This is a genomic window from Paraburkholderia sp. RL17-347-BIC-D (assembly GCF_046027915.1).
GTDB lineage: Bacteria > Pseudomonadota > Gammaproteobacteria > Burkholderiales > Burkholderiaceae > Paraburkholderia.
Genome location: NZ_JARESS010000042.1, coordinates 1 through 57,522, shown reverse-complemented (window position 1 = coordinate 57,522; position 57,522 = coordinate 1). Strand labels below are relative to the sequence as shown.

At 63.4% G+C, this 57,522-nt stretch carries 51 protein-coding genes (1 of these 51 only partly in view); 32 read left to right on the top strand and 19 right to left on the bottom strand.

Features of this window, described 5'->3' with window-relative positions; all coding sequences use genetic code 11:
• The 3 genes from hutI to hutG form a co-directional block, all read left to right on the top strand.
• Positions 1–1,156: the 3' portion of an imidazolonepropionase gene (gene hutI, locus P0D96_RS36340; protein WP_408318500.1), read on the top strand. The gene continues 68 nt to the left of window position 1, outside the view; the window shows 1,156 of its 1,224 coding nt (coding positions 69–1,224); the start codon falls outside the window, past its left edge; the stop codon is at positions 1,154–1,156.
• A gap of 8 nt (positions 1,157–1,164) precedes the next feature.
• Positions 1,165–2,571 carry a formimidoylglutamate deiminase gene (locus P0D96_RS36335; protein ID WP_408318498.1) on the top strand — a complete coding sequence of 469 codons (1,407 nt, stop codon included), beginning with the start codon at positions 1,165–1,167 and terminating at the stop codon, positions 2,569–2,571.
• A 76-nt stretch (positions 2,572–2,647) separates the two neighbouring features.
• A complete protein-coding gene (gene hutG / locus P0D96_RS36330) occupies positions 2,648–3,463 on the top strand; it encodes an N-formylglutamate deformylase (protein ID WP_408318496.1) in 816 nt (271 codons plus the stop codon).
• Positions 3,464–3,718: 255 nt separating this feature from the next.
• Here the strand turns inward: hutG and P0D96_RS36325 are convergent, their stop codons facing one another.
• Complete coding sequence (locus tag P0D96_RS36325) at positions 3,719–3,856, bottom strand: hypothetical protein (protein ID WP_165923849.1); 138 nt, start codon at positions 3,854–3,856, stop codon at positions 3,719–3,721.
• Between the two features lie 335 nt (positions 3,857–4,191).
• Between P0D96_RS36325 and P0D96_RS36320 the strand changes: the two genes are divergently transcribed.
• On the top strand, positions 4,192–4,857 hold the full coding sequence (locus P0D96_RS36320; protein ID WP_132375071.1) for a hypothetical protein: 666 nt from the start codon (positions 4,192–4,194) through the stop codon (positions 4,855–4,857).
• 27 nt (positions 4,858–4,884) lie between these two features.
• Here P0D96_RS36320 and P0D96_RS36315 read toward each other — a convergent pair whose 3' ends face one another.
• Positions 4,885–5,445 (bottom strand): hypothetical protein, encoded by a 561-nt coding sequence (locus tag P0D96_RS36315; RefSeq protein WP_408318494.1) that lies wholly within the window; start codon positions 5,443–5,445, stop codon positions 4,885–4,887.
• Between the two features lie 108 nt (positions 5,446–5,553).
• Between P0D96_RS36315 and P0D96_RS36310 the strand changes: the two genes are divergently transcribed.
• Both P0D96_RS36310 and P0D96_RS36305 read left to right on the top strand, forming a co-directional pair.
• Entirely contained in the window at positions 5,554–6,549 is a 996-nt protein-coding gene (locus P0D96_RS36310) for a helix-turn-helix domain-containing protein (RefSeq protein ID WP_408318492.1), read from the top strand.
• Positions 6,546–8,459 (top strand): DUF3857 domain-containing transglutaminase family protein, encoded by a 1,914-nt coding sequence (locus P0D96_RS36305; protein WP_408318491.1) that lies wholly within the window; start codon positions 6,546–6,548, stop codon positions 8,457–8,459. The genes P0D96_RS36310 and P0D96_RS36305 overlap by 4 nt, the downstream gene beginning before the upstream one ends.
• A gap of 55 nt (positions 8,460–8,514) precedes the next feature.
• Here the strand turns inward: P0D96_RS36305 and P0D96_RS36300 are convergent, their stop codons facing one another.
• The 5 genes from P0D96_RS36300 to glgC form a co-directional block, all read right to left on the bottom strand.
• A complete protein-coding gene (locus P0D96_RS36300; RefSeq protein ID WP_408179308.1) occupies positions 8,515–9,666 on the bottom strand; it encodes a branched-chain amino acid ABC transporter substrate-binding protein in 1,152 nt (383 codons plus the stop codon).
• Positions 9,667–10,093: 427 nt separating this feature from the next.
• A complete protein-coding gene (locus P0D96_RS36295; RefSeq protein WP_132375066.1) occupies positions 10,094–10,555 on the bottom strand; it encodes a hypothetical protein in 462 nt (153 codons plus the stop codon).
• 231 nt (positions 10,556–10,786) lie between these two features.
• The gene (pdxY, locus tag P0D96_RS36290; RefSeq protein WP_132375065.1) at positions 10,787–11,653 is read right to left on the bottom strand and encodes a pyridoxal kinase PdxY; all 867 of its coding nucleotides are present in this window, start codon (positions 11,651–11,653) and stop codon (positions 10,787–10,789) included.
• Between the two features lie 294 nt (positions 11,654–11,947).
• Positions 11,948–13,408 carry a glycogen synthase GlgA gene (glgA, locus tag P0D96_RS36285; RefSeq protein WP_408318489.1) on the bottom strand — a complete coding sequence of 487 codons (1,461 nt, stop codon included), beginning with the start codon at positions 13,406–13,408 and terminating at the stop codon, positions 11,948–11,950.
• A 61-nt stretch (positions 13,409–13,469) separates the two neighbouring features.
• Positions 13,470–14,732 carry a glucose-1-phosphate adenylyltransferase gene (glgC, locus tag P0D96_RS36280; RefSeq protein WP_408179306.1) on the bottom strand — a complete coding sequence of 421 codons (1,263 nt, stop codon included), beginning with the start codon at positions 14,730–14,732 and terminating at the stop codon, positions 13,470–13,472.
• A 402-nt stretch (positions 14,733–15,134) separates the two neighbouring features.
• Between glgC and P0D96_RS36275 the strand changes: the two genes are divergently transcribed.
• Positions 15,135–16,286: an alpha/beta fold hydrolase gene (locus P0D96_RS36275; protein WP_408318487.1), complete on the top strand. Its 1,152-nt coding sequence runs from the start codon at positions 15,135–15,137 to the stop codon at positions 16,284–16,286.
• Positions 16,287–16,370: 84 nt separating this feature from the next.
• Here the strand turns inward: P0D96_RS36275 and P0D96_RS36270 are convergent, their stop codons facing one another.
• Positions 16,371–17,366 (bottom strand): LLM class flavin-dependent oxidoreductase, encoded by a 996-nt coding sequence (locus P0D96_RS36270; RefSeq protein ID WP_408318485.1) that lies wholly within the window; start codon positions 17,364–17,366, stop codon positions 16,371–16,373.
• Positions 17,367–17,673: 307 nt separating this feature from the next.
• Between P0D96_RS36270 and P0D96_RS36265 the strand changes: the two genes are divergently transcribed.
• The 5 genes from P0D96_RS36265 to P0D96_RS36245 all read left to right on the top strand — a co-directional run bounded on the left by P0D96_RS36265 (position 17,674) and on the right by P0D96_RS36245 (position 22,904).
• On the top strand, positions 17,674–18,753 hold the full coding sequence (locus tag P0D96_RS36265; protein ID WP_408318483.1) for an LLM class flavin-dependent oxidoreductase: 1,080 nt from the start codon (positions 17,674–17,676) through the stop codon (positions 18,751–18,753).
• An 11-nt stretch (positions 18,754–18,764) separates the two neighbouring features.
• Positions 18,765–19,589, top strand: coding sequence for a class II aldolase/adducin family protein (locus P0D96_RS36260; protein WP_408179302.1), 825 nt, complete (start codon positions 18,765–18,767; stop codon positions 19,587–19,589).
• Between the two features lie 61 nt (positions 19,590–19,650).
• Positions 19,651–20,664: an ABC transporter substrate-binding protein gene (locus P0D96_RS36255; RefSeq protein WP_408318481.1), complete on the top strand. Its 1,014-nt coding sequence runs from the start codon at positions 19,651–19,653 to the stop codon at positions 20,662–20,664.
• Between the two features lie 33 nt (positions 20,665–20,697).
• On the top strand, positions 20,698–21,306 hold the full coding sequence (locus P0D96_RS36250; protein WP_408280275.1) for a cysteine dioxygenase family protein: 609 nt from the start codon (positions 20,698–20,700) through the stop codon (positions 21,304–21,306).
• On the top strand, positions 21,303–22,904 hold the full coding sequence (locus tag P0D96_RS36245) for a rhodanese-related sulfurtransferase (RefSeq protein ID WP_408318479.1): 1,602 nt from the start codon (positions 21,303–21,305) through the stop codon (positions 22,902–22,904). The genes P0D96_RS36250 and P0D96_RS36245 overlap by 4 nt, the downstream gene beginning before the upstream one ends.
• Positions 22,905–22,960: 56 nt before the next feature.
• Here P0D96_RS36245 and P0D96_RS36240 read toward each other — a convergent pair whose 3' ends face one another.
• Entirely contained in the window at positions 22,961–23,872 is a 912-nt protein-coding gene (locus tag P0D96_RS36240; protein ID WP_408318477.1) for a LysR family transcriptional regulator, read from the bottom strand.
• Between the two features lie 187 nt (positions 23,873–24,059).
• On the opposite strand from P0D96_RS36240, the gene P0D96_RS36235 reads away from it, so the two are divergent.
• From P0D96_RS36235 to astE, 14 genes are all read left to right on the top strand, one after another.
• Entirely contained in the window at positions 24,060–25,046 is a 987-nt protein-coding gene (locus P0D96_RS36235) for an ABC transporter substrate-binding protein (protein WP_408318475.1), read from the top strand.
• Positions 25,047–25,068: 22 nt separating this feature from the next.
• On the top strand, positions 25,069–26,259 hold the full coding sequence (locus P0D96_RS36230; protein WP_408318473.1) for an acyl-CoA dehydrogenase family protein: 1,191 nt from the start codon (positions 25,069–25,071) through the stop codon (positions 26,257–26,259).
• Positions 26,260–26,805: 546 nt separating this feature from the next.
• A complete protein-coding gene (locus P0D96_RS36225; protein ID WP_116116581.1) occupies positions 26,806–27,357 on the top strand; it encodes a hypothetical protein in 552 nt (183 codons plus the stop codon).
• A 28-nt stretch (positions 27,358–27,385) separates the two neighbouring features.
• Positions 27,386–28,339 (top strand): patatin-like phospholipase family protein, encoded by a 954-nt coding sequence (locus P0D96_RS36220; RefSeq protein WP_132375051.1) that lies wholly within the window; start codon positions 27,386–27,388, stop codon positions 28,337–28,339.
• Positions 28,340–28,607: 268 nt separating this feature from the next.
• Positions 28,608–29,297, top strand: coding sequence for an ABC transporter permease (locus P0D96_RS36215; protein ID WP_408318471.1), 690 nt, complete (start codon positions 28,608–28,610; stop codon positions 29,295–29,297).
• A 4-nt stretch (positions 29,298–29,301) separates the two neighbouring features.
• Positions 29,302–30,015: an ABC transporter permease gene (locus P0D96_RS36210; protein ID WP_106285972.1), complete on the top strand. Its 714-nt coding sequence runs from the start codon at positions 29,302–29,304 to the stop codon at positions 30,013–30,015.
• Between the two features lie 81 nt (positions 30,016–30,096).
• Positions 30,097–30,888, top strand: coding sequence for an ABC transporter ATP-binding protein (locus P0D96_RS36205; protein ID WP_132375049.1), 792 nt, complete (start codon positions 30,097–30,099; stop codon positions 30,886–30,888).
• 37 nt (positions 30,889–30,925) lie between these two features.
• Entirely contained in the window at positions 30,926–31,975 is a 1,050-nt protein-coding gene (locus P0D96_RS36200) for a GlxA family transcriptional regulator (RefSeq protein ID WP_132375048.1), read from the top strand.
• A gap of 179 nt (positions 31,976–32,154) precedes the next feature.
• Entirely contained in the window at positions 32,155–33,390 is a 1,236-nt protein-coding gene (locus P0D96_RS36195) for an aspartate aminotransferase family protein (protein WP_408318469.1), read from the top strand.
• Between the two features lie 41 nt (positions 33,391–33,431).
• Entirely contained in the window at positions 33,432–34,490 is a 1,059-nt protein-coding gene (aruF, locus tag P0D96_RS36190; RefSeq protein ID WP_408318516.1) for an arginine/ornithine succinyltransferase subunit alpha, read from the top strand.
• Positions 34,487–35,518, top strand: coding sequence for an arginine N-succinyltransferase (astA, locus tag P0D96_RS36185; protein ID WP_408318467.1), 1,032 nt, complete (start codon positions 34,487–34,489; stop codon positions 35,516–35,518). The genes aruF and astA overlap by 4 nt, the downstream gene beginning before the upstream one ends.
• Positions 35,519–35,520: 2 nt before the next feature.
• Positions 35,521–36,984 carry a succinylglutamate-semialdehyde dehydrogenase gene (astD, locus tag P0D96_RS36180; RefSeq protein WP_408179289.1) on the top strand — a complete coding sequence of 488 codons (1,464 nt, stop codon included), beginning with the start codon at positions 35,521–35,523 and terminating at the stop codon, positions 36,982–36,984.
• A gap of 9 nt (positions 36,985–36,993) precedes the next feature.
• Positions 36,994–38,334: an N-succinylarginine dihydrolase gene (astB, locus tag P0D96_RS36175; protein ID WP_408318465.1), complete on the top strand. Its 1,341-nt coding sequence runs from the start codon at positions 36,994–36,996 to the stop codon at positions 38,332–38,334.
• Complete coding sequence (gene astE, locus P0D96_RS36170) at positions 38,318–39,370, top strand: succinylglutamate desuccinylase (protein WP_408318464.1); 1,053 nt, start codon at positions 38,318–38,320, stop codon at positions 39,368–39,370. The genes astB and astE overlap by 17 nt, the downstream gene beginning before the upstream one ends.
• A 63-nt stretch (positions 39,371–39,433) precedes the next feature.
• Here astE and gstA read toward each other — a convergent pair whose 3' ends face one another.
• Positions 39,434–40,054 (bottom strand): glutathione transferase GstA, encoded by a 621-nt coding sequence (gene gstA, locus P0D96_RS36165; protein WP_408318462.1) that lies wholly within the window; start codon positions 40,052–40,054, stop codon positions 39,434–39,436.
• A 127-nt stretch (positions 40,055–40,181) separates the two neighbouring features.
• On the opposite strand from gstA, the gene P0D96_RS36160 reads away from it, so the two are divergent.
• The gene (locus tag P0D96_RS36160; protein WP_408318461.1) at positions 40,182–41,090 is read left to right on the top strand and encodes a LysR family transcriptional regulator; all 909 of its coding nucleotides are present in this window, start codon (positions 40,182–40,184) and stop codon (positions 41,088–41,090) included.
• A 246-nt stretch (positions 41,091–41,336) separates the two neighbouring features.
• Entirely contained in the window at positions 41,337–42,131 is a 795-nt protein-coding gene (locus P0D96_RS36155) for an ABC transporter substrate-binding protein (protein ID WP_408280308.1), read from the top strand.
• A gap of 130 nt (positions 42,132–42,261) precedes the next feature.
• Here the strand turns inward: P0D96_RS36155 and P0D96_RS36150 are convergent, their stop codons facing one another.
• On the bottom strand, positions 42,262–43,020 hold the full coding sequence (locus P0D96_RS36150) for an acetoacetate decarboxylase (RefSeq protein WP_408179283.1): 759 nt from the start codon (positions 43,018–43,020) through the stop codon (positions 42,262–42,264).
• Between the two features lie 261 nt (positions 43,021–43,281).
• On the opposite strand from P0D96_RS36150, the gene P0D96_RS36145 reads away from it, so the two are divergent.
• On the top strand, positions 43,282–44,652 hold the full coding sequence (locus P0D96_RS36145; protein ID WP_408318459.1) for an EAL and HDOD domain-containing protein: 1,371 nt from the start codon (positions 43,282–43,284) through the stop codon (positions 44,650–44,652).
• Positions 44,653–44,788: 136 nt separating this feature from the next.
• On the opposite strand, the gene P0D96_RS36140 is transcribed toward P0D96_RS36145, so the two are convergent.
• Both P0D96_RS36140 and P0D96_RS36135 read right to left on the bottom strand, forming a co-directional pair.
• Entirely contained in the window at positions 44,789–46,246 is a 1,458-nt protein-coding gene (locus P0D96_RS36140) for an HDOD domain-containing protein (RefSeq protein ID WP_408179280.1), read from the bottom strand.
• A 115-nt stretch (positions 46,247–46,361) separates the two neighbouring features.
• Complete coding sequence (locus tag P0D96_RS36135) at positions 46,362–48,176, bottom strand: putative bifunctional diguanylate cyclase/phosphodiesterase (protein WP_408179279.1); 1,815 nt, start codon at positions 48,174–48,176, stop codon at positions 46,362–46,364.
• Between the two features lie 303 nt (positions 48,177–48,479).
• On the opposite strand from P0D96_RS36135, the gene P0D96_RS36130 reads away from it, so the two are divergent.
• From P0D96_RS36130 to P0D96_RS36120, 3 genes are all read left to right on the top strand, one after another.
• Positions 48,480–49,814, top strand: a complete 1,335-nt coding sequence (locus tag P0D96_RS36130) for an EAL and HDOD domain-containing protein (RefSeq protein ID WP_408318456.1) — start codon at positions 48,480–48,482, stop codon at positions 49,812–49,814.
• A 200-nt stretch (positions 49,815–50,014) separates the two neighbouring features.
• On the top strand, positions 50,015–50,578 hold the full coding sequence (locus P0D96_RS36125) for a peroxiredoxin (protein WP_132375034.1): 564 nt from the start codon (positions 50,015–50,017) through the stop codon (positions 50,576–50,578).
• A gap of 111 nt (positions 50,579–50,689) precedes the next feature.
• A complete protein-coding gene (locus P0D96_RS36120) occupies positions 50,690–51,154 on the top strand; it encodes a hypothetical protein (RefSeq protein ID WP_408179277.1) in 465 nt (154 codons plus the stop codon).
• Between the two features lie 238 nt (positions 51,155–51,392).
• On the opposite strand, the gene P0D96_RS36115 is transcribed toward P0D96_RS36120, so the two are convergent.
• The 6 genes from P0D96_RS36115 to P0D96_RS36090 form a co-directional block, all read right to left on the bottom strand.
• The gene (locus tag P0D96_RS36115; RefSeq protein ID WP_408318454.1) at positions 51,393–51,644 is read right to left on the bottom strand and encodes a PAAR domain-containing protein; all 252 of its coding nucleotides are present in this window, start codon (positions 51,642–51,644) and stop codon (positions 51,393–51,395) included.
• On the bottom strand, positions 51,641–52,273 hold the full coding sequence (locus P0D96_RS36110) for a hypothetical protein (RefSeq protein ID WP_408318452.1): 633 nt from the start codon (positions 52,271–52,273) through the stop codon (positions 51,641–51,643). Before P0D96_RS36110 ends, P0D96_RS36115 begins: the two co-directional genes overlap by 4 nt.
• Before the next feature lie 3 nt (positions 52,274–52,276).
• Positions 52,277–54,262 carry a hypothetical protein gene (locus P0D96_RS36105; protein WP_408318450.1) on the bottom strand — a complete coding sequence of 662 codons (1,986 nt, stop codon included), beginning with the start codon at positions 54,260–54,262 and terminating at the stop codon, positions 52,277–52,279.
• Positions 54,263–54,431: 169 nt separating this feature from the next.
• Positions 54,432–55,124, bottom strand: coding sequence for a hypothetical protein (locus tag P0D96_RS36100; RefSeq protein ID WP_408318448.1), 693 nt, complete (start codon positions 55,122–55,124; stop codon positions 54,432–54,434).
• A complete protein-coding gene (locus P0D96_RS36095; protein ID WP_408318446.1) occupies positions 55,108–56,493 on the bottom strand; it encodes an N-acetylmuramidase family protein in 1,386 nt (461 codons plus the stop codon). The genes P0D96_RS36100 and P0D96_RS36095 overlap by 17 nt, the downstream gene beginning before the upstream one ends.
• A gap of 38 nt (positions 56,494–56,531) precedes the next feature.
• Positions 56,532–57,522, bottom strand: a 991-nt coding sequence (locus P0D96_RS36090; RefSeq protein WP_408318444.1) for a DUF2345 domain-containing protein, incomplete at its 5' end; no start/stop codon positions are given.

Genomic DNA, 57,522 nt, shown 5'->3' with positions numbered 1-57,522 from the left:
TGCCGCGATCGCCGTTGAAAACGGCACGATCGTGTGGCTCGGCGCGGCTTCCGCATTACCCGCCGAATACGCCGCATGGCCGCGCGAAGATCTGCACGGCGCGTGGGTGACGCCGGGTCTCGTCGATTGCCATACGCATCTCGTGTACGGCGGTCAGCGCGCGGACGAATTCGCCCAGCGCCTCGCGGGCGTCAGCTACGAAGAAATCGCGCGGCAGGGCGGCGGTATCGTCTCCACGGTGCGCGCCACGCGTGCCGCGGACGAAGCCTCGCTGTTCCGTCAGTCGGCCGCGCGGCTCGAACCCTTGCTCGCCGAAGGCGTGACCACCGTCGAGATCAAATCCGGCTACGGCCTCGACCTCGCCAGCGAGCGCAAGATGTTGCGCGTGGCGCGTCAATTGGGCGAGCGCTATCCCGTCACCGTGTACACGACGTTTCTCGGCGCGCATGCGTTGCCGCCCGAGTTCGCCGGCCGCGCCGACGCGTACATCGACGAAGTCTGCAACACCATGCTGCCCGCGCTCGCCGGCGAAGGTCTCGTCGACGCGGTCGACGTGTTCTGCGAGCGCATCGGTTTCTCGCTGGAACAAAGCGAGCGCGTCTTCGAAGCGGCAGAGCGCTACAAGCTGCCGGTGAAAATGCACGCCGAGCAGTTGTCGAACGGCGGCGGCACGGCACTCGCGGCGCGCCATCATGCGCTGTCCGCCGACCACCTCGAATTTCTCGACGAAGCCGGCGTTGCCGCGATGAAGGAAGCCGGCACGGTGGCCGTGCTGTTGCCGGGCGCGTACTACTTCATCCGCGAGACGCAGTTGCCGCCTTTGGAATTGCTGCGGCGCTATCAGGTGCCGATCGCGATTTCGACCGACAGCAACCCCGGCACGTCGCCCGCCACCTCGCTGCTGCTGATGATGAACATGGCCACCACGCTGTTCCGCATGACCGTGCCCGAAGTGCTGCAAGGCGTGACGTCGCACGCGGCGCGCGCGCTCGGCAAGGCGGATCGGCACGGCTCGCTGGAAGCGGGACGCGCGGCCGATTTCGCGGTGTGGTCGGTCGACTCGCTGGCCGAGCTGGCTTACTGGATTGGACGTCCGCTGTGCGCGCGAGTCGTGCGCGCGGGCGAGACCGTTTATACGCGGCGTGACTTGAGCTAGGGCCTGAGATGACTGAACCGCACAAGCAATCGAATCAATCGCTGTTCGCCGAGCACGCATACCTGCCGGATGGCTGGCGCCGCAACGTGCTGCTGGAGTGGGACGCAAACGGCACGCTCACCGCCGTCACACCCGATACGTCGACGCCGCACGCCGGCGTGCAGAATGCCGCCGGTCCGGTACTGCCCGGCATGCCGAACCTTCATTCGCACGCGTTTCAGCGCGCGATGGCCGGGCTCACCGAATATCGCGCATCCGGCGCCGGCGCGACGGATAACTTCTGGAGCTGGCGCGATCTGATGTATCGCTTTGCCGCACGCATCACACCGGAAGGCCTGGCGAGCGTCGCGCAATGGCTGTACATCGAAATGCTGAAGGCGGGCTATACGTCGGTGTGCGAGTTCCACTACGTGCATCACACGCCCACCGGCAGCCGGTACGCGAACCAGGCCGAACTCGCGCAACGCGTGGTGGATGCTGCGTCGGCGAGCGGCATCGGCATGACGATGCTGCCGGTGCTGTATCAGTACAGCGGCTTCGGTGCGCGCGCGCCGCGTGAGGATCAGCAGCGTTTCATCAACACGCCGGACAGTCTGCTCGATCTGCTCGGCACGTTGCGCGCGGCGCGCCCCGAAACTGCCGCGTTGCGTTATGGCGTGGCGCCGCATTCGCTGCGCGCCGTATCCGCGGATTCGTTGCGTGCGTTACTCGGTGGAATCGAGGACACGGCGCCCGTTCATATTCATATCGCCGAGCAGACCGCTGAAGTCGATGCTTGCCTCGAAACCGAAGGCGCGCGTCCGGTGCAATGGCTGCTGGATCGTTTCGATGTCGACAGCCGCTGGTGCCTCGTGCACGCCACGCACGTCGATGCGAACGAAACGCTGGCGCTCGCGAAAAGCGGCGCGGTCGCCGGTTTGTGCCTGACTACTGAAGCCAATCTCGGCGACGGTATTTTTCCGGCGCAGGAGTATCTCGACGCGAACGGACGCATCGGCGTGGGTTCGGATAGCCATATCGGCGTCGACTGGCGTGCGGAGCTGCGTTTGCTCGAATACGGCCAGCGTCTCACGCGCCGGCAGCGCAACGTACTGGCGTCGGCGCAAGCCACGCACGTCGCCGATCGTCTCTTCGACGCCTCGCTCGAAGGCGGCGCGCGCGCGACGGGCCGAGCGGTCGGCGCGCTGCAAGCCGGCCGCCGCGCCGATTGGCTGGTGCTCGACGCGGATCATTCGAGCATCGCCGAGCATGCGCCGAACGCGTGGCTCTCGGGCGTTGTATTCTGCGAGCATGGCGAAACGCCGATTCGCGACGTTTACGCGGGCGGCGACAAGGTCGTCGATAACCGCAGGCATCGCGATGAAGAGGGCGCGTACGCGCGCTATCGCGTGGCGCTGGCGGACCTGCTCAAATGAATGACGCGCCGACTTGCCGGCGCGCCTCGCATGAGTTGCTGAACCGATCCTTCGATCCTATCGATTCCGGACTGACATGACTGCTTCGAACACTCCGCCGGTTTTCTCGCTGCATCGGGGAAGCCTGCCGTTCCTCATTTCGATTCCGCATCTGGGTACGCAAATCCCGGCCGACGTCGCGGCGACGATGACACCCGTCGCGCAGCGCACCGACGATTGCGACTGGCATCTGGACCGTCTCTATGCGTTCGCGAAACGCATGGGCGCGTCGATTCTCGCGCCCACCTACGCGCGCTATGTGATCGACCTGAACCGTCCGCCCGACGGCGCGAATCTCTATCCGGGCCAGGACACGACCGGCCTGCTGCCGGTCGATACGTTCGACAAGGAGCCGTTGTACCTGGATGGCCATCTGCCGGACGAGGCTGAAGTCGCGCGCCGTCGCGAGGCTTACTGGAAGCCTTACCACGAGGCGCTGCAAGGCGAACTCGCGGCGCTGAAAGCGAAACACGGCAAGGTGCTGCTGTGGGAAGCGCATTCGATCCGCTCGCATGTGCCGCGTTTTTTCGAGGGACGTCTGCCCGATTTCAACTTCGGCACCTCGAATGGCGCGAGCGCAGTGGCCGGATTGGCCGAGGATATGGCTGCTATTGTCGAGCGACACGACGGCGGCTATACGGCGGTTGCCAACGGCCGCTTCAAGGGCGGCTATATTACGCGCGAGTATGGCCAGCCGTCGCAAGGCGTGCATGCCTTGCAACTCGAACTCTCGCAGATCACGTATATGGAAGAGCATATGCCATATGCGTATGACGAAACGCTGGCCGCGAAAGTCGAGCCTCTGCTGGAAGCGCTGGTCGTGAAGGCATTGGAGCGCGTCAAGACGGCGTGACGCCGCGCGTCATCTTCTCTTCTTTTCCACGCGATTCACGGCGCCGCGCAAGTTGCTCGGCGCCGTGCGCGCGTCGGCCGACACCGCAAAGGTGTAACAGCATGTGTCCGTGATTGCATGCTGCCGTTTTCGCGCAGAACGTATATAGCGCGTTGAAGAAATCTGCCTGCTCCGCGCCGACTCGATGGCGAAAAAAAGCCCCGCCTGTAGCGGGGCTTTACGATGTGCCGTGCCGGTCAGAGCGTGGCACCGCCATTAATGGCAGCGTTTTTCCCAGTGATGATGAACGCGCACCTTGTGGCACTCGGGATGATGATGCTCATAAGCTTGTGCGGGAGCGATGGCGCTCAGGGCTGCAACGGCTGCGGCGATGGCGAGGACGATCTTCTTCATTACAAAATCCTTAAATCAGTGTTGGGGTACTAACGGTGCAGCACGGGGCGTGCCGCAACCGCCTGCAAGCATGCCACATCGCGAGGGCAGAGCGGAGGAACGCTGAACAAATGCAGATGTCAATTCACAACGACGATCGTCGCGAGCCGCCACCGGCAATGGATAGCGGGCAATGGTGCGCAATAGCGCAGTGGCGTGGAATTACGACAGATCGACGCTCACGCAGTGGCATATCGGGATTGCGCGCCATGCGGTGATGCGTCTACCCTTTCAATACGATAACGCGCGAGTGGCGCGTGATCTCTACATCGGGCAAAAAGATGGAAGACCCAGCGATGGAAGATTCCGACGAATTGCTGCTCCCGGTCTGGCGAGCAAACCTGGTGCTGTTGACCCGTGAGGTCGGCGCGGCGACGCGACTCGCGCGCATGATGACCTTCTCCGCGAGCTATCTGAAACTGATGTTGTCCGGCCAGCGCGAATTCAGCGAGGAATTCGTGCGGGGCATCGAAGCGGTCACCGGCTTGCCGGGCGGCTGGATGAACGTGCCGCACACCGAGCACGACATCCCGCCCAACGCGCGTGAAGCGATCGACAACGAACAGCCGCTCGCGCGGTTTCGCGGTACGGCGCATCCGGTGCGAAAGAAGACGGTGCTGCGGCCGCCCGAGCCGATTTTCGGCCAGCCGGGGCCGGCCAAGCGTGTCGAGGAAGAAATCCTCGACGCGGAGGCGCATCGGCGTCAGGCGCACTTCCGCAAAGTCCGCGACGTGGCGATTCAGGACGTGCGGCGTTTCGAGCGGCATCTGACTCACGCGCCGGTGGAGCTGGCGACGATGCGCGCCAAGGTGGAAGACGTGATCGCCGCCGCCGATCTCGACGACCCGATCCAGGCGGACCTCGCGGGACGGCTGGAGCAGATCGAAAAGCATCGGCATCTGCTGCTCAGGCACGTGGAGCGATTGCAGGCTTTGCTCGGGCAACTCGGCGAAACGGAGTGATGCAGCGAGGCGCGAGCTGGCGCTCGCTTACGTGGGCTGAGAGGAGCTCCTGCGGCGGGCGTGAAACTCGGCCTCGAGCGTCCACGTCACGCCGTCCTGTGCGAGCGCCACGCCGGTCCAACGGAACGAATCCGGCGTGATGTCGGTGAAGTTCCATCGAATCGGCGTGCCGTCGGCGTGTGTGCCGATCTGCACGAGATGCTCGCCGATGCGGCGGCCCACCAACTCGTCACGCTGACCGGTCCGCGGATTGAGGTACGTGACCCGCCATGCCCGCAGCGCCGGGTCCCAGACACGCAAGGTCGTGCCGTACATCGCGTCGCCGGGCGTCGGCGTGTCGCCTTGTGCGGCGAGCGGCGGCATGATCCAGACGTCCTGCACGGCGCGGCCTTCCAGCACCCAGCCGAAATGAATTTCGCCACGACGGCGCGCGCTGCCCAGGTCGACGCGGTAATGCACCACGTCCATGTCCCAACTGCCGATCAGCCAGCCGTAGAGGTCGTCGGCGGCGTCGATGTCCGCGGCGCGCGCGGGCGCGCTCAGGGCGGCGTGAAAGCCGCTGTCCAGGTTGTACTCCAGCCGGTTCATCGTGTGTGCTCCTTCGGTGCATAGCGGGATCGGCATCGGCGGAGCCAACGGAAACGCGCCGGCCGCCGATGTGCTAAAACCACGATACGGACTCAGCCGAGGTGCATCTTGGGGAAAATTGCCGTCACGCTGCAACAGGCGCTGGCCCGCCGCGAACAGGAAGGCGCGCGCGGCGGCACGTCGGCGCGCGCGCTCGCCGGGGGCACAGGGTGGCGCGTCGAGGATGTGTTGTGCACCTTCGGCCCGCGCGACCAGCCGTTCGAAGAGCGGCACGACGGTGTGTGCATCGCGATGGTGGTGGCGGGCTCGTTCGCTTACCGCGCGGCGACCGGCCGCGAGTTGCTCACGCCCGGCGCGCTGCTGCTCGGCAACACGGGCGATTGCTTCGAGTGCGGGCATCGGCATGGCGCCGGCGACCGTTGCATCGCGTTTCACTATGCGCCGGCGTACTTCGAACGGCTTGCCGCGGATGCGGGGCTGGCGAGCGGCAATCTGCAATTCAAACGCGCGCGTTTGCCGTCGCTGCGTGCGTTGTCGCCGTTGATCGCGCGTGCATGTGTCGGTGCTGGTGGTGCAACTGGGGGTGAAGTTGGAGCCGATGCAGGTGCAGGTTCTGCTGTCGGCGCTGGAGCTAATGTCGGTGCTGGTGCTGGTGCCGGCGTAAGCGGCTCTGCCGCAACAGCATGGGACGAACTCGCCGTCGAACTCACCGCCACGACGCTGCAAGCGGCCGGCGCCTTGACGCGTCCCGCTGCGCCCGCCAGCGCCACGGCGTGTTCGCGCGTCGCGCAGACCGTGCGGCTGATCGACGACACGCCCGGCGCGCCGCATTCGCTCGCGAGCCTCGCGGCCGCCGCGGGCTTGAGCGAGTTCTACTTTCTGCGCACGTTCCAGCGCGTGACCGGCGTGACGCCGCATCAATACCTGTTGCGGGCGCGCTTGCGTGCCGCGGCACTGCGTCTTCAGGACGGCGGCGCGAAGGTCGTCGATATCGCGTTCGATTGCGGCTTCAACGATCTGTCGAATTTCAATCACGCGTTTCGCGCGGAGTTCGCTTCGAGTCCGCGAGCCTGGCGCGCGCGGGGCAGGGCGCGGCGCACATGACGCGGTGCGCGGCGTTTTTTCTCAGGCTGGCCTGCGGGTCAGCGCTGGGCGTACGCCTCGCCGCCAGCGCGCTCGCCGACGACATCGCGTCCGCCACATCCGGCGACGATCGGGCGCCTTCCACGATCGAGCGCGACGTCCATCTCTTCACGATCCAGAAAGACGGCTCCGTCGAGGAACACGACGACACTGTCCTGCGCGCCAACACCACGAGCGGCGTCGACGATATCGCGCAACGCTACGTGTGGTTCAACAAGGACATCGAGCAGGTGCAGTTGCTGGCCGCCGAGACGATCGACCTGGACGGCGTCGCGCATCCGGTCGGTCCCGAGGCGATCCGCGACGTGCAGGAACCGCGCTCGGCAGGTGCGCCGAGTTTCGAAGACGGCGTGTTGCGCACGGTGATTTTCCCTGGCGTGGAGCCGGGCTCGCGCGTGCATCTGGCGTTTCGCAAGACGCGCACGAAGCCCTTGCAGGCGGGCACTTTCGCGTATCTCGTCGAACCGACGCGCGACCCCGTCGAACTGCAGCGCCTGATTTTCGATCTGCCCGCCGACGTGCCGCTCTACGCCGACGCGCGCGGCTACGTCGCCGTGCCGCCGGTCACGGCAAACGGCCGTACCCGCTACGAGTTCGACTATCAGCACGGGCCGTATGCGCCGCTCGAAGCGGGCGCGGTCGGCTACGCGAACTGGGGCGACCGTCTGATGGTGTCGACGGTGCCGGACTTTGCGAGTTTTGCCGCGCGCTATCGCGGGCCCGCAGCCGACGCAACGGCGAGCGATCCGGCGATTGTCCGCTTCGCGCAAGCGCTGACCGCCGGCACCGACGACCCGCGCGTGAAAGCGCAACGGCTATACGACTGGATGCGTTTGAATATCCGCTACGTCGCCTTGTTTCTCGGCGAAACGGCGGCGATCCCGCACAAGGCGACCGACATCCTGCGCAATCGTTACGGCGACTGCAAGGACCACGTCGCGCTCTACGGCGCGATGCTGGCCGCGGTAGGCATCCATAGCGAGGCGGTGCTGCTCAATCTCGGGCCGTACTACAGTTTGCCCGACGTGCCCGGCTACGGCACAAGCGCGATCAATCACGCGATTATCTGGATTCCTGAGTTGTCGTTGTATGCGGATACGACGGCGGGCGGCACGGCTTTCGGTTATCTGCCGCCGAGCGTAATGGACAGGCCGGTGTTGCTGGTCGGCGAGGGCGTGCTGTCGCGCACGCCGGCCACGCAGTTGCGCGAACGCAGCGCGCGCGTGCAGATCGACATCGGCGAAAGCGGGGCGGCGAATTACGCTTACCGCGCCGAGGACGCGGGTTTTACCGCCGAGATCGAGCGCAACACGTTCCGGCGCGCGACGCGGCAACGTACGCAGCAGATCGCCGCGAACCGTCTTTTGCAGACGGGTTTGCACGGCACAACGCAATTGCGCACGGCGGAGCTCAGCGCCACGAATGGACCGTTCTCCACGTCGATGCAGGGACAGGTGGAACACTTCGTGTGGACCGACGGCACCACGGCGATACCGGCCTTGACGAGTTTTTCCGGCGGCATGGGCTCGCAGGTGCAGGCGTGGCTTGCGGAGCCCGCGAGGACTCAGCCCTGGACGTGCATCGGCGGAGAGTTCGACGAGACCTTGGAAATGACGCTGCCGCGCTTCGTACGGGTGACGGATTTGCCGTCCGACACCGCGGTGCAAAACCGCTTTCTGACCTTTTCATCCAGCTATGTCTACGATCCGGCCGCGCGGGTCTTGCAGGTCAGGCGGCACCTGCGCGCCGCCTTTGGTCATCAGATGTGTTCAGCAAGTGAATTCGCCGAGCTGCACGACGATCTGGTTCGAATCGAACGGGATCTCGAGGCCGAACTGGTGGTCAAGGTCGCCAATTCGAAGAACCCGTAGCGATTCCGCCGGCACGGGCGCAAGCATTAACACCCGTGCCGGGACCAGAAGTCGCCTAACTCCCGCTCTTGGTCACGATGGGCACCCACGCTCCATTTTTGACCTGATAGAGCGTCGATGCGCCGCTCTTCAACGCGCCGGTGTTGTCGAAGGAAATCTTGCCGGTCACGCCTTCGAAATCGATGGCCTTCAGCGCGGGCCGGTAGTCGTTCGGCGAGATGGACTTGGCCTTCTGCATCGCCTTGATCGCGGCCCATGCGCCGTCATAGCCGAACGGCGCATAGGACAGGATATCCACCCCGAAGCGCTTCTTGAACTTCGAGGAGAAATCCTTGCCGCCAGGCAGCTGCGCGAGTGGCCGTCCGTATTCCCAGGCCATCACGCCTTCAGCGGAATCGCCGGCGAGCTTGATGAAATCCTGATCCATCACGCCGCCGCCGCCCACCAGTTGCGCGTTCATGCCCAGCTGCTTCATGCGCTTGGCAAAGCCCGCGGCCTGCGTGTCCAATCCGCCGAAGAAGATCAGATCCGCATTGGTCGATTTGATCTTGGTGATCTGCGTGCTGAAGTCGACCGCCTTGTTGTCGGTGTACTCACGCGTCACGATGTTGCCGCCGTGCGCTTTCACCGCTTTCTCGAACTCGTCGGCCTCGCCCTGGCCGAACGCGGTCCGGTCGTCGATGATCGCGATGCGTTTGGCCTTGGTCACTTCCACGGCATACACGCCCGCGTTGCCGGCGTTCTGCGCGTCGGTGGAAATCACCATGAAGGTGTTCGCGAAGCCACGTCCGGTGATGATCGGATTGGTGGCGGCCGGGTCGATCACCGGAATGCCGGCCTGCTCGTAGACCTGCGAAGCCGGAATTGTCGTGCCCGAGTTGAAGTGGCCCACCACGGCCGACACACCCGCGTCGACCAGTTTCTGCGCGGCCTGCACGCCGATGCGCGGGTCGGCCTGGTCGTCTTCGGAGACGATCTGGAATTGGGCCACCTTGTCACCGATCTTGATCTTCTGCGCGTTGGCCTCTTCGAGTGCGAGCCGGACGCCGTTCTCCAGGTCCTTGCCGTAGCCGGCGTTGGCGCCGGTCAGCGGCGCGGCGAAGCCGACCTTCACCGGCAGGTCGTCGGCGTAGCTGGCCGGCGGCACGATGGCGAAGATAGCGCCAACGAACAGGGCAAGCGGTTTCAGCGTGTAGCGAAGACTCATGGTCTCTCCTTCCATCGACAGTTTCAGGTTGTGAAAGCGGCAAGGCAGTAACGCTGGATCGACGCGCAAGCATGGACTTCCCATGGCGCGCATCGAGAGACTACGGATGATCGGTCGCTTTGAACAATGCGGGAATGCGCGCACTTGTGCGCATTTGCGTTTAAGCGTCGGTCAATCTGGCGCGAATATAGAAAGCCAATTTGCCGTCGTCTTGGCAGTTCGAGGCACTTTGAATGAGCATTTCGGCATAGCCGGCGCAGCGCGTTCGCTGGCGGCGTGTCCGCGCCGGCGCGCGGGTGCGGATTGCGGCATATGCTTAAGAGACCGGCGCGAGCGCGCCGGCCGTGTGACTGTGGCAAAGCGGCGGGAGTGAATCCGCGCGCCATGCGCCGAGGTCAAGCCTCGTTGTGAGCTTAAAAGCAGGCGCTCAATGCTCGCCTTGCTGGCGCAACAACTCTTCGCGCAGACGCAGCAGTGGCGCCTTGGTGTCGTCGTCGGCCCAGGTGTCGAGATCGTCGAGGGCGCGCTGGCAGCCGTCGAGCACCAGGTCGAGGTCCACCGGCACGCCGTTGTTCAGCGCAAACTCGATGGTCTCGGCGAACTGCTGGCACTCGTCCTCGCCGTACGAGATGTCGAGGTTGTCGGCGATCACTTCGGCGATATTGCTGCGCGCCTTGTCGTCCGGCGTCACCATGTCGACGATGCCGCGCGCCACGGCCGGCGAGTAGTACAGCGCGATGTCGAGCCACTGCGCGGGATCGAAGTCGGCCTGGTCGAACTGGCTCTCGAAGAACTCGATCGCTTCCTGTTCGTGCGCCTCATCAGCATCGACGCTGATGCACAACTGTTCAAAAAATTCTTCCCGCTCGCTGCGGATATAACCGTCCATCGATGCCTCGTCTGCTGAATGCCGGATGCCTGAAAAATGCGGTGTGGGCTGGCAGGTGCCTCGTCCACGCGGCACGCATTATAGGACGGGCGGCTGACACCAAGCATCTTGCATGGGACCGGAGTCAGCGCGCAAGCGCCGAACTCTGGTCGACAGCCGAGCGACGCGGTGCGGATCGGCTGGTCACGTGGCGCGCATTACGGATTGCTTGCGCTGCATGAAACACATGGCCTACGCCGTATCCGCGACCCACGCATCGAACCACTCGCGCGGCTGTGCGATTTCATTCTGCGCGGCCACCAGTTCAAGCTCATAGCGGCCGGCCTGCCAGGTCGTCTTCACCACGGCATTCACGGCGGCCAGCGTGTGCTCGAAGGCCGCGCGAATCGAATCGCCTAGCAACGTGCGCGCGACGAACACCGCGCTCGTCAGATCGCCGACCCCCACCGGTTGCCGCGCGAACGGATAGAGCGGGCGCTGCCCCATCCACGATTCGCGTTCGGTGACGACCAGCATGTTGAAGCGGTCGGCGGGACTGTTGCGATCGAGCAGATGTTTGACCAGCACCAGCTTCGGCCCGCGTGCGATGAGTTCGCGGCATGCCGTCACGGCTTCTTCCAGCGTCTCGATTTCGCGTCCCACGAGGCGCTGCAATTCGGTGTGATTCGGCGCCATCGCGTCGGCCATCTCGGGCATGGTGCGCACGAGAAATTCCTGGATGCCCGGCTCGACCTTGCAGCCGCTCGCGGCGCCCATCACCGGATCGCAGAAGTACCAGGCGCGCGGATTGGCGGCCTTCACGGCCTTGACGATTTCCAGCACCGACTGCGCCTGTTCGGGCGTGCCCAGATAGCCGGACAGCACGGCGTCGCAGCGCGGCAGCATGCCGATGGCGCCGATGCCGTCGACCAGATCTTCCATTTGCGAGCCGTCGATCGCGCTGCCGGTCCAATGGCCGTACTGCGTGTGGTTCGAGAACTGCACGGTATTGAGCGGCCAGACGTTGACGCCGAGCCGACGCATCGGAAACACGGCCGCGCTATTGCCGGCGTGACCGAAGACGACATGTGACTGGATGCTCAGAACGTTTTTCGTCATGGTGTGGCCCGCGCAAACGGGTATGCGCGATCAATGAAAACGGGAAGGGTGCACCGCGGCGGCGATCCGGCTAGCACCCGGACGCCTCATGCGGCAGGACTGCTTCAGATGGTGCAGGAAATCGGCACACTCTGCATCGTCAGGAAACAATACATGAGTTTGCCTTGCGCGAGTCGATCGGTCCCCGCGTTGTTGCGCCGAACCATCAGACATGAGCATGGTGACGGACGGTTGCGAAGCCGCCCTTGGCACGTAAAAAGCGGCGTACCCGGGTTGCCCAACAGCCGTTCGAACTCAGGCCAGCTCGCGATACAACGCCAGATAACGTTCCGCCGAGGCGCCCCAGCCGAAGTCCTGGCGCATCGCGCGCCGCTGGGTTGCCTTCCATTCGGTGCGGCGTTCATACAGCGCGAAGGCGCGGCGGATCGCGGCGCCAATGCCCTTCGGTTCGAATCGCTCGAACACGAAACCGGTGGCGAGATCGTCGGCGAGATTTTCGAGCGAGGCGTCCACCACCGTATCCGCGAGGCCGCCCACGCTATGCACGAGCGGCAGCGATCCATACGCCAGCGCATACAGTTGCGTCAGCCCGCACGGCTCGAAACGCGAGGGCACCGCAATCACGTCGCTGCCCGCGACAATCGTATGCGCGAGCGTTTCATCGAATCCCAGTTCCACCGCCACGGATTCGGGATGCGTATGCGCGACGCGTTTCAAACCGTTCTCCAGCGCCGGGTCGCCGGTGCCGAAGACGATCAACTGCCCGCCGTGCTTGACGATTTCGGGCACCGCCTCGAGCAGCAGGTCGAGGCCCTTCTGCTCGGTCAGGCGGCTCACCACGCCGAACAGCAGCGCATCGCTTTTCTGCGCGAGGCCGAAGCGTTTTTGCAGCGCTTCCTTGCACGCCAGTTTGCCGGCGAGCCGCGTCATGCTGTAGTGGTTCTCGAGCAGCGTATCGGTGGCGGGACACCAGACCGTGTAGTCGACGCCGTTCAGGATGCCGCTCAGATCGTGCGAGCGATGCCGCAACAGACCGTCTAGCCCGCCGCCTTGGGCGAGCGTCTGGATTTCGCGCGCGTAGGTCGGGCTGACGGTGGTGATTCGGTCGGTGTAGTAGAGGCCCGCCTTGAGAAACGACAGTTGCCCATAGAACTCGACGCCATGCACGCTGAAAAAATCGTCCGGCAGGCCGAGCTGACCGAACTGATGCGCGGGAAACACGCCTTGATACGCGAGGTTGTGCACCGTAAAGACGCTGCGCGCGAAGCGCTTGCCGTGCTGCCGTTCGGCCGCTTTCAGATAGGCCGGCGCGAGCCCCGCGTGCCAGTCGTGCGCGTGGATGATCTGCGGCGACCATGCCGGGTCCAGTTGCTGGGCGAGTTGCGCGGCGACCCAGCCGAGTAGCGCGAAACGCTGCGCGTTGTCGCCGTAGGGCACGTGCTCGTCGTTCAGATAGGGATTGCCGGGCCGGTCGTACAGCGTGGCCGCGCGGATCACATAGACGACCAGGCCGTTCGACGCCAGCGTGCCGCGCTCGAGCGTGACGCCCGGCGCGTCGAAGCGGCGGCCCAGTTGCGCGACCGGCGCCAGATCGGTCAGGCCGGCGACCACCGTCGGAAAGCCGGGCAACAGCACCCGCACATCGGCGCCGCGCTCGATCAGCGCGGGCGGCAACGCGCCCGCGACGTCGGCGAGACCGCCCGTTTTGAGGAGGGGATACAGCTCGCTTGCGACGTGCAGGGCGCGAATCGTCATAGGCTCCGTCTCTGTCCTGTTAGTGCGGGTTGGATGGCCGGCGGCAACCGGTCCGGTCCTGCTACGTCTTCTGCTGCAACGCCTCCGGCGTGACCAGCACGACGCCGTCGTCGGTACGGTAGAAGCGCTCGGCGTCGCTCACCGGATCTTCGCCGATCACCGTGCCGTCCGGTATCGCGCAACCGCGGTCTATCACCACTTTCTGCAGCCGGCAGCTCGCGCCGACGGTGACCTGCGGCAACAAGACTGCCTCATTGATGTTACAGAACGAACTCACCTTCACATTCGAGGACAGCACCGAGCGCGAAATCTGCGAGCCCGAGATCACGCAGCCGCCGCACACGATCAGATTATTGCCCGAGCCTTGCAGCCCCTTCAGGTCGCGCACGAACTTGGCGGGCGGCAACTGTTCCTGGTACGTCCAGATCGGCCAGTTGCGATCGTAGAGGTCGAGCGTCGGGATGGTGGAGGCGAGGTCGAGATTGGCGGCCCAATAGGCGTCGATCGTGCCGACGTCGCGCCAGTACGGCTCCACATTCGGATCCGACGACACGCACGACATGCTGAACGGATGCGCGATCGCCGTGCCTTGCGTGACGACGCGCGGCAGGATGTCCTTGCCGAAGTCGTGATCGGTGTCGATGGTGGAGATGTTCTCTTCGAGCAGCGAATACAGGTAATCCGCGCTGAACACGTAGATGCCCATGCTGGCGAGCGCCGTATCCGGGCGGCCGGGAATGGCGGGCGGGTCGGCGGGCTTTTCCACGAAGCCCGTCACGCGGCGGTTTTCATCGACGTGCATCACGCCGAAGGCCACCGCCTCCATGCGCGGCACCTCGATACAGCCGACCGTGCAATCCGCGCCGCTCTCCGCGTGGTCGGCGATCATGCGCGTGTAGTCCATCTTATAGATGTGGTCGCCCGCCAGCACCACCACGTATTTCGGCCGGATCGAACGGATGATGTCGAGGTTCTGGAACACAGCGTCCGCAGTGCCGCGATACCAGTGCGCGCCTTCCACGCGCTGTTGCGCGGGCCACAAGTCGATGAATTCGCCCATCTCGCCGCGCAGGAAACTCCAGCCGCGCTGCAGATGGCGCAACAGCGAATGCGCCTTGTACTGCGTGACGACCGCGATGCGGCGGATGCCGGAGTTCAGACAGTTGGAGAGCGCGAAGTCGATGATCCGGTATTTGCCGCCGAAGTGCACGGCCGGCTTGACGCGTTTGTTGGTAAGCGGCCCGAGCCGCGTGCCCCGTCCGCCCGCAAGGACGATGGCGAGGGTAGTGCGTTGCAGATCGTTCAGCCGTGCCGGAGTGTCCATGTCTGTCTCCTGATTAGTATGCCCCGGATGGTTTGGTCGCTTGCTCTCCACTGATGAATCGTGCTGCGAGGCGGCTCCGTCTTCGCGGGTCCGTCTGCTAGTTCTAGCACTGATTTGCCGCGGGCGAGTAGTCTGAATTGTGCGGATGCCGCGCGTGCGCCCACCTTGCGCACGATCACCCCTTGCATCGCGACGATCCGTGCGCCACGACACATAGGGCGTGAGGTGAGCGGCTGCAATATGCGTGCCACGACCGCCATGCCGCTGTCAGCGGGCGCCGGCGGCAGCAGAGTCGGGCGGCGCGTCGTAGAATCGTGCGCTCCCGGCCGCGGGTTCGGGCGTTGGTTTCGCCGTGCGTTTGCCTCGCATGCCTGCCGTGTTTCCCCTTTAGAAAAAACTTCGATGAGTTTTCGCCGCCTGTCCTTGCTCGCCACGTTGAGCGTTTGCGCGCTAGCCGCCACCTCCGCGCCCGCCGTTTTAGCGGCTTCCGCCGCCACACCCGCGAGCGCCGCCGTGCCCGCGAGTGCCGCCGCGCGGAGCGAGGCGAGCGTGGCTAGTCCGGCCAGCCAGGCCGTTTCCGCCGCCACGAGCGCCGCCGGCGATACCGGTACGGCTTACGGTCCCGAGTTGCAGGGTTTCAACTATCCGGCGCCGGTCGACCAGTACGACTTCACCTCGCAAGGGGTGGCGCTGCATATGGCGTACATGGATATCAAGCCGGCGAAGGCGAACGGCCGCACAGCGGTGCTGCTGCATGGCAAGAACTTCTGCGCGGCGACGTGGGACGCGACCATTCATCGGCTGACCGACGCCGGTTATCGCGTGATCGCGCCGGACCAGATCGGCTTTTGCAAGTCGAGCAAGCCTGAGCACTATCAGTACAGTTTTCAACAGCTCGCGCGCAATACGCATGCGTTGCTGGAATCGCTCGGCGTGACCAATGCGACCATGATCGGCCATTCCACCGGCGGCATGCTGGCGATTCGCTACGCGCTGATGTATCCGCGCGAGACGCAGCAACTGGTGCTGGTCAACCCGATCGGTCTGGAGGACTGGAAGGCGAAGGGCGTGCCCTCGCTGTCCGTGGACCAGTGGTACGAGCGTGAGCTGAAGACGACCGCCGAGGGCATTCGCCGCTACGAGCAGACCAACTATTACGCGGGGCAGTGGCGCGCCAACTACGAACCGTGGGTGCAGATGCTGGCGGGTATGTATCGCGGTCCGGGCAAACAGATCGTCGCGTGGAATTCCGCGTTACTGGACGACATGATCTACACGCAGCCGGTGGTGTATGAACTGGGGCAAGTGAGCGTGCCGACGCTGTTGCTGATCGGCCAGAAAGACACCACGGCGATCGGCAAGGACGCCGCGCCTGCCGAAGTGCGCGCGAAAATCGGCCATTACCCGGAACTCGGCAAGGCCGCCGCGAAGGCGATCCCGCATGCGACGCTCGTCGAATTCGCCGATCTGGGGCATGCGCCGCAGATGCAGGATCCGCAGGCGTTTCATAAGGCGTTGCTGGACGGTCTCGCGGCGGTGCCGGCGAACCGTTGAATCAGGAGTCGGTTGACTCTCGCAGATCGAAAAAAGGGCAGCCGCTGGCTGCCCTTTCTACATTCGTTGACGTAATTACCTGTCTTACTTGCCGCCCGCCAACTCCTCACGCACTTGCGCGCCGATCTCGAACGAGCGCAGCCGTGCCTTGTGATCGTAGATCTGTGCGGTGAGCATCAACTCGTCGGCACCGGTTTGATCGATGACCGACTTCAAGCCTTCGCGCACCGTCTCACGATCGCCCAGCACCGTGCAGGCAAGCGAGTGCGCCACGCCATTCAATTCCATCTCCGACGCATCGAGCCGTTCGACCGGCGGCTGCAACTGACCCGGCGTGCCGCGTCGCAGGTTGATGAACTGCTGCTGCAGCGAGGTGAAAAGACGCTGCGCTTCTTCGTTCGTATCGGCGGCGAACAGATTGACGCCGACCATCGCATACGGTTTGTCGAGCGCGGCCGACGGACGGAATTGCGAGCGATACACCTGCAACGCCGTGAGCATGTAATCCGGCGCGAAATGCGAAGCAAAGGCGAACGGCAGACCGAGCGCCGCCGCGAGTTGCGCGCTGAAAAGCGACGAGCCGAGCAGCCACAGCGGCACGTTCAGCCCCGCGCCCGGCACCGCGCGAATGCGCTGGCCCGGCACGGGATCGGCGAAATAACGCTGCAATTCGACGACGTCGTCGGGAAACGACTCCGCGCTATTTTGCAGATCGCGGCGCAGCGCGCGGGCAGTGCTCTGATCGGTGCCGGGCGCGCGGCCGAGGCCCAGGTCGATGCGGTCGGGATACAGCGAAGCGAGCGTGCCGAACTGTTCGGCGATAACGAGCGGCGCATGGTTCGGCAGCATGATGCCGCCCGAGCCGACGCGGATCGTTTTCGTGCCGCCCGCGACATAACCGATCACCACCGAGGTCGCCGCGCTGGCGATGCCCGTCATGTTGTGATGTTCCGCGAGCCAGAAGCGGCGGTAATTCCAGTTTTCCGCGTGCTGGGCGAGGTCGAGCGTATTCCTGAACGCGTCTGCCGGCGTGGCGCCCGCGGTGACCGGCGAGAGGTCGAGGACCGAGAAGGGGATCATTGTCTGTTCACTTGTTGTTTCCGGCGCTTTCGCGCGATGGGGCATTCTCGCAAAGGTTGTGCTTTTCTGCCGACGGTGCCGCGATGCCCACGTTCGTGAAAGGGGGTTTGCTCGCGCGCGGCGTTGGAAAGGCAGAACGCGTCGCTAGAGGGTCCGAGCGTTACATGCAAATCCGATATAGATATGGCCGATCAATATTTAACAAGCGCATGTCGCGCTGCTACCTTAACCCCTCGCACGAAAGCCATGCATCCAGCCAGTCACGTCACCGCCCCGCCGGGCAGAAACCATTCAGGGAGACACGCACGTGTCCATCGAATTCATCGGCATGATCCAGACCCGCAAGGTGTCCGAAACCCACGCGGCGCAAGGTCCCGTCATCGACATCGATTACGTCGAACAGTTTGCCCGCGCGCATGAAGCCGCGGGCTTCGACCGCATCCTCGTGCCGCATCATTCCACCAGCCCCGATGCGCTGTTGACGATCGCGCACGCGGCGAGCGTGACCCGCAAGGTGCACTTCATGCTCGCGCATCGGCCGGGTTTTGTCGCGCCGACGCTCGCCGCGCGTCAACTGGCGACGCTCGATCACTATTCGGGCGGCCGCCTCGCGGTGCACATCATCTCGGGCGGCGACGACACCGATCAGCGCCGCGACGGCGACTTCCTCTCGCACGACGAACGCTACGCCCGCACGGACGAGTACCTGCACATCCTGCGGCGCATCTGGACCGAAGCCAAACCCTTCGATCACCACGGCCAGTATTACCGCTTCGAACAGGGCTTCTCTGAAGTAAAGCCGGTGCAGCAGCCGCATATTCCGGTGTACTTCGGCGGCGCGTCGGCGCCCGCGCTCGAAATCGCCGGCCGTCACGCGGACGTCTACGCGCTGTGGGGCGAGTCGAAGGCGCAAGTGCGCGAGCAGGTCGCCCGCGTGCGCGCGGAAGCCGCGAAGCACGGCCGCACCGTGCGCTTCTCGGTGTCGTTCCGGCCGATTCTCGCCGCCACGGAAGCGGCCGCTTGGGAGCGAGCGGAACATATCCTCGAAGAAACGAAGCGGCTGCGCGCGGCGCAAGGGATCGGCGTGGGTGGGCCCGCGCAAAGCGAAGGCGCACGGCGGCTGCTCGCGGCATCGGGCGATTCGGATCGCGTGGACGAGCGGTTGTGGACCGGTATCGCGAAAGAAATCGGCGGACGCTCGAATTCGACCGCGCTCGTCGGCACGCCTGAGCAAGTGGCCGATACGCTCGCCGAATATCACGCACTTGGCGTCTCGACCTTCCTCGTGCGCGGCTTCGATCCGCTGGAAGACGCCATCGACTACGGCCGTGAACTGATTCCCGCCACTCGCGAACGTATCGCGCGCGTCGAGCGCGTGGCGGCGTGAACGGAGGCGCCATGACCGATCTGTCTCTCACCACGTTCGCCAAGGAACTACCGGCAATCCAGCGTCACGCGCCGCAACGCAAATTCTGGTTCGACGATGTACCGCCGCGCGAGAGCGTCGCCGCTGAACGCCGCTATCGGCAGGAGCGGCTCGCGGTGGCGTTTCGTCTCTTCGCGCGCTACGGTTTCGATCAGGGGCTCGCGGGCCACATCACCGCGCGCGATCCGGAATGGCCCGATCACTTCTGGGTGAATCCGTTCGGCAAGCATTTCAGCCGCATCCGCGTGTCCGATCTGCTGCTGGTGAATGCCGAGGGCGAGATCGTGGTCGGCGAGGGACCGGTCAATCAGGCGGCGTTCGCGATTCACGCGGCGATTCACGAAGCGCGTCCCGACGTGGTCGCGGCGGCCCACACGCATTCGCTGTACGGCAAGGCATGGTCGACGCTCGGCCGTACGCTCGATCCGCTGACTCAAGACTCGTGCGCCTTCTATCAGGATCACGCGTTGTTCGACGATTTTCGCGGCGTCGTGCTCGATACCGATGAAGGCGCGCGGATTGCCGCGGCGCTCGGCGAGCGCAAAGCGGTGATCCTGAAGAATCACGGCATTCTCACGGCCGGCCCGAGCGTGGAAGCGGCGGCGTGGTGGTACATCGCGCTCGACAACGCGTGCCACGCGCAACTGCTCGCTGAAGCCGCCGGCACGCCGCAAGCGATTCCGCACGACATCGCCACGCTCACGCATGAACAGGTCGGCCGCGCGGGCGGCGCGCTGTTCGCGTTCCAGAGCCTGCTGGAAGGGCTGGTCGAAGCCGAGCCCGACGTCCTCACCTGAACGCTCCCACACGATGACTCAACGTACGAATTCGCCGGTTTCGCACCGGCGTCGCCGGCTCATGGCTGCGCTGTCAGCCGCGTTGCCGGCTGCGGCATGGCTCGGAGCGGGCAGCGGCCTGATCTCCCGCTCCGCCGTTGCTGCCACGCCCACGCCCAACACCGCAACCGGGCCGCGTCTGGACCTGAGCAAAGTCCGCCTGCGCGTCGCCACTTACAAAGGCGGCGACGCCACGCTGCTGAAAACCGCGGGCCTGACCGATACGCCTTACACGATCGACTGGTCCGAATTTCAATCGGGCAACGCGATGGTCGAAGCGATGAATGGCGGCTCGCTCGACATCGCCTCGGGCAGCGAGATTCCACCGATTTTCGCGCGCCTGCAGAACGCGCAGATCCGCGTGATCGCCGTCTATAAGGACGATGTCAACAACCAGGTCGTGCTGGTGCCCAAAGGCTCGACGATCCGCTCGATCGCCGATCTCAAGGGCAAGCGCGTCGGCTATCTGCGCGCGACCACCACGCATTACTACTTGCTGCGCATGCTCGAGGAAGCGGGACTCTCGTTCAATGACATTCAGGCGACCTCGCTCGCGCCGCGCGACGGCTTCGCCGCTTTCAACGCCGGCTCGCTCGATGCCTGGGCGATCTATGGCTACAACGTGCCGCTCGCGATCTCGCAGGCCGGCGCGCGCGTGCTGAAAAACGCCAACGGCTATCTGTCCGGCAATTACCTGTACTACGGGCATCCGGCGACGCTTGCCGATCCGCTGCGGCGCGCCGCGTCCGCGGATCTGCTGGTGCGCTTGCAACGCGCGTGCACGTGGTTCGCGCAACATCAGGACGCGTACGCGAAGGTGCTGTCCGCCGAGTTGCGCGTGCCGGAGGAGGCGATCCTCTCGCTCTATCGCAACCAGAGCCAGGCGCGCCGGGTCACCGGCATCACGGCGGCGGATATTGCGAGCGAGCAGCAGGTGGCCGATACCTTCGCGCGTGCCGCCGTAATCGAGCGGCGTGTCGACGTCGCACCGCTGTGGACCGACACCTTCAACACCGCGCTCGCCAAAGGTGCGTGAGCGCGCCATTCGAACCTACCTTCTGAATACTCGATGACTCAAGCCCTGAGGTCGGACCGCCTGCGCGCGTTCGCCGGCCGGATTGCGTCGCTCGTCGACGAAGCGGCGCCCGAAGCGCATCTGCTGGAAACCGGCGGCGCCGCGCTGCGCGAACTGATCGCCCACGACGACTGGCTGCCCGACGCCTTCGCGCAACCCGATCCCGAGCGGTATCAGCAGTACCTGTTGTACGTGGACGCGCGGCAGCGTTTTTCAATCGTCAGTTTTGTGTGGGGACCGGGGCAGGCGACGCCGGTGCACGATCACACCGTCTGGGGTTTGATCGGTGTGCTGCGTGGCGCGGAAATTGCGCAGGGTTACCGTATCGCCGCCGACGGCGCGCTACAGGAAAACGGCGCGGCAAAACGACTCGACGCCGGCGCCGTGGATGCAGTGTCGCCGCGCATCGGCGATATTCATCGTGTGAGTAATGCTTTTGGTGACCGTACGTCGATCAGCATTCACGTGTACGGTGCAAATATCGGCGCGGTAAAACGGTCCGTCTATCCGGACGGCGCCGCACGCAAGCCCTTTGTCTCCGGCTACGCGAACGACGTGTTGCCGAATATCTGGAATGTTGCGAAGGAGTCCCCGATCTCATGAGTTTCGTTCAGGCATTTCGTACCCGATCATTCGAAGACGTGCGCCGCGCACTGCTCGAACGCGAGGAAATCGCGCTCGTCGACGTGCGCGAGGAAGATCCGCACGCCCGCAGTCATCCGCTGTTTGCCGCCAATCTGCCGCTGTCGCGGCTCGAACTCGACGCGCCGGTGCGCTTGCCGCGCCAGGCGGTGCCCATCGTGGTGTTCGATTCCGGCGAAGGACTCGCCGAACGTGCCGCGCGCCGTCTAGGCGAGCTGGGCTATACCGACGTCGCTCTGCTTGAAGGCGGTTTGCAAGGTTGGCGCGCGGCCGGCGGCGAGCTGTTCCAGGACGTCAACGTGCCGAGCAAGGCGTTCGGCGAACTGGTGGAAAGCGTGCGTCATACGCCGTCGCTGACCGCGCCGCAAGTGCAGGCGCTGCTCGATCACGAAGCCGACGCGGTGGTGCTCGACGCACGCCGTTTCGACGAATATCACACCATGAATATTCCCGGCAGCATCAGCGTGCCGGGCGCGGAGCTGGTGCTGCGCGCGCGCCAGCTTGCGCCGAATCCGGCGACGCGGATCATCGTCAATTGCGCGGGGCGCACGCGCAGCATTATCGGTGCGCAGTCGCTGATCAATGCGGGTGTGCCGAACCCGGTCGCGGCGCTGCGCAATGGCACCATCGGCTGGACGCTGGCTGGCCAGGCGCTCGCACACGGCAGTTCGCGCAGGTTCGAGCCGATTGTCGACGATCAGCTACGTCTGGCCGCCGCCGATTCGGCGCGCACGGTGGCGGATCGCGCGAAGGTGGGCCGCACTTCACGCGACGAAGCGCGCCGCTGGGCCGGCGAAGCGGTGCGCACCGTGTATCGCTTCGACGTGCGCACGCCGGAAGAATACGAAGCGGGCCACGTGCCCGGTTTTCGCAGCGCGCCGGGCGGCCAGCTCGTGCAGGAAACCGATATGTTCGCGCCGGTACGTGGCGCGCGCGTGATCCTCGCGGATAACGACGGTGTGCGCGCGAACATGACCGCGTCATGGCTCGCGCAGATGAATATCGAGGTGTATGTCGTCGATGGTTTGATGGCGGCGGACTTCGGCGAGAAGGGCGCGGCGCCCGCGGTTCGCCATGCGCCCACGGCGCCCGACGCCGACGAGATCACACCGGCCGGACTGGTCACGCTGCTGCAATCGCGAGGCACCGCCGTGCTCGATTTCACCAGCAGCGCGAATTACGTGAAGCGGCATATTCCCGGCGCGTGGTTCGTGATTCGCGGCGAACTCGAGAAAGCACTGCACAAGCTGCCGGATGCGCAGCGTTTCGTCGTGACCTGTGGCAGCGGCGAGCTCGCGCGCTTCGCCGCTCCCGACGTCGCGGCATTGACCGGCAAGCCGGTGCAGGTGCTGAGCGGCGGCACGACGGCGTGGATCGAAGCGGGCTTGCCGCTCGAGAGCGGCGAGACGCGCATGGCGTCGGCGCGCATCGATCGTTACCGGCGGCCTTATGAGGGCACCGATAACGCGCGCGAAGCGATGAACGCGTATCTGGAATGGGAGTATGGGCTTGTCGCGCAACTCGGGCGCGACGGTACGCATGGGTTTCGCGTGATCTGAGCGGTTTGCTGCGACGAAACCGTCGAAACAGGCGAAGTGAGCGCGGGCGGCGCGGCTCAGGCCGCGCGCTGCGTGCGCGCTTCCTTGAACTGCCGCTCGACAGCCGCGCCGAAACGTTCGACAGGCTGTTGCAGTTTGCCGAGCACGCGCGGCTGCACGAGCCAGATGTCGATCAGCGGCTTGAAGTCGCTGATCGGAATGATATCGAGCGTGTCTGCGTGGGCGCTCATCTGCAGTAACGGCAGCGGCACGAGACCCAGACCGTTGCCGTCCGCGACGAGCTGCAATTGCAATTCGTTGCCGAGCGTTTCCAGGTTCAGCTTGAGGGCGAGCCCGAGCCCGGTGAGCGCGCGTTGCAGGCCGTCGCGGAAACCGCAGCCGTCCGGGTTCAACACCCAACCGATCGACTGGCATTCCGCCAGCGTATGCGCTCGCTTTTTCAGCAGCCCTTTCTGCGCGACCACCGCCAGTTTGATGCGACCTAGCGAGCGGGCCGACAGCGCGTCGTCGAAGGTCTTGTTGCTGGGCAGCAGGATCGCCGCCGCGTCGAGTTCGCCCTGTTCGACGCGTTGCAGCAGTTGACTGCCCCAACCGGTCGACGCGCGCGCCTGCAAGTCGGGATAGTCCGTCTTCAGAACGCGCATCGCCTCGGTCAGCGCGATATCCGCAATCGTCTGCGCGACGCCGAGACGCAGCGTGCCGACTGGCGGCGTGTCGGTGGCGACGATCTCGCGCAGCACGTCGAGTTCACGCTGGATCACGCGACATTGTTCGTAGACGATGCGTCCCGTGGCCGTCGCCTTCAGCGGACGCGTATTGCGGTCGAGCAGTTCGACGCCGAGCGCTTCCTCGAAATTCTGCAAGCGGCGCGTGATCGCCGGTTGCGTGAGGCCGAGCGAGAGCGCTGCCTGCTGCAGCGATTGACAGCGAATCACGGTGACGTAGGCGTCGATTTCGTCGATCTTCATGATGAGCGGTGAGCGGATAGAGGCGCAAAAGAATGCGCTCGATGATACCCGCGTCGGCGCGTACCCGCATCGGCCGCGTAAGAAAATTTCGCATATTTGCTTAGCAGAATAATGCGTTTGTCTTATACAAAGGCCTGCCTTATCGTCGATGGCAAATCAACTCGTTGCCACGACACACGCGCTGCCCATGACGACTTCCCGTTTTTCTTTCGCAATCCGATCTGTTCTGCGACGCGCGTGGTCGGTAACGCCCGGCGTTGCCGCGCTTGCTGCGTCAGCGTTGCTGTGCGCCGCGCCATCATATGCCGCCGATCTGCCGGTGCTCAAGGTCGGCGATCAAGCCTTGCAAACGCGCGGCATTCTCGAAGCGTCCGGCCAGTTGAAAGACCTGCCGTACAAGATCGAATGGTTCAACTTCCCGGCAGCGCAGCCGCTCGGTGAAGCATTGAATGCGGGTGCGGTCGACGTCGGCGGTCTCGGTGACGCGCCGCTAGTGTTCGCGCTGGCCGCCGGCGCGCGGGTGAGGGCGGTCGCGGCGACGCGCTCGAATCCGCTGGATCTGGCGATCGTGGTCGGCGCACAGTCGCCGCTCAACGACGCGGCGAGTCTGAAGGGCAAGCGCATTGCCACGACGCGCGGCTCGATCGGCCACTACCTCGCGTTGGCCGCATTGAAAAAGGCCAACGTGCCGCTCACCGACGTCACCTTCGTATTCCTCGCGCCCGCCGATGCGAAAGCGGCGCTCGCCTCGGGCAGTGTCGATGCATGGTCGGTGTGGGACCCGTACACGGCGCTCGGTGAAGCGCGCGATCACGACCGCATCATCGCCAACGGCGTCGGTCTGTCGGAAGGGCTGAGCTATCAGGTCGCCACTGAACGCGCGATCACCGACAAACGCGAACAACTCGCCGACTTCCTGCGGCGCGTGGCGATCGGCCAGCGCTGGGCGCTCTCGCATCCCGACGAAGTCGCGGCGATGCAGTCGCGTGTCACGGGCCTGCCGACCGATGTGCTGAAGACCGTCTATCAGCGCGGCCAGGTGCATCCGGTAGCGATCGACGACAGCGTCGTGGCCGCACAGCAACGCACGGCGGACACTTACGAAGCCGCCAACGTGATCCGCGCGCATCTGGACGTGCGCCCGAGCTTCGATCGCAGCTTCCCTTTGCCTTGACGCGGCCAGCCGGAGTCTCCGCATGAATGCCCCGATTGCCGACCGCGCCGTGACACGGCGTCATCCGCCGTTCGAAAGCGATGCATTCGACGCATTGCTGGCGCAACTCACGAATGAGTTCGCCGCGAGCGCCGCGCACCATGACCGCACGGCTGAATTCCCGCATGCGAATCTCTCACGCCTGCACGAGTTCGATCTGCTTTCGCTGACGGTGCCCGCAGCGCTCGGCGGCGCGGGCGCGAGCCTGCCGCAGGCCTTGAAGGTGGTGCGCGCGGTGGCGCGCGGCGAGCCGTCCACGGCGCTGGTGCTGGTGATGCAGTATCTGTTTCATCATCGCTTGCAGGGCAATCCGCATTGGCCGGTCGAACTGCGCGAACGCGTGGCGCGCGATGCGGTGCGTGAGGGCGCGTTGATCAACTCGCTGCGTGTCGAACCCGAACTCGGCACGCCCGCGCGCGGCGGCTTGCCGTCGACGATCGCGAAACGCCGCGCGGACGGCTGGGTGATCGACGGCAGCAAACTGTATTCGACCGGCAGTCCCGGTCTCACCTGGCTCGCGGTGTGGGCGCGCAGCGACGAGACGCCGCCGCGCGTCGGCGTGTGGCTGGTGCACCGCGACACGCCCGGCGTGCGAGTGGGCAACGAATGGAATCATCTCGGCATGCGCGCCACCGGCAGTCACGAACTGGTGTTCGACAACGTGTTCGTGCCGGCCGCGCAGGCAGTGGATGTGCATCCGCCGGGCGCGCCGGGCGCCGGGCTCGATGCGCTCGGCGTGGCGTGGATGAGCGTACTGTTGTCGGCGGTGTACGACGGCGTCGCGCGGGCCGCGCGCGACTGGTTCGCGCAATGGGCCGTGGACCGCGCGCCCGGCAATCTCGGCGCGCCGCTGTCGAGCCTGCCGGCCTTCCAGCAGACGCTCGGCCGCATCGACGCGCTGCTGTTCAGCAATCGCGTGCTGCTCGACGCGAGCGCGCGTGCCGAACACGTGACGCTCGACGAGGCGCCACTCGTCAAATACACGGTGACGAATCAGGCGATCGAGGCCGTGCAACTGGCGATCGAAGCGAGCGGCAACCCCGGTCTTTCGCGCGACAATCCGCTCGAGCGTCACTATCGCGACGTGCTGTGCGCGCGGATTCACACGCCGCAAAACGACTCGGTGCTGCAGGCGGCGGGACGCGTGGGTTTTGCATCGATTTCGCGCGATTGAAATGCCTCGTCGAAAGCCGTTGAAGGCCTCGCCGCTCAACGCAAATCATCTGCCAATTCGGTGTAAACGCGCTCTCGTCTAAACCCGCCAATCCGTTTAGATTAACTGCACTTGGAAGGCTTATCGAGGGACCAGGGCGGCCAATCAAGCAGCGGTTTGCCATTCCGGCGATGGCGCAAGGTCAGCAGCCAAGGTTGCTCACCGCTTCGCCCGGGACCAGACCGCTGCGCGTCGTCCGCGGTGCTTCGTTTTCAGGCGGCCAGTCGGCCGCTTTCACTTTCCGGTTGACCGTATCGACCGACCCGGCGACGCTTTGCACAGCGTCGCCTTTTTGCTTGTGGCGCCGGTTTTTTAACGTGCTTTGCCGTCTGCTTTGCCACGTTGTCTCCCGCCGTCGCAGCCTCTTGCCGCCACCACCGTGTACGACCGCGCACACCGCCGTGCCGCGTCCGCTCGCGGTTTTGCCCGTGCGCGGTTATCCTGTAGCAGACACTACACAACGGGATGCGGGCTTCGCAGCCTGCGTCCGTACAGGAAAAACTCGCTGTGAGCCTCAAACTGCTGACTGTCGCCATGCTGGCCGCGTGCGTCGCGCTGACCGGTTGCGACGACCAATCGAGCGACCGAGCCGTGCAAAAACTCAAGGAATTTTTCAACGCCGTCAAACCGGATGCGTTGTTGCTCAAGGACATGACGCCGGGCGTCACGACCGAAGCGCAGATCCGCGACCAGATGGGCAAGCCGGAAACCGAGCGCACGTTCACCGACGGTTCCAAACGCTTCGAATATCCGCGCGGCCCGCAAGGCCTGAATACGTACATGGTCGACATCGATCGTGACGGCAAATTGCAGGCGATCACCCAGGTGCTGACGGCTGCCAACTTCGCGAAGATCCGCATGGGCATGAGCGAGGACGAAGTGCGCCGACTGCTCGGCAAGCCCGGCCAGGTCGCGGTGTTTCCGCTCAAGCCGGAAACCGTGTGGAGCTGGAAGTGGCGTGAAGGCGGCGTGACCGAAGAAGGCATTTTCAACGTGCATTTCGACCAGTATCAGAAGGTGTACACGACATCGCGCTCGGATGTGATTCGAGGGCGATAGAAGTTAGAAGAGAGAAGCGGGGAAGAAGATGATTCGTCGACGTCGATACAGCCGGATCGGGCTGGTGTTAGGGGGCGGCGCCGCGCGCGGCTGGGCGCATATCGGCGCGATTCGCGCGCTGCACGATGCGGGCATCAAGCCCGATGTGGTCTGCGGCACGTCGATCGGCGCGCTGGTGGGCGCGGTGTACGCGAACGGCGACCTCGACTGGCTCGAGGAGTGGGTCGCGCGGCTCACGTGGCAGACGGTGGTGCGCCTGCTCGATCTGCGTCTCTCGGGTGGGCTGCTCGGCGGGCGCAAGGTGATCCAGCTGTTCGCCGACAAATTCAATGGCCGTTCGATCGCGCAACTGAACATGCCGTTCGCGGCGGTCGCCACCGAACTCGATTCGGGCCGCGAAAGCTGGCTCCAGGACGGCAGCGTGGTGGACGCGGTGCGCGCGTCGATTGCGATTCCGGGCATTTTCACGCCGGTGTGGCACAACGGTGTCTGGCTGGTGGATGGCGGCTTGAGCAACCCGGTGCCTGTTTCGGTGGCGCGCGGCATGCGCGCGGACTGCGTGATCGCCGTCGATCTGAACAACGATATTCTGAACGGCCGCGATTTCGGCGGCGCGGTGGTCGACACACCCGCCATCGATCCGAGCGCGCCGCCGCCGCTCGCACTGCGCCGCAACGGCAAGCCGTGGCCGCGCTGGCTCGCGCCCGCGGAGGGGCGCGCCACGGACGACGTGCGCGTGCCGCCCGCGCCGAGCGCGCGCGTGCCGTCCATGCTGAGTTCGATCGCGCAAAGCATCGACATCATGCAAGTGCGGATTACGCGCAGCCGCCTCGCGGGTGAGCCGGCGGATATCCTGATCCAGCCGCGTTTGGGCGGCATGGGGATTTTCGACTTTCACCGCGCGGCGCCGGCCATCGAGGAAGGGCGCGCAGCGGTGGAACATATGCTGCCCGCGATTCGGGCAAGGTTGGGGATTGACTGACGTCTATCGAAAAAGCGACCCGAAACTTGCTAAATCGCGGCGGCGCTCGCCGCGCATTCCCCGCCTTACAAATCCCAATTCCCCGCAAAACCAAGCCCTGCAAGCCGCACGGCACGTCAAAGCACGCTTTGCTGCGTCGCAACAAAGCGCCGGCGCGCCTTTGAGAAATTAATTTTCGCTTGCGAGACTCCGCGCCATGCTGGACGAGTGGGCAAACACAAGCCGATACCGTCCGAGACATCCTCAAACAACCTGGATGGAGACACGCGTGTTCCTATACGGCTTTGGTCCGGTGTTGCTGGCCGGCACGATCCAGACAATCGAGCTGTCCCTCCTGTCGCTGGCGGCCGCCGTGCTGCTCGGCCTCGCGGGCGCGGCGGCGAAACTCTCGTTCAGCCGCCCGCTGCGGGCAATCGCGACCGGCTATACGACACTGATCCGCTCGGTGCCCGACCTCGTGCTGATGCTGCTGCTGTTCTACAGCATCCAGATCGCGGTCAACAATCTCACCGACGCGCTGAATCTCCCGCAATTCGATATCGATCCGTTCGTGGCCGGCGTGCTGACGCTCGGCTTCATCTACGGCGCGTACTTCACCGAGACCTTTCGCGGCGCCTTTCTGGCGGTGCCGCGCGGCCAGCTCGAAGTGGGTAGCGCGTACGGCATGAGCGGCGCGCGCGTGTTCACACGCATCCTGTTCCCGCAGATGATGCGTTTCGCGCTGCCGGGCATCGGCAACAACTGGCAGGTGCTGGTGAAGGCGACGGCGCTGGTGTCGATCATCGGTCTCGCCGATGTGGTCAAAGCCGCGCAGGACGCCGGTAAAAGCACCTTCAACATGTTCTTCTTCATCCTGGTCGCCGCGCTGATCTATCTGGCGATCACCACCGCCTCGAATCTCGTGCTGATCTGGCTGGAAAAGCGCTATTCGATCGGCGTGCGGCACGCGGAGCTCTAAGACCATGATCGACATCCTCAATCAATTCTGGCGCGCGTTCCTGTACTGGGACGGCCAGCGCATGTCCGGCCTCGCGGTCACGCTGTGGCTGCTGGTGGCGTCGATCGGCATCGGCTTCGTGCTGGCGATTCCGCTGGCGGTGGCGCGCGTGTCGAAGAAGCGCTGGCTCTCCACGCCGGTGCGTCTTTACACTTACGTGTTTCGCGGCACGCCGCTGTACGTGCAGCTGCTGCTGATCTATACCGGCATGTACAGCCTCGAATTCGTGCGCTCGCATCAAGTGCTGGACGCGTTTTTTCGCAGCGGCTTTCACTGCGCGATTCTCGCCTTCGCACTGAACACCTGCGCGTACACCACGGAGATTTTCGCCGGCGCGATCCGTTCGACCTCGCACGGCGAAGTGGAAGCGGCCCGCGCCTACGGCATGAGCTGGTTCACGATGTACCGGCGCATTGTGATACCGTCCGCGCTGCGCCGGGCCTTGCCGTTGTACAGTAACGAAGTGATCCTGATGCTGCACGCCACCACGGTCGCCTTCACGGCCACGGTGCCGGACATCCTGAAGGTGGCGCGCGACGCGAACTCGGCCACTTACCAGTCGTTCGACGCGTTCGGCCTCGCGGCGCTGATTTACCTGGTGGTGTCGTTCGCGCTGGTGGCGTTGTTCCGCCGCGCCGAGCGCCACTGGCTGGGTTACCTGGCGGTGCGCACGCATTGAAGCGCGCCGTGTTTGCAGTGGATGGCGCGTTATCCTCGCGTCGTCACGAAGATTGATCCGTATTTTCAAAGGGAGAGCATCTTGCTCCACACGACTCAAACCGAAGCTTGCAAGCTCGCCGTACAGGACATCCACAAGCGCTACGGCGACAATGAAGTGCTCAAGGGCGTGTCGCTCAATGCGAATAAGGGCGACGTGATCAGCATCATCGGCGCGAGCGGGTCGGGCAAGAGCACCTTCTTGCGCTGCATCAATTTCCTCGAGCGGCCGAACGCCGGGCAGATCGTCGTCGACGGCGAGACGGTGAAGACCAAAACCGACCGTGCCGGCAATCTCGAAGTCGCCGATCACAAGCAGCTGCAGCGCATCCGCACGAAGCTCGCCATGGTGTTCCAGCATTTCAACCTGTGGGCGCACATGAATGTGATCGAGAACATCGTCGAAGCGCCGATTCATGTGCTGGGTCTGAAGCGCAAGGAAGCCGAAGACCGTGCGCGGGAATATCTCGAGAAGGTCGGTCTCGCGCCGCGCCTCGAAAAGCAGTATCCGTCGCATCTGTCGGGCGGTCAGCAGCAGCGTGTGGCGATTGCCCGCGCGCTAGCCATGAACCCCGACGTGATGCTGTTCGACGAGCCGACTTCCGCGCTCGACCCCGAACTGGTCGGCGAAGTGCTGAAGGTCATGCAGAAGCTCGCCGAAGAAGGGCGCACCATGATCGTCGTCACGCACGAAATGGGTTTCGCGCGCAACGTGTCGAACCATGTGATGTTCCTGCATCAAGGCCGCACCGAAGAAGAAGGCTTGCCCGCGGAAGTTCTGACCTCGCCGCGCAGCGAGCGGCTCAAGCAGTTCCTCTCCGGCAGCCTGAAGTAACGCGCGGCTCACGCCGTAGCGTTTGACTCGCTCAGCGATGGCTCGCACGTCCAGCCCGGCTCGCACCACGCAGGTCGCAATCGTCGCCTTGCCGCCCGTGTCGATGTCGGGCGTCGGGCCGATTGTGGACGCGCTCAATCTCGCCAATGAAATCGACGGCCGCGCGCTGTACCGCGTGCAGGTGTGTTCGTGGGACGGCCGCGCGGTGCCGCTCGCGGGCGGCGCGCACTGGCCGGCCGACGCCGCCTTCGGCGATGCGATTTCGTGCGACTGGCTGATCATCGTCAGCGAGCGCTTTCAGCAATTCGCTGATTACCGCCTCTTTCTCGCCAGCCTCTCGCGCGTCGGTCAGCGCACGCCGCTCGTCACCGGCATTCATCACGGCGTATGGTGGCTCGCCATGGCAGGGCAGTTGTCCGGCTATCGCGTGAGCGTCAATTGGGAAACCTATCAGCAGTTCTCCGAGCAGTTCGAGCGCTCCATCGTCACGCAACAGATTTTCGAAATCGACCGCGATCGCGCGACCTGTGCGGGCGGCCAGGCGACCGTCGACTTCATGCTGGCGATGATCGGCCGCGAGCACGGTCCCGAACTCGCGGACCGGATTGCCGATACGCTCGGCGTCGGCGTGCTGCGCGCGGGTGAGGAACGTCAGCGCATTCCGTTCGTGACCGCGCCGGGCGAACGCCATCCGCGCCTGAACGACGCGTTGCTGCTGATGGAAGCGAATATCGAAGACCCGCTTACCACCGACGAGATCGCGGGTCTGGTCGGCGTATCGCGGCGGCAATTGGAGCGCCTCTTTCGCCAGTATCTCGGCTCGATGCCGTCCAAATACTATCTGGGACTGCGGCTTTCGAAAGCGCGCACGCAATTGCAGCGCACCAGCAAGTCGGTGGTGCAGATTAGTCTCGCTTGCGGTTTTTCGTCGGCGGCGCACTTTTCGAATGCGTACCGCGAACGCTTCGGTGTCACACCGCGCGAGGATCGTCGGAACTGGATCGACAAGCAGACCGGCGCGAGCGGCGCCGCGGCCAGCGAGCCGCGGCCGGGCGCGCTGATCGAACCGCCGGATCAGGCGGATTGAAGCTGACTGAGACGCGGACAGAAACGCGGACAGAAACGCGGACAGAAACGCGCTGGCCAGGCGCTAAACCCGTCCCGTTCGCGTGGAACCTCATAGAAAGCGTCGCGTATGCGCAAGACGGATCGCGTGCGGTTTCCTACACTACCTGTATTACCTCTCACCTGTAACGAGGATTTGCCATGAACGACCTGACAGTGACACGCCAGACCTTCGACGAAGTCATGGTGCCGGTGTTTTCGCCCGCCGCCTTCGTGCCGGATCGCGGTCTCGGCTCGCGCGTCTGGGATACGCAAGGCCGCGACTATATCGACTTCGCCGGCGGCATCGCCGTCACCGCTCTGGGTCATGCGCATCCCGAACTGCTGAACGTGCTGCACGAGCAGGGCGGCAAGCTGTGGCACATCGGCAATGGTTACACCAACGAGCCGGTGCTGCGCCTCGCCAAACGCCTCGAAGACCTGACGTTCGCCGACCGCGCGTTCTTCGCCAACTCGGGCGCGGAAGCGAACGAAGCCGCGTTGAAGCTGGCACGCCGCGTCGCGTTCGACCGCCACGGCGCGGACAAATTCGAGATCATCTCGTTCACCCAGTCGTTCCATGGCCGCACGTTCTTCACGGTCAGCGTCGGCGGCCAGCCGAAGTATTCGGAAGGCTTCGGCCCGGTGCCGGCCGGCATCACCCACTTGCCGTACAACGACATCGAAGCCGCGAAGAAAGCCATCGGCGCGCAAACCTGCGCGGTGATCGTCGAGCCGATTCAGGGCGAAGGCGGCGTGATCCCGGCGGATCCGGCGTTCCTGAAGGCGCTGCGCGAAGCCTGCGATCAGCACAGCGCACTGCTGATTTTTGACGAGGTGCAAACGGGTGTGGGCCGCAGCGGCTATTTCTACGCGTACGAGGAAACCGGCGTGACGCCGGACATTCTGACTACCGCCAAGGCGCTCGGCAACGGTTTCCCCATCGGCGCGATGCTGACCACCAACGAACTGGCCGCGCATTTCAAGGTCGGCGTGCATGGCACGACGTACGGCGGCAATCCGCTCGGCGCGGCGATCGCTGAAAAGGTGGTCGAACTGGTCAGCGATCCGAAACTGCTCGAAGGCGTGCGTTCGCGCAGTGAAGCGTTGAAGGGCCACCTCGCCAAGCTGAACGAACGCTTCGGCCTGTTCACGGAAGTGCGCGGCCGGGGTCTTCTGATCGGTGCGGAATTGACCGACGCATTCAAGGGCCGCGCGAAAGACTTCGTCACGGCGGCGGGCCAGCATGGCGTGATCATGCTGATGGCCGGTCCTGACGTGCTGCGCTTCGTGCCGTCGCTGATCATGCCGCTCGACGACATGAACGAAGGCTTCGAGCGACTCGCGAAGGCCATCGAAACGATCGTCGGCGCGAAGGCTGAAGCGGCGTCGCATTGATACACGGCATTGATCACGCGTCACATTCAACAGGAACGATGATGCTCTTCGTACGCCCAGGCCGCCTCGCCGATCTCGACGCGCTCGAACATATGGCGCGCACCGCGCAACCGGTGCTGCATTCCTTGCCGCACGACCGGCGTGCGCTCGAAGCGCGCGTCGCGTTGTCGGAAGACTCGTTTCGCGCGGAAGTCGATTTTCCGGGCGAGGAGTTCTATCTGTTCGTGCTCGAAGATGCGCTGAGCGGCAAGCTGATGGGCACGGCGAGCATCGTCGCCGCGGCCGGTTACTCGGACCCGTTCTACGCGTTTCGCAACGACGCGCTGATTCATGCGTCGCGCGAGCTGCACGTGAACCGCAAGATTCACGCGCTGACCATGTCGCATGAGCTGACCGGCAAGAGCCGCCTCGCGGGCTATTACATCGACCCGTCGCTGCGTGGCGACGCCGCCGCGCATCTGATGTCGCGCGCGCGGATGATGTACATCGCCGCCAATCGCAAGCGCTTCACGCCGGAGGTGTTTTCGCTGCTGCTCGGCGTCACCGACGAGAACGGCGTGTCGCCGTTCTGGGAAGCGGTGGGGCGCAAGTTCTTCGGCCGCAACTTCGCCGACATCGAGATCGAATCGGGCGGCCGCAGCCGCACGTTCATCGCCGAAGTGATGCCGACGTATCCCGTGTATGTGCCGTTGCTGCCCGAGGCGGCGCAGCGCGTGCTCGGCGAGCCGGATTCGAAGGCTTTGCTCGCATACGACATTCATCTCGAGGAAGGCTTCGAGACGGATCGGTATATCGACATATTCGACGCGGGTCCGGTGTTGACCGCGCAAGTGGATCGCAGCGCCTGCGTCACGCGCAATGAAACGCGTGTGGTGCACGAGAACCATGCGGCCGCTGACGGTTTGACGTATCTGATCGCGCATAACGGCGCCGATGGCGAATTCCGCTGCGTGCTCGGCGAATTGCCGGCAGGTAAAGAAGCGGGCGCGTCGTTGCCGCACGCGGCGCGTGCCGCGCTCGGCGTGGAAGAGGGCGACACGGTGCGCTGCGTGCCGCTGCACCAGCCGCATCAGGAAGAACAATCGGGAGAGGCACGATGATCGTCGTTCGCGTTGTGCAACGAGGCGATGTGGACGCGCTTATGCGGCTCGCGCAGGAAACCGGCCCGGGTCTCACCACCTTCAAGCCGGACCGCGAGGCACTCGCGGCACGCGTGGAACGCGCGCGCCGCACGATGGAAGACAAGGCCGAGCCGCATGAAGCCGGCTACTTCTTCGTGATGGAAGACACCGACACGGGCGACGTCGCCGGCGTGTGCGGAATCGAAACCTCGGTCGGCCTGCAGCAGCCGTTCTACAACTATCGCGTGAGCACGGTGGTGCACGCGAGCCAGGACCTCGGCATCTGGACGCGCATGCGCGCGCTGAACATCTCGCACGATCTGACGGGTTATGCCGAAGTGTGCTCGCTGTTCCTCAGCCCGCGTTATCGCACGAGCGGCGTGGGCGGCCTGCTGTCGCGTTCGCGCTTCATGTTTCTCGCGCAGTTTCGCGAGCGCTTTCCGCAGCGTCTGTGCGCGGAATTACGCGGCCATTTCGATGCCGAAGGCACCTCGCCGTTCTGGCGCGCGGTCGGCTCACATTTCTACCAGATCGATTTCAACGCGGCGGACTACCTGAGTTCGCACGGCCGCAAGGCGTTTCTCGCCGAGCTGATGCCGCGGTATCCGGTGTATGTCGAGTTGTTGCCGGAAGAGGCGCAGCAATGCGTCGGCCTCACGCACAACGACACGATTCCGGCGCGCCGCATGCTCGAATCGGAAGGGCTGCGTTACGAGAACCACGTCGATATCTTCGACGCGGGGCCAGTGCTCGAATGCCATATCGCCGACTTGCGCACGGTGCGCGAGAGCGTGGTGGTGCCGGTCGAGATCGGCGCGTCGAGTGCGCCGCAGGACGGACCGAAATCGATGGTGTCGAATACGTCGTTGGGCGATTTTCGCGTCGGCGTCGTGGCGGGCGTGCCGCAGGACGGCGTATTCCGCCTGAGCGCGCTCGAAGCCGCGGCACTCGACCTCAAGGCGGGCGACCTCGTGCGCGTGCTGCCGCAGAAACACAAACAGGGATGATCATGAGCGAGCTTTTCATCGACGGCGAATGGGCCGCCGGCACAGGACCCGCATTCGCGTCGCACAACCCGGGCACGGGCGCGACGGTGTGGGAAGGCAACAGCGCCTCGGCGGACGACGTCGATCGCGCGGTGCGCAGCGCACGCCGCGCGTTCGCCGCGTGGTCGGCGTTGAGCCTCGACGAGCGTTGCGGCGTGGTGCGCCGCTTCGCCGCGCTCGTGACCGAGCGCAAGGAAGCGCTGGCTGAAGCGATCGGCCGCGAAACCGGCAAACCGCTGTGGGAAGCGCGCACCGAAGCGGCGTCGATGGCGGCCAAGGTCGAGATTTCGATTCAGGCCTATAACGAACGCACCGGCGAGAAGCGCTCCGCGATGGCGGACGGCACAGCGGTGCTTCGGCACCGTCCGCATGGTGTGGTGGCCGTGTTCGGGCCGTACAACTTTCCCGGTCATTTGCCGAACGGGCATATCGTGCCGGCGCTGATCGCGGGCAATGCGGTCGTGTTCAAGCCGTCGGAACTCGCGCCCGGTGTGGCCGCGCTCACCGTGCAGATCTGGCGCGATGCCGGTTTGCCGGCAGGCGTGCTGAACCTCGTGCAAGGCGAGAAGGACACCGGCATTGCGCTCGCGAACCATCGGCAGATCGACGGCCTGTTCTTCACGGGTAGTTCGGATACCGGAACATTGCTGCACAAGCAATTCGGCGGGCGGCCGGAGATCGTGCTGGCGCTGGAAATGGGCGGCAACAATCCGCTCGTGATCGGACCGGTGGCCGATGTCGATGCCGCCGTGCATCACACGATCCAGTCGGCGTTTCTGTCGGCCGGTCAACGCTGCACGTGCGCGCGCCGCATTTTCGTGCCGAACGATGCATTCGGCGACCGCTTCATGGAACGCCTCACCGAGGTCACCTCGCGCATCACCGTTGGTGAATACAACGCCGATCCTCAGCCGTTCATGGGTGCTGTTATCTCGGCGCGTGCCGCGTCGCGCCTGGTCGCGGCGCAGGAACGTCTGCTGGCCGATGGCGCCAAGGCGCTGCTGAAGATGGAACAACGCGACCCGAAGCTCGGGTTCGTGACGCCCGCGATTCTGGACGTCACAAGCGTGAAGAACCTGCCGGACGAAGAACACTTCGGGCCTTTGGCGCAAATCATCCGCTACGGCAGCTTCAACGAGGCGCTGGAACAGGCCAACGACACCGAGTTCGGCCTCTCCGCCGGCCTGCTCGCCGACGACGAAGCGCTCTGGACGCACTTCCAGCGCACCATCCGCGCGGGCATCGTCAACTGGAACCGGCCGACCAACGGCGCATCGTCGGGCGCGCCGTTCGGCGGGCCGGGCCGCTCGGGCAATCACCGGCCGAGCGCTTACTATGCCGCCGACTACTGCGCGTTCCCGATGGCGTCCGTCGAAAGCGCGCAACTGCAAATGCCCGCGAGCGTCTCGCCGGGCCTTCAATTCTAAGGATCGACGATGCAAGCCACTGAAGCCAATTTCGACGGCCTGGTCGGCCCGACCCACAACTACGCGGGACTCTCGTTCGGCAACGTCGCGTCGCAGAACAACGAGAAGTCGGTTGCGAATCCGAAGGCGGCCGCGCGGCAAGGCCTGCGCAAGATGAAGCAACTCGCCGATCTCGGCTTTCATCAAGGCGTGTTGCCGCCGCAGGAGCGTCCGTCGATGCGTCTGTTGCGCGAGCTCGGTTTCTCCGGCGACGACGCGACCGTGATCGCGCGCGTGGCCAAGGACGCGCCCGAGTTGCTGGCCGCGGCGAGTTCGGCTTCGGCGATGTGGACCGCGAATGCGGCGACGGTGAGTCCGTCCGCGGATACGCACGACGGCCGCGTGCATTTCACGCCGGCCAATCTGTGCAGCAAGCTGCATCGCGCGATCGAACATGAATCGACGCGCCGCACGCTGCGCGCGATTTTCAACGACGCCGACCGTTTCGCGGTGCACGAGGCACTGCCCGGCACGCCGGCGCTCGGCGACGAAGGCGCGGCGAATCACACGCGCTTTTGCGCGGAATATGCGGCACGTGGCGTCGAATTCTTCGTGTATGGCCGCAGCGAGTATCGTTGCGGGCCGGAGCCTAAGCGCTTCCCGGCGCGTCAAACCTTCGAGGCGAGCCGCGCGGTCGCGCACCGTCACGGCCTCGCCGATGCGGCCACGGTGTACGCGCAGCAGAACCCCGACGTGATCGACGCGGGCGTGTTCCATAACGACGTGATCGCGGTCGGCAATCGCAATACGCTGTTCTGTCATCAATTGGCGTTCGTCGAACAGAACGCGGTGTACGACGAATTGCGCTCGAAGCTCTCCGGTCTGAAGGCGGACTTCAACGTGATCGAAGTGCCCGACGCGCAGGTGAGCGTGGCCGACGCCGTCACCTCGTATCTGTTCAACAGCCAGTTGCTGACGCGCCCGGATGGCCAGCAGGTGCTGGTGGTGCCGCAGGAATGCCGCGAAAACCCGCGCGTGGCTGCTTACCTCGACGAACTGACATCACGCTCGGGCCCGATCGACGACGTGCTGGTGTTCGATCTGCGCGAAAGCATGAAGAACGGTGGCGGGCCGGCGTGCCTGCGCCTGCGTGTCGTGCTCGACGACGCGGAGTGCGCGGCGGTCACGCAAGGCGTGTGGATCAACGACACGTTGTTCGGCCGTCTGGATGCGTGGATCGAAAAACACTATCGCGACCGTCTCGCACCGGCCGATCTGACCGATCCGCAATTGCTCGCCGAATCGCGCACCGCGCTCGACGAACTGACGCAGATTCTCGGTTTGGGTTCGCTGTATGACTTCCAGCGCTGAGCGCGATATGCCGGTTTCGATGCTCGACGATTTCCTCGCCTACACACTGACGGGCACGCGGCCGGCCGCTGGTGAAGCACAAGGTACGTGTGCCGGCGGCGTGCGCTGGTCGTGGCTGGACGACGGCGTGCTGTTGATGGAACCGGCAACGCAGGAAGAGGGCGTGCGCAGCGTGCTCGTCTCTGCAGGCGTGCATGGCGACGAGACCGCGCCGATCGAACTGCTGGGGTTTCTGGTGCGCGATATCGCGCAGGGCACCGCCGCGTTGACTTGCCGCCTGCTGGTGATTCTCGGCAACGTCGACGCAATGCGCGACGCCTGCCGCTATCGCGATGACGATCTGAACCGCCTCTTCAGCGGCCGTCATCTGCAGGTGCCGCAGAGCTACGAGGCGCCGCGTGCCGCCGCGCTGGAGCGGGTCGCGACGCAATTCTTCGCGGCAGCGCCGGATCAACCCGGCGCGCGCTGGCATATCGACATGCACACCGCGATCCGCGCGTCCGCCTTCGAGCAGTTCGCGTTGCTGCCGCACACCGGCAAGCCGTTTTCACGCGCGATGTTCGAGTGGCTCGGCGAGGCGCGTATCAGTGTGGTGCTGTTGCACACCACCAAGGGCAACACGTATTCGCATTTCACCGCGCAGGTATGCGGCGCCGAAGCGTGCACGCTGGAACTCGGCAAGGTGCGTCCGTTCGGCCAGAACGATCTGACGCGTTTCGCCGGTGCCGATCACGCGGTGCGTCATCTGCTGGCCGGCATGCGTGGTGAGGCGCAGGGGAATCTGCCACGGGCGTTCACGGTCATCGATCAGATCACCAAGCAAAGCGATGCGTTCGAATTGCTGGTCGCCGCCGATGTGGCGAATTTCACGCCGTTCGCGAAAGACACCGTGCTCGCGCGCGATGGCGAGTATCGCTATGTCGTGCAGCACGACGAGGAGCGGCTCGTGTTTCCGAACGCGACGGTCAAGCCCGGTTTGCGCGCCGGCTTGATGGTCGTCGAGACGACGCAGGACACGCTGTCGAAACTCGTGTAGGCCACCACGCAAGACCCAAACGTTGCGCGCCTCGGCGCGCAACGTTTTCCCTCAGGCCGCCGCCTAGGCCGCGTTCGCGCGGATCAAGCCTTCGGCCACCATCGCTTCACGCACCTTCGGGCGCGCCGCTACGCGCTCCAGATACGCACCCAGCTTCGGATAAGCACCGAGATCGATCGACAGCATGCGTGCCCAACTCAGCACCGTGAACGCATAGGCATCGGCGACCGAAAACTGTCCCGTCAGATAATCGCGTGTCGCCAGCACACGCTCCAGTTCGCCAAAACGCGTGGCGAGTTTCGCGCGGCATTCGGTCTTCGTCGATTCGGCGGTCTCCTGATGCCAGAGCCAGGGACTGAACGTCTTGTGCAACTCGGTGCTGATATACGTGAGCCAGCCGAGCGCTTCGAGCCGTTGCAGCGAACCCGCGGGCGGCAGCAAGCCCGCCTCGGGCACGAGATCGGCGACGTATTGCAGCAACGCGGCGCCTTCCGTGTGGCGCGAGCCATCGGCGAATTCGAGCAGGGGCACATAGCCGCGCGGCGAGATCGCGTAATAGTCGTCGCCGTTGGCGAGCTTGTGCGTTTGCAGATTAACCTTGACGCCTTCGAAGTCGAGATCCGCTTCGCGCAGTGCAATGTGAACCGCCAGCGAACAGGCGCCCGGTGAATAATAGAGTTTCATGATGGTTTCGCTATGAACGGGAGTGAAGTTGCCGGCAGGTGCCGGTGGCGAGGCTCGTCGGCCGACAAGTCCATGTGGTAAAAGTAGCCCGGATCGGATTCCGAATAAACAGGCGGCTTGCCAAACCATGCGTGCAAAAACGCAATACGAACTGACTTCGGCGGATACGCAGACCATTCTCGCGCTGGTGCGCGCCGGCACGTTGGCGGAAGCCGCGCAGCGTTTGGGTATCGACGCCTCGACGATTTTTCGCTCGGTGCAGCGGATCGAGCGCGGGCTGGGACAGCGTCTGTTCGAGCGCTCGCGCAGCGGTTATCGCGCCACGCCGCTCGGCGCGCAACTGGCGCGACATGCCGAGCGTATCGAAAGCGAACTCGCCGCGGCGCGCTCCACGGTGCAGGCGAGCAGCGACCGCGTGTCCGGCAGTATTCACGTGACGACCACCGATACCGTGCTCTACGGACTCGTGCTGCCCGCGCTGCATGATTTCGCGGCGTTGCATCCGGCGTTGTCGTTCGAACTGACCGCGGCCAACAGTCTCGCTAGCCTCACCAAGCGCGATGCCGATATCGCCGTGCGCGCCACGCGCCGCGCGCCGGATCATCTGGTCGGCAAGCACGTGGGCCCGCTGCGTATCGCGGTGTTCGCCGCCAGGAGCAGCGGCATCCACGCGAGCGATGTGGATGCGCTGGCGCGCTGCGACTGGGCCGCTCCCGACGCCTCGCTCGGCGATCACCCCTCCGTGTTATGGCGCAAGCGTCATTGCCCGATTGTCGAGCCGCGCTACAAGACCAATAGCGTGATGGCCGTGTTCGAACTCGTGGTGCGCGGTTTCGGCGTGGGCATCTTCCCGACTTTTCTCGCGCGCGGCCGCGATGATCTCGTGCAATTGACGCCACCGCTCGACGAAGCCGAGTCGCAAGTCTGGGTGCTCGCGCATCCGGAGTCGCGGCATTTGCCGCATGTGGCTGCCGTCTATACACATCTGTCGCAACAACTCAGTGGCGATTTCGCAGCCGGCGACGGCGCGCGCTGACGTGTTTGTCTTTGCCTGCACGCGACAGCTATTTACACCTTTACGCGTAAGCCCAAAGCGCGTGCCCAGCGACGCGCCACGCGGCGCGCCCGCAGGCGCGGCAAACGAAGCCTGTACAATCGCGGCCTCGCGGCTGTTGCGCTGCACCACACCGGCCGCACGAGTTTGAATCGCAATTTTGGCGCGGCAATCATGCTTGCCCGGATTCGGCTCCGTCTTATTCAATACCGTAGAGGAACACCCGTAATGAAGATGAATTGGCGAAACATGGCTGCGCTCGCGCTGTTCGCGGCGGCAACGGTTACGGCCGGCACCGCATCGGCTGCCGATATCAAGGAAGTGCATTTCGGCGTCGAGGCATCGTATGCGCCTTTCGAATCGAAGTCGCCGTCGGGCGATCTGCAGGGTTTCGACATCGACGTCGGCAATGCCGTGTGCGCGAAGCTGAAGGCCAAATGCGTGTGGGTCGAGAACTCGTTCGACGGTCTGATCCCGGCCTTGCAGGCGCGCAAGTTCAACGCCATCAACTCGGACATGACGATCACGGATCAGCGCCGCCAGGCGATCGACTTCACCGATCCGATCTACACGATCCCGAATCAGATGATCGCGAAGAAGGGCAGCGGTCTCGTGCCGACGCCGGCTTCGCTCAAGGGTAAGCATGTTGGCGTGCTGCAGGGCACGATCCAGGAAACCTACGCGAAGGCGCGCTGGGCGCCGGCCGGCGTCGACGTCGTGCCTTATCAGACGCAGGACCAGATTTACGCCGACCTCGCTTCGGGGCGTCTGGACGCCGCGTTCCAGGACGCGGAAGCCGCATCGAAGGGCTTCCTGAAGAAGCCGCAAGGCGCGGGCTTCGAGTTCGCCGGTCCGGCCGTCAGCGACGAGAAGCTGCTCGGCGCGGGCGTCGGCTTCGGCATCCGCAAGGGCGACAAGGCCTTGAAGGACGCGCTGAACCAGGCGCTCAAGGAACTCAAGGCGGACGGCACGATCGACCGATTCGCGGCGAAGTACTTCGACGTGAAGGTGGTGTTGAAGTAACGCGCTACGCGTCTCACGCGATTCGTTGTATGTGATGCAAACGGCCGCTATTGCGGCCGTTTGCATTTGCGCGGTGGCACGACATTGATGTCGCGAGAAGCCTCGCCACGACGATCAACCGTTCAATCGTTCAACGCACGTTCGCCTCCGGCTGATCGAGATAATCAAATACAACTTCGCCGAGACCGAGCGTCAAATCGGCAATCAGATGACGCGCCTCGACGATCTCCAGCACCGGCAACTCGGCAACCGGCGCGAGCGCATGCGGCGCCAGTTCAAGCGCGGCCGGGCCGGTCCATGCGCCTTTCAGATCGATGTCCTGCAGGTAGTAGCGCACCAGTTCGCAGATGCGCGGGGTGCCGTCCACATGCGGAATCACCTTGAGCAGGAAGTTCGGCGTTTCGAGGCGTTTCTTCTGCTGCGCCAGATCGAGTTGACGATGCTTGTAGCCCATCGTGCCGGTGGCGATGCGCACCGGACCGTAGTCGAGCGTGCCGACGAGCGTGTCGGTATGAACGGCGAGCACCGGGTTCGCGAGCTTCTTCGGAAAGCCCCACAGTTCGCGGCCGCCGGCGATCGGCGGATGGTCGTCCAGATACATGGCCAGCGTGTAGCCGCCCGCCACGCCCTTGTGCGACACCGGAATCACCTGGCCGCTTTCCGTGTAATCGCCGAAGCCCGTCGAGTCCGGCATGCGGATGAACTCGTAATGCACCAGCGGCTCTCCGATTTCGAGCGGCTCGGGCACGACGGCGCGCAGTTTGTCCGGATCGGTGCGGTAGGTGATGATCAGGAATTCGCGGTCGATGAACCGGTACGGGCCCATGGGAAATGCCGGGCTCGTGATCGGCATGGCGAAGGCATTTGACAGCACGCTTTTGACGTCCATGTTTTTCCTTGGTGGTTAAACGCGGTTGGAACGCTTCTGCACTGCACAAGAGTATCGGCGATTTTGCGCCGGATCGCTTTCAGACTCATCTCCAATTATTTCGAGATATTGCTTCACGGACGTGTCCGCGCATGGCGGCCTGAGCTAAAATCGCCAGACGCACCGCGGGCCACGGGCTTCACACCTTGGGCCGTGCTGACGGTGCAGCGAAAATCAAAATACAGCAGTAAGCGCCGGGGCGGCGCTTAGCGGGGGAGTGCAATGACCACCATCGCAATCGAGAATCCGGGCCACACGGGTGCAACGGACGATGCGCAATTGAATGCCAGCTTCGCGCGACAGCCGATTCTGAATCGGGACGGCATGCTGTGCGGCTACGAGATCAAGGTGCGCGCACCGGAATGGACCGCGGACATGCTGGAGGCCGCACGAGCCCCCGCGGACGCGAACAGTGGTGCCGACGCCTCGTCGTGCCGCGCGCCCGATCCGGCGCAACGCGTGGCGCGAGCCATCATTCACGGCCTGCTTCAGGGCAATGTGCGCGGCGCGCTGACCGGGCATCCGGCTTATGTCGACGTCAGCCGCGAGATGCTATTCGACGACGCGATCCTGCGGCTGCCCGCCGAGCGCTTCATGCTCGAACTGGCGCCGGCGATCGAGTTCGACGAAGCGCTGGTGGCGCGCATCGTCAAGTTGCACGGCCGCCGCTATCGCTTCGTGCTCGACGAGGTGACCCAGCCCAACGAAACCTTCGCCAAACTGCTGCCTTACGCGGAAGTCGTCAAGATCGATTTCACGGGCGTGCCGCGCGTGCTGCTGCCGAAACTGGCGAGCGTGCTCAAGTCGGCGGGCAAGCTGCTGGTCGCCTCGGGAATCGACGCGCAAGCCGATTTCGAAACGGCCCATGGACTCGGCTTCGATCGCTTCCAGGGTTACTTCTTCGCGCGCGCACAGACCTCGGCTTCGCGCCGCGTCAGCGCGCCGCGCCATGCGTTGCTGAACCTGCTGCAACTCCTCTCGGGCGATCCGACCGTCGCGCAGCTCGAAGCCGAACTCAAGCTGAATCCGGTGCTGGTGATGCACCTGATGAAGCTCGCCAATTCGAGTGGCCTCGCCGTCGGCCACAAAGTCACGACGCTGCGCGAAGCGATCAACGCGACCGGCACCAACCGCATCGCGCGCTGGACGCAACTGCTGCTCTATGCCGACGGCCGCAAAGTCGCCCTCGAGGACGATCCCTTGCTGCAACTCGCGGCGACCCGCGCGCGTTTCATGGAACTCGCGATCGAGCGCCTGCCCGAAGCCGGCCGCGACGAAGCCGATGCGGCGTTCCTGACCGGCGTGTTTTCATTCGTCGACGCGGTGTTCGGCGGCTCGCTCGAAAGCACCTTGAACGTGCTGACGTTGTCGCGTCCGATCCAGGCAGGCATCCTGCATCGACAGGGTGTGCTGGGGTTGCTGCTGAGCGCGGTCGAAGCGCTCGAACGCGGCGCATGGGATGAGATCGAAACGCTGTGCGCGCGCTTGCAGCCGTTGACGGTGGAAGAGGTCGCGGAACTGGGGCTAGCGGCGGGCGCGTGGGCCGGTGTCGCGGACCGCAGCGCGGAAGGGCTGGAAAGAATCGAAGATTGAGGTCAGCGATTCAGCGGGAGGCCGCGGCATGCCATGCATGGCGGCCTCGGCGAGCCTGACTCGACTTCAACGTGGCGTCGGGCAAATACAGAACAGGTGAGAGTGAAGCGCCGTGATCAACGATCACGCCAGGTCTTCACATCGTCTCCATTTCCCGCATCTGCCCCAAGCCGAAAAAACGGCCTAACTCCTTGGCCAGTTCATTCAACACGCTCATCTCTTTCTGTGAGATGCGCCGTGGTTCCTGACTATGCGACCAGTCGCCGTAGAGCAGCGCCACGGTCGTGTCGCTTTCATCGACGACCGGCAGCAGCACGAAGGCGCGGGCGTCGTCGAATGAGCGGCGGAACCATTCGGGCAGGCGCGCGACCATCTTCGGGTCGCGTGCGTTCTCGATGAAGATGCCCACCGAGTTCGCGATCGCCAGATGAAACACGTCGGGCTCGAAGGCGGTATTGAAGGTTAGCTTGGGTAACGCCGCGTCGATCTTCGGTCCGAGACCGAGGCGCGCCTTGAAGGTGCCGTTGCTGTGCTTGACGAACACCACGGTGCGCGCAAAGCCGAGGCCCGCGAGCAGCGTTTCCGCGGCCATCGCCAGCGCCGGCTGGAGTGGACTGCCGTCGGGCAGGCCGCGCAGATCTTCGACGCCCACCGCGATGCGGGCCTCGGGATTGAGCGCCTCGCGCGCGATCGCATCCGCATTGGCGCGCAACTCGACGATTTCGCGCATCACGCCGTCGCCGCCTTCCTCGCGGGCGAGCGCCACGCTCATTTCGAGCAGCACTTCCGGATCGGTGTTGAGCGCGCCGCTATATTCCTGCGCCAGTTCGGAGATGCGTTGCTCGCGCTCCCAGTCCGGCATGTTCTGCTGGGTGAGCACGTCGGCGACCGCCGTCGAGTAATTGGTGATGGCGCGCAGCCACTGCACCTGGCGCGGCTGCGTGACGTCTTGCGGGTCGAACTCGCCCATGCCGGAGCGGATCATGTCGGGCAGACGCCAGCGCACGGCGGCTTCGGCGCCGATTTCGTCGAAGGTCACGCCGAGCACCAGCACGCAGGCGTCGGCTTCGAGCGTGCCGTCGTCGATATGGCGGCGAATCTGATCCCATTCGGCGTCGAGATAGAACACCACCAGCAGCTTACCGATCTGCCGCATCAGCGTGCAGACCACGGCTTCTTCACCCGCGCGCAGATCGCCGCGTTCGGTCAGCTTGCGCGCGACGCAGCCCGACAGCAGCGTGCGGTTCAGTTCGAGTTTTGCGTCGATGCGGCGCGGCGCGCTGTGATGGAAGTGATCGACGATCTTCAGGCCGACCACGAGATGGCCGACCGCGTCCATGCCGAGCACCATCAGCGCGCGCGACACGGTCGTGATGTTGCCGCCGAACGCCATGTACATGGCCGAGTTGGCGAGCCGCAGCACTTTTTGCGTCAGCGCGAAGTCGGACAACACCACCTGCACGAGGCCGGTGAAGTCGAGGTCGTCATTGTTCATCGCCGCCATGGTGGAGCGCAGCGATTGCGACAGCATGGGGAAATCGCCGCGCTCGCTCATTCGCGTCCAGAGCCGGTCGAGCACCGCCGCCTTTACCATGTGAGTCCCGCCAAAGCCATACATGTTCCAATGAGTGCCACGCCGGCCAGAGGCCGGCTTGTTCCGCTGCATGAGCAGGCACATGAGCCGCTACATGAGTGCTTTGCCTGCATTGCTATGCGCTGTGCAAGTGAAGCGTGCGCGCTTCGAAACGCTGCGCGAGTTCGTCGGAGGGCAGCGCCTTGCAGACGAGCCACCCCTGGATGTGGTCGCATCCCATCTCGGTGAGCAGGGTGCGCTGCGCTTCCGTTTCGACGCCCTCGGCCACCAGTTCGAGATCCAGTGTCTGAGCGAGGCCCACGACAGCGCTAACGATTGCCTGATCGTTCCGGGAGGTTAGCAGATTCTCGACAAAACTCCTGTCGATCTTGAGCTTGGCCAGCGGGAAGCGTTGCAGGTAAGCCAGGCTCGAATAGCCGGTGCCGAAGTCGTCGACCGCAAAGCGGATGCCCATTGCCGTCAGGTCTTCGAGCAGGCCCTTGGCATGCGCCGGGTCGTGCATCAGCAGGCTTTCGGTAATCTCGAACACGAGGCGGCGCGGATCGATGCCGGTCAACTCGATCGCCTCGCGCACGGAGTCCTTGAAGCGCGGATCGCGGAACTGCTGCGGCGACACGTTCACGGCCACGTATTGCAACGCGATGCCTTTCGCGTCCCACTGGATCAACTGCATGCAGGCCACCTTCAACACCCAGTTGCCGAGGAAGTTGATCAGGCCGATCGACTCAGCAAGTGGGATGAACATGGACGGCGGCACCAGTCCGTGCACCGGATGCAACCAGCGGATCAGCGCCTCCACGCCGACCACGCCGTGCGTGCGGCTGCTCGTGATCGGCTGGAAGTGTAGCGAGAACTCGCCGTTGCGCACACCGTCGTAGAGGTCGGCCTCCAGCTTCAGGCGTTCGGCGTCGGCGGGGTTGTCGTCGGGGACGTAGAAGGCGAGCGTGTTGCCGCCGGCCGCCTTGGCCTGCAAGAGGGCGTGGTCGGCCCAGCGCAGCAGGTGGGTGTCGTGGGCTGCGGTGTCGTTGGCGTGGCGCACGTCGGGATAGAGCGCGATGCCGATGCTCGCCGACAGGTGCACCTGCTGGCCGTTGAACACATACGGCTGCTGGATCGCGGTCAAGAGGCGCCGCGCCAGCGTTTCGGCGGCGGCCGCCGCGTCGGTGCGGCTGGCGGCGGGCTTTACGAGGATCGCGAACTCGTCGCTGGCCACGCGCGCCACTGTCTCGCTCGGGCTCGTCATATTCAGTATGCGGCGCGAGGTGTCGCGCAGCATTTCGTCGCCGGCGTCGTAGCCGAGCGCGCGATTCACGCGCTGATAGTCGTCGAGGTCGAGCAGCAGCAGCGCGGCCGGCGTGCCGTGCGCGTCGGCTTGCTGCTGGGCGTCGAGCAGCGCCGGGATCAGCGCCGACTGGTTGGCCAGATTGGTCAGGCGGTCCAGATGCAGCGCCTGGGTCAGGCGTTCCTCGGTGGCGCGCCAGGCCGACACGTCGAAACCGGCGATCGCATAGCCTTCGGTGCCGTCGTGGCTGCTGCGCACCACGCGCAGTTCGACGGTGATCGGGTAAGTGAGCGACTTGATCAGGCCGAGTGTGGCCTTCTCGACGTTGCCCGAGACGGCGGCGCGGGTCAGCAGGGTGTCGAGCCGGGGCACGTCCGCCGGCGCTACCAGGTCGTGCAGCGTGATGGTCTCGAGATACTCGCGGTGATAGCCGATGAAGCGCAGGCTGGCCTCGGACACATAGATGAAGCGCAGTTCGTCGTCGACGTGCGCCAGCAGGTCGACGGCGCCGACCACCTGTTCCAGTTGCGCAGCGCGGCTTGCGGCCGTCTGCGGTTTGCCGTCCACGCGCCGGCCGAACGCACGAAGCCGGTCGATGACCGTGCGCAAGGAGCCCCGGCGGGGCGCGGTGATCCTGTTCGCTTCCATGTTTATCGCTGGCAACCTGTATTCGTCTGCAGGCGGGGCGGCTCACTGCCCGCCGTTTAAGGGCGGTTGAGAGGTATCAGGCCGCCCCATCAGAACGAGATAACGACCCCTGCGGGGAAATCTTTAGCGCCTGCTGTAAAAAACACGTGGTAAGGAAACGCTTGCGCGGCTTGGCGGCGGCCCGGGACCGATTCAGTTAAAGTGCGGCTACTCGATGTCCGTTAATAGGACAAACCTCTGTTGTGCAGTGCCGGCTGAGACGTCGCTGCTGCGTAGCTTACCGAACACTTGCCCCGATGCTCCATGTCTGAACGCCATCAAGCCAAGGCCACTGCCCGGCACATCGAGGTGCTCGACGCAACCGCCGAAGGCGCTGAACCGCTGCCCGCCACGCAATTCGTCTATCTGGGCCGCCAGCCGATCCTCGATCGCGACGGCGCGCTCAATGCTTACGAATTGTTGTTTCGAGCCGGTGCGCATAACTACGCCGAAGTCACCGACGACGCCCAGGCGACGGCGCAGGTGGTGGCGCGCGCGATCGGCGGGATCGGCGTGCCGACGGTGCTGGGCCAGCATCGCGGCTTCGTCAATATCGACCGTGCGCTGCTCTTTAACGACATCGTCCATCTGATGCCGCCCGAGCGGTTCGTGCTCGAAATCCTCGAGACCGTGAAATTCGACGCGCAACTGGTCCGCCGTCTGGGCGAGCTGCGCCGCGCCGGCTTTCAGGTGGCGCTCGACGACGTGAGCGAACTGTCCGACGAGCTGATCCGCGCGCTGCCGCACGCCGACATCGTCAAGATCGACTTTCTGCAGACCGACCGCGCCGTGCTGCCGGACCTGGCGGCGCTGGTGCGCGGGCAGGGCAAGACGCTGATCGCCGAAAAGGTCGAGACGCGCGAGGACTTCGCGCTCGCGCGTGAACTCCGCTTCGATCTGTTTCAAGGCTACTTTTTCGCGCGGCCGCAGGTGCTGGCCGCGCCGCGCAACCGCTCGCCGCGGCCGGGCCTGCTGCGTCTGCTGGCGTTGCTGTCGCGCGATGCCGGCATCGTCGAGCTCGAAGCGGAGCTCAAGCTGAACCCGAGCGTGGTGGTGCAGCTGCTGCGCCTCGTCAATTCGAGCGCATTCGGGCTGGGGCGCAATATCGCGTCGTTGCGCGAGGCGATCATTGCCACTGGCACGCGGCAGATCGCGCGGTGGGCGCAACTGCTGCTCTACGCCGACACCGGTGACCTGCCGTGGCGCGCCGATCCGCTGGTGCAACTGGCGGGGACGCGCTCGCGCTTCATGGAGCTGGCCGCAGCCTGGCTGCGCCCCGCCGACGACGGATTCGCCGATGCCGCGTTCATGACCGGAATTTTTTCCCTGATTCACGTGGTGCTCGGCAGTTCGCCGGGCGCGGCGCTGGAGAAACTCGGCCTCGCGCCGCAGATTCGCGAAGCGATCGTGTCGCGGCGCGGCGAGCTGGGCACCTTGCTGCGCCTCGCCGAGGCAGCCGGCGAGGGCGTCGATGCGGCATCGATCGCGCTGGGCCCCGACGCGCCGGGCGGTTTCGTGGCCTTTACCCCCGAGGTGCTGGCCGAGCTGAATCTGTCGGCCGCGGCCTGGTTCGGCGCGCATACCGAAGCGGCCGCCTGACGGGCGGACTGGCCGATCGCGCGCTTTCCCTGCGTTCGCGGTGGCCGCGTTCACGGCAACGACTTCTGCATCCTTCAGGCTGGTTCTGACGTACCTTGTGAGTACGTGGTCCAATAGCGAAGTTGGCCGGCGTTCTCCTGAACGCATCGGCCTTGGGTTCATTGAACGAACCGCGTGCATCCACGCCTGGAGAAAAGCAGATGAAGAAGAAATTCATATCGGCAGCACTGGTCGCCGCCGTGTCGGTCGGATTCGCCATGCATTCGCTGACGGCCTCGGCGACCCTCAAGCCGGGCGACGTGGCGCCGGCATTCACCGCGCAGGCTTCGCTGGGCGGCAAGACCTACACCTATTCGCTGGCCGACGAACTGAAGAAAGGGCCGGTGGTCGTGTATTTCTATCCGGCGGCCTTCACCAAGGGCTGCACGATCGAGGCCCACGAGTTTGCCGAAGCCGTCGATGAGTACAAGAAATATGGCGCGACGGTGATCGGCGTGTCACACGACAACATCGACACCCTGACGAAGTTTTCGGTGAGCGAGTGCCGCAGCAAATTCCCGGTCGCGGCCGATGCCGATTCGAAGGTGATCGGCGAGTATGACGCGGGCTTGCCGATGCACGCGTCGATGGCCAATCGCGTGTCGTATGTGATCGCGCCGGATGGCAAGATCATCTACGAGTACACGAGCCTGTCGCCGGAGAAGCATGTCGAGAATACGCTGAAGGCGGTGAAGGATTGGGCTGCGACGCATAAGCAGCCTTAATGCTCAAGCTGGGCGCCGCGTGATTTTCGCAATGGTTTCTTGCGGTGCTCTTGCGGTGAGAGGTGGGCGTCGCTCGTGCTAGGCTGAGTTTTTTTGCCTTGTGAGCTTGCGATGCCGATTATCGTTGCGTTGATTGCGCTTATCGCGCTGGGGTATGGCGCGGTGCGGGCGTTTTATGCCTTGCAGGCGGCTTTTGGGCTGGGTGTTGCTATTGGCGTTGCGGTGCTGGCTGCCCTGCTCGTGGTAGCCGCCCTGGCTTATTGGTGGCGTCGTCGGAAAGAAGTCGCAGCGAATGTTCGGGATGGAGACTGGACTCACGAACTCAAGGGGAGTTGGGGGGCGGTGCGGCTCGCTGCCGACAAGCGGCTTTGTGAGATTCGTTTGGGCGAAGAGCAGGGTGCTTATATTTTTGCTGACTTGCTTGGGGCAGAGGTGCAGCGGCCCGGTGCCCAGTGGCAGGTTGTTTTGAAGGTCAAGGATCCTAAGCATCAGGTTTGGGTTTTGCCTATGCGAGATGAGCGGCAGGCTAAACAATGGGCGCGGATTTTGGTGCTTGCTATGGAGCAGAGGCTTTAGGGTTGGGTTTTTTTGGTTGTTTGCTTTGCCGTGTTGGCCATTGGCGGGTTCAACCGGTCGATGCAACACCTAACATTTCCGTCAGTTTTTCGGCGGGGTTCATACATTGCAAGGTCTGATGCGGTCTGCCATTCAGGCGCGCGGCAAGCTTGTTCCCACGGCAGCGAGGCAGCAATGAGAACGCGAACGGTCTTCTGCGACAGTTATCGGTGATGGCAACCGGCGCATGGCTCGCCATTCATACCAGACTCGAAATCAGGCTGCATCCACACTTTGCGCGATGCCCTTGTCGCGCGACGGGAATACCGCGATCCGTGATCCTCCTGTCGCCTTCGATAATGATATTCGGCTGGACTTCAGGATGCAGCAGGCACTCGACGAGGTCACCCTCGCGGGCCACGCGCCGCCTGGCGTAGCGCATGGTTTGGGAGGCCGTGACGACTTCGCCGCCGTGGTCGGTGGTGTCGCCGAGTCGGATAAGGTCAATCATGGGTTTGTAGTTTTGTCAGTTGCGGCAGGAGTGTCTGTGAATTCGACGCTTCGGAGAATGCGTAATGCGTAGGGAAGCATGTCACTTTTGGCGTCAACAAGTCGCTTTACTTGGCCGTATCCGCAGACGGCGTTTGTTTCGTGGAATAAGCAGTAGGAGATATGTCGTACCCGACGAGAGGGCTCTCCGTCCAGATCATCCTGAATTGTATAGAAGCCGTGGCCGTTCCTTGAATCGAGAGAAAATGTCTTTGTTACTTTCTCCAGCTCCAAGATGTCATTTTCTGACGCGTCGCCAAAGTCCGGAATCCATTTTTTTTCGTTTTTATTAAAACGTCCTCCGAAACGGGTTGAAACTTCGTTTTCGTTGTGAAATTTCGCATGGCATGTGATATCGAATCCGAATGATTTTTCTGATCCATTCACTTGTATTTTTGCCGCATACGCAGCAGATTTGAACTCGTTCTCCACTCGCGGTTCAATGATCGAGCCGCGAAAAAAATCTCTAAACGAAAATTTGCATGATTCAATTTGCAAGGGAACAATCGCAGCATTAGCGTTGATATTTTGAGCTTTGCAAGGGGCTAGAGCCATGACCATGCATACGGCAAAAACGGACTTAACCATCATTTATTAGTCTCGTCTCGGCTGATAGCCGTCAGGAAAAACCAGCAGCGCGCCATGCGCATCTGGAAAAAAATGTTCGCTCACTACTGCCAACGCCTGTCCGAACCCTACGCAGCGTGCGACATACCCATTGAACGGATGATTCGGATGTCCAACGGCGGCAGGAAGATTTACGGCCGCCGATGCATCCCGAAAATTTTCACTGTGATAGTAGATCTTTGTTACTGGTGTTGCGTTATTCGCCGGATGATGAGGGTTGGGCGGAGGCGTTGCGGAAACTTCTCTGCGCTCCAACCTGATATCACGGTCAGCATATTGGGCCATACTCATCTTAGACCAGTAGAAACCGGCGCTGTCCGCAGGAGATATCGGATCACGGCTAAAGGCTCCGTTATCTCCGACGTCATCTCGCCAGCGAGTTACGATTGGGGTTGGCCCGTTTACGCCGTCCGCGTTGTACTGTTGTGCTTGCGGGCGATGCGCGTCAGCCATTGCATGTGCATGCAAGACCGTGTTACGGGTCTCTTGGGATATCTGATTTCTACGCCCTTTGAAGTCCCAATAATCGAAGTAATTATTGGGGTGTGTAAGCTGAAGAAATCCCCTTCCATCCCATGGGTAGTACCACATATTATGGTTGTCCTCGTGCAGAGAACTCAGCCAAGTTGTTTCCTGCAAAGAATTTCCAAAGAGAACAGCAATTCTCTGTGGAGAATTGATCTTATATTTCCGAAGTGTCTTGTTCAGCGGAACCCGGTGAATTGCCATAACATCTTGCCTGGCCCCGGACATTGCCACATTCTCGTAATAGACAGCGTGATGAGGACCTTCGCGCAAAACCTGTTGTGGGAGCAATTGTCTGAATTCACTTGCACTGAACCATCCGCAAGTTCTGAAATGCCGGATAAACGCCGTCGGTGGAAGATGCCAAACCTCATTGGCATGGGGCAGATCGGGATCGCTAATGTCCTCCCAGAAAGCCAGATCGCGCGCATGGTCCATCAGCTTGCCGAAATCGGCTTCCGACAACGGACTGGACAATGCCTCATGCGGACTCTTGAGCCAGTTATAGCGTGCCTCCAGGCCGCTTCGGCTCCACTCGGAAGGGAACTTGCACACTGCGCGCGCGAGACGCTGCCGGATCGCATCGACGCCCAATGTCCCCACGGCGTCAGCATGGCTCACATGTCCGGAATGATTGACGTCCAGCCAGTGCTTTACCGTTGGTGAATCGCACAGGCTGTCGGGCGTCGGATCGTCATTGACGAAACTCCAGCCGGCCCATTCGGGGAAATCGGCATCGCTATACACGCGCACTCCGGCCTTCGACAGGTTGATCCACCCGTCGCCGTCCGGCGTCCTTACCTTGCGCCAGTGATTGAAGCGCGCACCGCTGTCGAGCTGGTCATTGATGCAGCGCCCGAAGCGGATCATTTCGAAGATGGCACTCGGTGAAGGCACCGCCATCCCAGCGGTGATACTCGCCAGGCTGCTGTCCGTATAGCGCCGACTGAGGGCGGTTGCCCGCGAGAACAGGTTGTATTCTGCCTCGCTTTCCGCAGGCATTGCGCCGCTAACGGACCAGCTCAAATCCATATTCTGCTGGTAGGTCGTCAGCGTGCAGTCCTTCTCGTAACGCATGCGGATAGCAAGATCGCGACTGGTTCCGGCCGGAACGAGAGGCGCCTGGGGATACAGCGTCGCAATAGCCGGAAAGCTATCGTCCTCACGATACGGGTGAGGCTCATTCGCAAAGAGCTTTGTGCCGCGAGGGACGAAGAACCACATGTCGCCGTAGACCGCGTCCGTGCGCGCGGGACTGTTGCCCAGCGATCCAGGGGCGCGCCCGATCATCTTCCTCAGATTTGCCTCGTCACAGACGATTTCGAAATGGATCTGTGGAAACTGCCCGTAAATCTGGCCGGGGGTGCCGATAAGGTCCTTGCGGTATATTTTCTTGCCCACCGCAAGGGACGAAAGCACCTGCTGCATGTGCATGTATACCGAGTAGTAGGTAATCTTCGCGTGATCGCCTTCGCCGATTTCCGTGTCGTGCCGGATGACGACACAGCCATCATCCGTAAAGGTCGATCATAAAGTTGATCCTTGCTTAAATATCGAATGCACGATACTTTGCGACTAGCGGCCGACTAGCGGCCGACTAGCGGCCGACGGGCGGGAGAGGGTTTTTCAGATCGACTGACCGTATCCATCCGGTAATAACAGGATCGCGGGACGACGAAACGGTATTGGGGTTCGCAAACCGGACATAGGTATAGTCCCCGTGCTTCGAAATTATTAGCGCAATATCTCCTCTCAACAGAAATCGATTCTCTTTTCCTGCACCTGGCTTGCGATAGAAAAAGGTTTTTTTATTCGCAATTCCAATCCCGATAACGTCAATTTGCTTCTCGACTGAGAATTGCGTCACAGCGGGATCGTCGGGAGCTTTCCCGAAATCGGCTCCGATGCCGTTGCATGCACCCTGAGGCTTTTTCGTTCTAATAACCCATTTTCCAGACCTAATAAATAAATCTCCCGATACATCGAACAGCTTGTCCCTGTCCTTGTAAGCGAAAGAGGTTCGCTGAAAGTCGAAGCTATATGTTTCAATGTCTATTTGGTTAGAAAATCCTTCATTTATTTTTTTGATTTTACCAATTCCTGAAAAAAGAAATGAACACGAAAATCTTTCATCCCGAGAGTCAAAGTATCCATAGATACTATTTCCAGAGTGCATTGCCACCAAGAAAGGGTTGTCGAAAATAAATGCCTCGGCAGATATAGCCGAACTGCAAGCAAGTGCAGCCAATGCCACCGAGCACAGGCGTCCAAATTTACTTATATTTGTCATAATTTTTCTTCATGGTTGCAGCGTAGGACGGGGGGCAGTCCGCGCCATTATAGGCTTGCGCGAAACTTTGCCAATTCTTGTGTTTGAGCGCGTCTAGAGCTATTGGGCTGACATATGAAACATAAGCAAAGAATAAATCCAACTGTTCGTTGATGCCAGTCATTACGCTATTTGCGAGAGCTTCCGGCGAAGAGTACCCGCACTCCTTGTAGAAGTATCCCATTACCTGAAATGCCCCCCACGAACATGCCATTAATGCGGCGTCGGAATTGAGATTCGCGGCTCTTATCATGCGCTCGTACTGATACATAACGTCTCTGTCGCTATGTGTCCAAGTCCCATCGTCTAAGGGCTCGCCGACGCTGTAGCCTCCTGATTTGGGCCAGGACAAATCAGGCACTTTTGGGAAAGGATTTTTTTGCTTCTGCCAAACGCCACTCGCCCTTTTATTCTCAGGCAATGACGCTCTTAAAAAGTAATGACGCTCGAATCGAATTTTTGGCAACCCATTATCGCAAAATCCTGATCCCGACGATTCAGTCTCGGCGACAGCCCTAACAGCAGCAACTTCACAATTTATTTTCCTCGCAATCTCGGCGTACTTCGCATCAGAAATATCCAAGGTCTTTGGGAAGTTTAACCTGGATGTAAGCAGATTTATGGCAATGGTGTGCGGCATTCCTGTATCGACTACGCGATAATGATGCTCAATCGTGATTGAGGTTTTGGGTCTCTCGGTCGCGGGATCGGTCTGTACTTCCTTTTTTTTCGTCGGAAAGTCCTTTTTCACCTTTCCCTGCTCCGTGACCTTTTGAGCGGACCCTATGTAAGGGCCGAACTCGTTAACCAGTCGATGCATCGTCATGATTTCGCCGTCTTTCATTACCGGAATCGCCAGGTCCTGTTCGAATGCATCCTTGGGCGTAAGTTGCGTTACTGCCTCCAGGTGATATTCGGGACTAGTGATCGCGTAGGCCACTATGTCCTTCGTCGGCGTTACCGTGGCCTTGAGTACATATTGCCCGTGTCGGTTCCTGACCAGCACATCAAGCGGCTGGTCGCGCGCGGCGTTATGGATCGTTATCGCGTATCCGTCCCTGTCCGTCACTGCGTCGGTACTGTTGTTCACTGTAGCCACGGGTGCAGGGGTATCTGACTCAGGCGCGAACGGGACCGCCGGCTCGTCTGTTTCGGGTCCGATTGTCCAGGCTGCAGCCGGCGGTGCGCCGGTTCCGGCTGCAACCCGAACGGCCAGTCCCTCGATAGGGTGATTCAGTGCATCCCGGAAAACAATAGTCACTTCGACAAACGGACTTGGCGGAGCTTTCGGATGCGTAGGCGCATTCCCTTTATGATGCGGTTTATTCACAGATTCCGTCCAGCGCGTTCAACGTTATCGCCCGATAGTTACGCTTCGTCCTGGTCGTCCAGTTCGATGCCGTCATAACCCTGCTCGGCAACCCCCCAATCACCCGCGCCAATCTCGCATTTGACTCTTGTGGGCTTGGACGTCTGGACGGCTACCGTAGCGCCTTCCTTCAACATGCCCTGCTGCTGGATCGTGCCGTCTGACAGGTAGATGCGATAAGGCTGGCTCTCCAGCGACGAGCCGATGCAGGTGGCCGGAACGAGCGTGCTGATATCAAAGACCTGCTTATATTGATGATCAGCGGCTTGTGGCAAGGCGCTGAGCGGAAGGGGCGGCAATGGCATCCTCATCGTTGCAGGCCCGGGCACATCCCACGACGCGGCTTTCTCAAGAATCTGGCCAGGCGTGCCATTCTCGATACCATCCGCCGCAATCCGTATGTACGAGCCGCCAGCGCCGATCAACACTTCCTTCGCGGCGGTAATGACCACCCGGCCATCCGTGCTGGTGATCGTCACGTCTTTTAATGCAGTGAGCGCTATCTGGTCGCTTTGCGCCTGAATCTCCACCTTGCCCTTTGCCGCGATCAGCCTCATGCCGAGCTGATACGCGAACAGCGAAACGGCACCGCGCACGGCAGCGAACAACGAACGGCCCGATGCAATGCTCACGTCGCGCCCGGTCGTGACCGCAAGGTCATACCTGCTTGCCATATGGGTGCTCTGCGTCGCCGTCATACCGATCCCCGCCGCGCTCGCGAGCACCATGTCGGGCCGCGCCAGTTCCGGGAATGGATTGCCGTCCGTTATCGCGTCGCCACGGATGGCGTCGTTCTGCGCCTTGATGTTGCCAATGGCGTCGCGCTGGTCAGCGCCGTCCTGCTGGGCGTTGTGCTGCCGTGCGACGTCCGCCATATCCTCATGCAGTTCGCGCGCCTGCGTGAGCCGTTGCACCGTCTCGCCCATGTCCTTGACGGGGGCCGTTGCGCCCGCGCGCGTTTCGGTGCTGATGAGCATGCCCTGGCCGGCA

What these genes read in the sequence shown, in the direction of transcription:
- P0D96_RS36335 (WP_408318498.1), top strand. Translation starts at nt 1,165, where the DNA reads ATGACTGAACCGCACAAGCAATCGAATCAATCGCTGTTCGCCGAGCAC.
- hutG (WP_408318496.1), top strand. Translation starts at nt 2,648, where the DNA reads ATGACTGCTTCGAACACTCCGCCGGTTTTCTCGCTGCATCGGGGAAGC.
- P0D96_RS36325 (WP_165923849.1), bottom strand. Translation starts at nt 3,856, where the DNA reads ATGAAGAAGATCGTCCTCGCCATCGCCGCAGCCGTTGCAGCCCTGAGC.
- P0D96_RS36320 (WP_132375071.1), top strand. Translation starts at nt 4,192, where the DNA reads ATGGAAGATTCCGACGAATTGCTGCTCCCGGTCTGGCGAGCAAACCTG.
- P0D96_RS36315 (WP_408318494.1), bottom strand. Translation starts at nt 5,445, where the DNA reads ATGAACCGGCTGGAGTACAACCTGGACAGCGGCTTTCACGCCGCCCTG.
- P0D96_RS36305 (WP_408318491.1), top strand. Translation starts at nt 6,546, where the DNA reads ATGACGCGGTGCGCGGCGTTTTTTCTCAGGCTGGCCTGCGGGTCAGCG.
- P0D96_RS36300 (WP_408179308.1), bottom strand. Translation starts at nt 9,666, where the DNA reads ATGAGTCTTCGCTACACGCTGAAACCGCTTGCCCTGTTCGTTGGCGCT.
- P0D96_RS36295 (WP_132375066.1), bottom strand. Translation starts at nt 10,555, where the DNA reads ATGGACGGTTATATCCGCAGCGAGCGGGAAGAATTTTTTGAACAGTTG.
- pdxY (WP_132375065.1), bottom strand. Translation starts at nt 11,653, where the DNA reads ATGACGAAAAACGTTCTGAGCATCCAGTCACATGTCGTCTTCGGTCAC.
- glgA (WP_408318489.1), bottom strand. Translation starts at nt 13,408, where the DNA reads ATGACGATTCGCGCCCTGCACGTCGCAAGCGAGCTGTATCCCCTCCTC.
- glgC (WP_408179306.1), bottom strand. Translation starts at nt 14,732, where the DNA reads ATGGACACTCCGGCACGGCTGAACGATCTGCAACGCACTACCCTCGCC.
- P0D96_RS36275 (WP_408318487.1), top strand. Translation starts at nt 15,135, where the DNA reads ATGAGTTTTCGCCGCCTGTCCTTGCTCGCCACGTTGAGCGTTTGCGCG.
- P0D96_RS36270 (WP_408318485.1), bottom strand. Translation starts at nt 17,366, where the DNA reads ATGATCCCCTTCTCGGTCCTCGACCTCTCGCCGGTCACCGCGGGCGCC.
- P0D96_RS36260 (WP_408179302.1), top strand. Translation starts at nt 18,765, where the DNA reads ATGACCGATCTGTCTCTCACCACGTTCGCCAAGGAACTACCGGCAATC.
- P0D96_RS36255 (WP_408318481.1), top strand. Translation starts at nt 19,651, where the DNA reads ATGGCTGCGCTGTCAGCCGCGTTGCCGGCTGCGGCATGGCTCGGAGCG.
- P0D96_RS36250 (WP_408280275.1), top strand. Translation starts at nt 20,698, where the DNA reads ATGACTCAAGCCCTGAGGTCGGACCGCCTGCGCGCGTTCGCCGGCCGG.
- P0D96_RS36245 (WP_408318479.1), top strand. Translation starts at nt 21,303, where the DNA reads ATGAGTTTCGTTCAGGCATTTCGTACCCGATCATTCGAAGACGTGCGC.
- P0D96_RS36240 (WP_408318477.1), bottom strand. Translation starts at nt 23,872, where the DNA reads ATGAAGATCGACGAAATCGACGCCTACGTCACCGTGATTCGCTGTCAA.
- P0D96_RS36235 (WP_408318475.1), top strand. Translation starts at nt 24,060, where the DNA reads ATGACGACTTCCCGTTTTTCTTTCGCAATCCGATCTGTTCTGCGACGC.
- P0D96_RS36230 (WP_408318473.1), top strand. Translation starts at nt 25,069, where the DNA reads ATGAATGCCCCGATTGCCGACCGCGCCGTGACACGGCGTCATCCGCCG.
- P0D96_RS36220 (WP_132375051.1), top strand. Translation starts at nt 27,386, where the DNA reads ATGATTCGTCGACGTCGATACAGCCGGATCGGGCTGGTGTTAGGGGGC.
- P0D96_RS36210 (WP_106285972.1), top strand. Translation starts at nt 29,302, where the DNA reads ATGATCGACATCCTCAATCAATTCTGGCGCGCGTTCCTGTACTGGGAC.
- P0D96_RS36200 (WP_132375048.1), top strand. Translation starts at nt 30,926, where the DNA reads ATGGCTCGCACGTCCAGCCCGGCTCGCACCACGCAGGTCGCAATCGTC.
- P0D96_RS36195 (WP_408318469.1), top strand. Translation starts at nt 32,155, where the DNA reads ATGAACGACCTGACAGTGACACGCCAGACCTTCGACGAAGTCATGGTG.
- aruF (WP_408318516.1), top strand. Translation starts at nt 33,432, where the DNA reads ATGCTCTTCGTACGCCCAGGCCGCCTCGCCGATCTCGACGCGCTCGAA.
- astA (WP_408318467.1), top strand. Translation starts at nt 34,487, where the DNA reads ATGATCGTCGTTCGCGTTGTGCAACGAGGCGATGTGGACGCGCTTATG.
- astD (WP_408179289.1), top strand. Translation starts at nt 35,521, where the DNA reads ATGAGCGAGCTTTTCATCGACGGCGAATGGGCCGCCGGCACAGGACCC.
- astB (WP_408318465.1), top strand. Translation starts at nt 36,994, where the DNA reads ATGCAAGCCACTGAAGCCAATTTCGACGGCCTGGTCGGCCCGACCCAC.
- astE (WP_408318464.1), top strand. Translation starts at nt 38,318, where the DNA reads ATGACTTCCAGCGCTGAGCGCGATATGCCGGTTTCGATGCTCGACGAT.
- gstA (WP_408318462.1), bottom strand. Translation starts at nt 40,054, where the DNA reads ATGAAACTCTATTATTCACCGGGCGCCTGTTCGCTGGCGGTTCACATT.
- P0D96_RS36160 (WP_408318461.1), top strand. Translation starts at nt 40,182, where the DNA reads ATGCGTGCAAAAACGCAATACGAACTGACTTCGGCGGATACGCAGACC.
- P0D96_RS36155 (WP_408280308.1), top strand. Translation starts at nt 41,337, where the DNA reads ATGAAGATGAATTGGCGAAACATGGCTGCGCTCGCGCTGTTCGCGGCG.
- P0D96_RS36150 (WP_408179283.1), bottom strand. Translation starts at nt 43,020, where the DNA reads ATGGACGTCAAAAGCGTGCTGTCAAATGCCTTCGCCATGCCGATCACG.
- P0D96_RS36145 (WP_408318459.1), top strand. Translation starts at nt 43,282, where the DNA reads ATGACCACCATCGCAATCGAGAATCCGGGCCACACGGGTGCAACGGAC.
- P0D96_RS36140 (WP_408179280.1), bottom strand. Translation starts at nt 46,246, where the DNA reads ATGGTAAAGGCGGCGGTGCTCGACCGGCTCTGGACGCGAATGAGCGAG.
- P0D96_RS36135 (WP_408179279.1), bottom strand. Translation starts at nt 48,176, where the DNA reads ATGGAAGCGAACAGGATCACCGCGCCCCGCCGGGGCTCCTTGCGCACG.
- P0D96_RS36130 (WP_408318456.1), top strand. Translation starts at nt 48,480, where the DNA reads ATGTCTGAACGCCATCAAGCCAAGGCCACTGCCCGGCACATCGAGGTG.
- P0D96_RS36125 (WP_132375034.1), top strand. Translation starts at nt 50,015, where the DNA reads ATGAAGAAGAAATTCATATCGGCAGCACTGGTCGCCGCCGTGTCGGTC.
- P0D96_RS36120 (WP_408179277.1), top strand. Translation starts at nt 50,690, where the DNA reads ATGCCGATTATCGTTGCGTTGATTGCGCTTATCGCGCTGGGGTATGGC.
- P0D96_RS36115 (WP_408318454.1), bottom strand. Translation starts at nt 51,644, where the DNA reads ATGATTGACCTTATCCGACTCGGCGACACCACCGACCACGGCGGCGAA.
- P0D96_RS36110 (WP_408318452.1), bottom strand. Translation starts at nt 52,273, where the DNA reads ATGATGGTTAAGTCCGTTTTTGCCGTATGCATGGTCATGGCTCTAGCC.
- P0D96_RS36105 (WP_408318450.1), bottom strand. Translation starts at nt 54,262, where the DNA reads ATGCAGCAGGTGCTTTCGTCCCTTGCGGTGGGCAAGAAAATATACCGC.
- P0D96_RS36100 (WP_408318448.1), bottom strand. Translation starts at nt 55,124, where the DNA reads ATGACAAATATAAGTAAATTTGGACGCCTGTGCTCGGTGGCATTGGCT.